Genomic DNA, 56,608 nt, shown 5'->3' on the forward strand with positions numbered 1-56,608 from the left:
CGGTCGGCGCCGGCACCGGCTGGACCGTCTACCCGCCGCTCTCCACCGCCGGCCATCCCGGCCCGGCCGTCGATTTCGCGATCTTCGCCCTGCACCTGTCGGGCGCGGGCTCGATCCTCGGCGCCATCAACTTCATCACCACCATCCTGAACATGCGCGCGCCGGGCATGACCCTGCACAAGATGCCGCTGTTCGCCTGGTCGATGCTGGTGACCGCCTTCCTGCTGCTGCTGTCGCTCCCGGTCCTGGCCGGCGCGATCACCATGCTGCTGACCGACCGCAACTTCGGCACGACCTTCTTCGACCCGGCCGGCGGCGGCGACCCGATCCTGTACCAGCACCTGTTCTGGTTCTTCGGCCACCCCGAAGTCTACATCATGATCCTGCCGGCCTTCGGCATCGTCTCGCACATCATCTCGACCTTCTCGCGCAAGCCGGTCTTCGGCTACCTGGCGATGGCCTACGCGATGGTGGCGATCGGCGTCGTCGGCTTCGTGGTGTGGGCCCACCACATGTACACCGTGGGCCTCACGCTCCAGACCCAGTCCTACTTCGTGTTCGCCACCATGGTGATCGCGGTCCCCACCGGCGTGAAGATCTTCTCCTGGATCGCCACGATGTGGGGCGGCTCGATCCGCTTCACCGCCGCCATGCACTGGGCCGTCGGCTTCGTGTTCCTGTTCACCGTCGGCGGCGTCACCGGCGTGATCCTGGCCAACGCCGCCGTCGACCGCTACCTGCACGACACCTACTACGTCGTCGCGCACTTCCACTACGTGCTGTCGCTCGGCGCGGTGTTCATCATCTTCGCCGGTGTCTACTACTGGTTCCCGAAGATGACCGGCCGCATCATCCCGGAATGGGCCGGCAAGCTGCACTTCTGGCTCGCCTTCATCGGCGCCAACGTGCTGTTCTTCCCGATGCACTTCCTCGGCCTCGCCGGCATGCCGCGTCGCTATGCCGACTATCCGGAGGCCTTCGCGGGCTGGCACTGGGTCGCCACCATGGGCGGTCACATCTTCGCCCTCGGCATGGTCGTGTTCGTGATCGGCGTGGTGCTCGCCTTCCGCTCCAAGGAGCGAGCCGCGGACAACCCGTGGGGCGAGGGTGCCACCACCCTCGAGTGGACCCTGTCCTCGCCCCCGCCCTTCCACCAGTACGAGACCCTGCCGGTGATCGTGGACGAGCCGTCCCACGCCCACTGACCGATCCGAGAGGGGGCCGCCCGAGCGCGGCCCCCGCTCTTCCCCCGAGCGCCTGGCGGGCGTTCCGGCGAGGAGCGCGATACCCGACACCCTCGCACGCGAAACCCTCACACGATGGCCGCGACACCCAGCATGACCACCCTGTCGAACAGCGCGATCTCCGACCGTCCCTTCGTCGAGGCGAACAGCTCCGGCGGCGAGGTCGCGGATTACTTCGCGCTCCTGAAGCCCCGGGTGATGGCGCTGGTGATCTTCACCGCCCTCGTCGGCATGACAGTGACGCCGTCGCACGTGAACCCGGTGATCGGGGCGATCTCGCTCCTGATGATCGCCGTCGGGGCCGGCGCCTCGGGCTGCCTCAACATGTGGTGGGACGCCGATATCGACGCGGTGATGACCCGCACCCGCACCCGGCCGATCCCGGCCGGGCGGATCCAGCCGGGCGAGGCTTTGTCCTTCGGGCTCACCCTCTCGGTCGGCTCGGTGCTGGTGCTGGGCTTGGCGGCGAACTGGCTGTCGGCGGGGCTCCTCGCCTTCACCATCGTGTTCTACGCCGTGGTCTACTCGATGTGGCTGAAGCGCTCGACGGCGCAGAACATCGTGATCGGCGGTGCCGCCGGCGCGCTCCCGCCGATGATCGGCCAGGCGGTGGTCACCGGGTCGATCGGGATCGAGGGCACGGTCCTGTTCTTGATCATCTTCATCTGGACGCCGCCGCATTTCTGGGCGCTGGCGCTGGTCAAGGCCGGCGAATACGCCCGCGCCGGCATCCCGATGATGCCGAACACCGCCGGGCCGGATTCGACCCGCCGCCAGATCCTCGCCTATTCGGTGCTGCTGGCCCCGCTCGGCCTCGCCCCGGTCTTCCTCGGCTTCGGCGGCCTGATCTACGGGGTCGTCGGCCTCGTCGGTGGGCTGGCCATGGTGGCGCTCAGCGTCCAGGTGCTGCGCCGGCGCGAGGGCGAGGCGGCCAACAAGGCGGCGATGAGCCTGTTCGGCTTCTCGATCCTCTACCTGTTCCTGCTCTTCTCCGCCCTCCTGGCGGAACAGGGCCTCGGGCTGTTCCGGCCGGTCTTCGGCTGAAGCCGCCCTCCCCTCGGTGACGCAGTGATGAGTCCGGTGCCCCAGCAACTCACCCCCGACGAGGTCCAGCGCCGGCGCAAGCGCTCCATCGCCATCGCGATGGTGCTCGCCGCCCTGGTCCTGATCTTCTACGTGCTGACGATCGCCAAGCTCGGCCCCCAGGTCCTCAACCGGCCGCTGTGACGATCCGCGAGGCGATGCCGTCATGACCGATCCGCGTCATCAGATGCAGAAGAAGGCCCGCACCACGGCGCTCGCCTGCCTCGGGCTGGTGGTCGGGATGACGGCGCTCGCCTTCGCCTTCGTCCCGCTCTACGACCTGTTCTGCAAGGCGACCGGCTATGACGGCACGCCGCTCCGGGGCGCTGCCGCCAGCGGCCCGGCGAGCCAGGACACGATGGTGGTGCATTTCGACACCAACGTCGCGCCCGGCCTCCCCTGGCGCTTCGTGGCGGAGACGCCGCAGGTCGAGGCCCGGCTCGGCGCGACCCAGACGGTGTTCTTCCGCGTCACCAATACCGGCACCACGCCGAGCACCGGCATCGCCACCTTCAACCTCCAGCCCGGGCTGACCGGCGGCTACTTCGTCAAGGTGCAGTGCTTCTGCTTCAACGAGCAGACGCTCCAGCCCGGCGAGACCATGGACTTCCCGGTGGTGTTCTACGTCGAGCCCGGCATCAAGGCCGATTCGAACACCCGCGACCTCACCGAGATGACCCTGTCCTACACCTATTTCGCGTCGAAGAACGGCCAGCCGCAGGCCGCCCTCGCGACGCCGGGGGGGACCAAGCCCAATTGACGGGATGGGACAATTGACGAGGTGACAAATCCGCCGGGGCGGCATTAAAGCGTGACCGTGGACAGCCGTGGGCGGGGGACGCCGCGGCGCCGGGGGAACGAGCCGCCTCCCGAACACCAAGATCCACGGCCGGCGCGGGGCGCGACCGGTTCGAGACCAGGCAGGAGACCCGACACGATGGCCGAGGCGCACGGGAAGCACCACGACTACCACCTCGTCAATCCGAGCCCGTGGCCGCTCATCGGCTCGATGAGCGGCTTCACGATGACGACGGGCGCCGTCCTGTGGATGAAGAGCCTGACCGTCGCCAACATGGCGCTCGGCCCCTACGTGTTCTTCGCCGGCCTGCTCGGCGTGCTCTACACCATGCTCAGCTGGTGGCGGGACGTCACCCACGAGGCCAATACGGGCGACCACACCCGGGTGGTGCAGCTGTCGCACCGCTACGGCATGATCATGTTCATTGCCTCCGAGGTGATGTTCTTCGTCGCCTGGTTCTGGGCCTATTTCGAGGCGGCGCTCTACACCGCCGACCCGATCCAGGCCTCGCGGGTCGAGTTCACCGGGGGCCTGTGGCCGCCGAAGGGCGTCGAGGCCTTCGACCCCTGGCACCTGCCGCTGCTCAACACCCTGATCCTGCTGACCTCGGGCACCACGATCACCTGGGCCCACCACGCTCTCCTGCACAACGACCGCAAGGGGATGAAGTACGGCCTGTGGCTGACCATCGCCCTCGGCGTGCTGTTCTCCTTCGTCCAGGCCTACGAGTACGGCCACGCCCATTTCGGCTTCTCGGGCAGCATCTACTCGGCCACGTTCTTCATGGCGACCGGCTTCCACGGCGCCCACGTCATCATCGGCACGATCTTCCTCGCGATCTGCCTGTACCGGGCCTATCTCGGCCAGTTCACCCAGAAGCAGCACCTCGGCTTCGAGTTCGCCGCCTGGTACTGGCACTTCGTCGACGTGGTGTGGCTGTTCCTGTTCGCCGCGATCTACGTCTGGGGCTCGGGCGTCGGCCACGCTGCGGCGCACTGACGGCCTCCGGCTGCACCAGGATCATGAGAGGGCGGCGCAAGCCGCCCTTTTTCTTATGGTGCGCGACTCCCAGATCGGGACCATCGCGCGTAATCGCTCAGGAGCCAGGCCCATGGAGCACAACCGCACCGTCGACTCACCGGCGACCGTGGGCCTGCGCGGGCGCTGCCCGCGCTGCGGCGAGGGGCATCTGTTCAAGGGCTTCCTCAGCTTCCGCCCGTCCTGCGAGGTCTGCGGGCTCGATTACCGCTTCATCGATTCCGCCGACGGCCCGGCCTTCTTCGTCATGTCGATCGTCGGCATCGTGGTGGTGGCGCTCGCCATGTGGGTGGAGTTCGCCTACGAGCCGCCGATGTGGGTCCATGCCCTGCTCTGGGCGCCGCTCTCGATCGTGCTGAGCCTGATCCTGGTCCGCCCGCTCAAGGGCATGATGGCGGCGCTGCAATATGCCAACAAGGCCGCCCAGGGCCGCTTCCGGTGAGCGCCTTGAGCCCGGCGGAGCGGCGCGCGGCCTTGCGCGACCTCGTCGCTCCCGCCCTCGCGAGCCTGGTGTGCTTCTGCATCCTGATCGGCCTCGGGGTCTGGCAGCTCGAGCGCAAGGCCTGGAAGGAGGCGCTGATCGACCGGATCGTCGCCCGCTCGCGCATCGAGCCGCCGGCGGCGCTTCCGGCCTTCGACCGGTTCGATCCGGCCCGGGACGAGTTCGAGCGGGTGCGCGCCAGCGGCCGTCTCCTCAACGACAAGGAGACGCTGGTCCACGGCCTCGCCCCCGGCGACACGCCCGGCCGGGCGCTCCAGGGCTATTACGTGATCACCCCGCTGCGCCTCGACGACGGCCGCACGGTCTTGGTCAATCGCGGCTTCGTTCCGACCGAGCTGAAGGACGTCGCCCGCCGCGCCGCCGGCCAGGTCGAGGGCGAGACCACGATCACCGGAATGCTGCGCCAGAGCGAGGCGCGGGGGATGTTCGTGCCGGCGCCGAACCCGCAGACCGGCGAGTGGTTCAACCGCGACGTTCCGGGCATCGCCGCCGCCAAGGGGCTGACGGGCGTCGCCCCCTACCTGATCGAGGCCGACGCGACGCCCAATCCCGGCGGCTGGCCGAAGGGCGGGCAGCTCCGGGTCGACCTGCCGAACAACCACCTGCAATACGCCTTCACCTGGTTCGGCCTCGCGCTCTGCCTCGTCGGGGTGTTCGCGGCCTTCGCGCTCCGGCGCCTGCGGCCGGAGCCTGTGGAGGGTGCCGCGCCGTCAACAGCCACCCCGCCGCGTCCTTAAAACAGCCGCGTTGTCCAGGCTCGGTTCATCCCGCCAGGCGCTTGTCTCGCCGGGTCTCTCCCACGGGCGCCCCCGGCCCTCCGGTCATCGATGAACGCGATCCTCATCAAGCTGTTTGCCACGGCCCTGACGCTCAGTCAGGTCACCACCCGTCCCGACGCGATCCGGACGCAGTTCGATCCGGCGAAGGACGGGCCGGAGGTGGTGCAACTCCTGCGCGACGGCTGCGCCCATATGCGCAAGGCCTTCGACATCGAGGACATCAACCTCGACGACCTGATCTCGACCGCGATGGAGGATCCGAAGGCGGTCGCGGGTGAATCGAAGCTGCTGCACGGCCTCGACATCGGCGAGCTGAACACGAGCTACAAGCAGTTCTGCAAGGGCGAGAACCCGGCGAACTCGCCCTTCGTGGCGCGGGACGTGATCGAGTTCTACAACAAGGCGGTCACCGACCTGCCGGACGCCAACGCCCTCAAGACCCTGCGGCTGCCGGGCGCGACCACGATCCTCGACGGCCGCGGCAACCGCTTCTCCGAGACCTTCGAGCCCAACGGGCGCCGGGTCGCGGTGCCGATCGGCGAGATTCCGCCGCTGGTTCAGAAGGCCTTCATCGCCGCCGAGGACAAGCGCTTCCTCACCCATCACGGCATCGACGAGCGCGGGGTGATCCGCGCCTTCATCGGCAACCTCGCCTCGCCGGGACGGCCGCAGGGCGGCTCGACCATCACCCAGCAGGTGGTGAAGAACCTCTCCGTCGGCGACGACGTCACCTACGAGCGCAAGATCCGCGAGATGATCGTCGCGGCCCGGGCCGAGCGGGTGATGACGAAGCCCGAGATCCTCGGCCTCTACCTCAACGGGATCTATCTCGGACGCGGCGCCTACGGCGTCGAGATGGCCTCGCGCAGCTATTTCGGCAAATCCGTCAGGGATCTCAACGTGGCGGAGGCGGCGCTCCTCGGCGGGATGCCGAAGGGCCCGAACTTCTACAACCCCGACCGCTACCCCGAGCGGGCGCGGGAGCGGCGCGCCTACGTCCTCACCCGCATGAAGGAGGAGGGCACGATCACGGAAGCCGAGATGAATACGGCGCTCGCCGCCCCCTTGGGCCTCGCGCCGCTGGAGCGCCTGCGCCAGGATGCCGGCTTCCACTTCGTCGACCATCTCACCCGCGAGGCGCGGACGCTGGCCGGCCTCGATTCGCTGACGGCCGGCGCCTACACCGTGCGCTCGACCCTCAATGCCGGCCTCCAGGAGGCGACCGAGGGCATCCTGCAGGAGAGCCTGTCGCGCTACGAGGCCTCGACCGGCCGTGCCCGCTACGAGGGGCCGGAGGCGAACCTCGCGGATGCCGTGCGCCGGATCGAGGCCGCGGCTCCCGCGCCGGAGCCGGCTCCCGCCCCTCCCCCGGAGCCCGCGCCGAAAGGCAAGAAGGGGCACAAGCAGCCCAAGGTGGCCAAGCCCGCCGGCCTGAAGCCCGCCGGCCCCAAGCCCGCCTGGCAGCGGGCATTGGAGACGGCGCGCCTGCCGCTCTACGACGTGCACTGGCCGGCGGCGATCGTGCTGTCCACCGGCGGTTCGGCCGGGGTACGCGTCGGCCTCGCCGACGGGCGGGTCGCGAGCCTGAACCCGGGCGCGGCCCGCGGGCGACTTTCACCCTACGACGTGGTGCGGGTGAAGCTGTGGGACGGCAAGGGCGTCCCGCGGGCCGACCTGCGCGTCCGCCCGCAGGTCCAGGGCGCCGTGCTGGTGATGGAGAACCGCACCGGCCGCATCCTCGCCATGGCGGGCGGCTTCTCCTATCCGTTGAGCCAGCTCAACCGGGTGACGCAGAGCGTGCGCCAGCCCGGCTCGACCCTCAAGCCCCTGACCTATCTCGCCGCGCTCAATGCGGGCCTGCAGCCCAACACCCTGGTGATGGATGCCCGCGTGACGCTGCCGCCGATCGGCGGAGTGGGTGATTCGTGGTCGCCTAAGAACTACGAGGGCGGCGGCTCCGGCCCCACCACCCTGCGCCGCGGCCTGGAGCATTCGAAGAACCTCGTCACCGCCCAGCTCCTGCGCGGCGGCATCGCCGAGAAGGCCCCGGCGAGCCTCCAGAAGGTCTGCGACATCGCGCTCGAAGCCCAGCTCTACGCCGAGTGCGAGCGCTACTATCCGTTCGTGCTCGGCGCCCAGCCGGTGCGGATGATCGATCTCGCGGCCTTCTATGCGGCTGTCGCCAACGAGGGCGAGCGGCCCTCGCCCTACGGGCTGGAGAGCGTGACGCAGGGCGACAAGGTGCTCTACCAGCATGCCGATCGGCCGCTCGCCCGCATCGGCTCGGCCGACCGGGTGGCGTTCTACCAGCTGAAGAGCATCCTCCAGGGGGTGACCCAGCGCGGCACGGCCGCGGCGCTCGCCCGGTTCTCGCCGTACGTCGCCGGCAAGACCGGCACCTCGGAGGACGAGAACGACGCCTGGTTCTCCGGCTTCACCAACGAGATCAGCATCGTGGTCTGGGTCGGCTACGACAATGCCGACGGCAAGCGCCGGACGCTGGGACGCGGACAGACCGGCGGCCATCTCGGGGTGCCGATCTTCGCCCAGGTGCTCCAGGCCGCCTGGGCCAACGGGGTGCCGAAGACGCCGCTCACCGGCCCGAGCCCGGAGGCCAAGGGGCTGATCGCCGATGCGCCGATCGACCTGCGCTCGGGCCAGCGGGTGGCCGGCGGCGGCTTCATGGAGCATTTCCGCCTCTCGGTGGATGGCCGCCTCGCCGAGACCCGCTTCAAGCTGGTGCCGCAGGAGCAGATCTACGCGATGCGGCCGGACAGCGAGCAGGACGGCGACGCGCTGGACGGCGGCCTCCCCGGCGAGAACCCGGGCCGCATGCCCGACGAGGCGCCGGATTCCGACCGCTACGATCCGTTCGGCGGCCTGTTCGGCCGGTCCGATCCGCAGCCCTATGCCCGCCGCGCCCAACCGGTCCCGGCGCCCGAGCCGTACTGGCCCGGCGCGCGCAGCCGCTCGCCCTTCGGCGACGACGACGAGGTCGTCCGCCGGCCGCGCCGGCGCGACCCCGACTACCCGTTCGGTGAAGACCCGACCTACTGACCCGAACCAACCAGGACGAAAACCCGTGCGTGACAGCCCGACGGCGCGCCTGCGCCTCTTTCCGCTCGTGCTCGCCGCGACGCTCGCGGCCTCCCCCGCATACGCCGAGTACCGCACCAAGGACGTGCCGGCGGTGACGAGCCTCGATCCGGCGGGACTCGCACCGAACACCATCGCGTTCACCGATCACCGCGACAATCCGGCGAGCCCGGAGAGCGGGCTGGTACCCTTCACGGAGTGGGGCAAGCGCAGCCCGGCCCAGAAGGCCCTGCTCGCGCCCTATCCCGCTTACGTCGAGCCCGACTACGTCCAGACGGTGAACGGGGTGGCCAAGCCCCGGCACGAGGCGCTGAAGGTCTACGTCGCCGAGGCGCGGTTCATCGTGCCGCGGGCGGCCGACCGCATCGACCTGAAGCGCTTCGCCACGATCCCGTTCCTGTCGCGGATGGACCCGGCGATCAAGCACAAGACCCTCAACCCGGCCGACGCGACCCCGACCAAGGACCCGGCCGCCGCCTTCGCCCGCCGGCCCGACCGGCCGTGGTGCGAGGCGCCCGACACCACCTGCATCGAATCGCGCTACGACCTCGAAGGCAAGCTGCCGCTCGGGGTCAAGCTCGCCAACAAGCTGGAGGACGGGGGCAAGAAAATCGCCGAATACGTCTCGTTCCAGAGCGAATTGCGGGTGCTGCCGCCCGACGAGGCGGGGAAGCTCGTCCAGCTCACCAAGATCGAGGCGCCGGTGGCCGGCGCGATGGAGCAGAACATCTTCTGGGTCAACCAGATCCTGCGCTTCGGCAAGTTCCTGGCGGTGATGCAGCCGGTGGCCGGCGACCCGGACAAGACGGTGGTCACCGCCTACATGACGCTCGGCATCAAGGCCGACGTGCTCGACCGCAAGAAGGAATACGAGCGCGTCCCGGTCCTGCGCAACCTGCTGCCGGCCCAGGTGCTGATGGGCAATTCCTCGTTCAATACCGGCACCTCGATCAGCGCCGGCCTGCCGACCTATGCCCGCAACCGCATCGCGGCCTTCGCGGATGCGCTGGCGAAGGAGTGAGTATCGGTTACAACAGGTTCATCTGCCAAGAATAACCGACGCAAATCTCCTACCAACGACCTCATCCTGAGGCGTCAGTCGATCGAAGATCGACTGACCTCGAAGGAGGTCTCCAGATATCCCTGAGATTTCTGGAGCCCTCCTTCGAGGCTCCCTTCGGTCGCACCTCAGGATGAGGTGAGAGGGTGGGGCGCGCTGATTCCCCGCGCGACCGTCTTTACGCAGCCAACAGGCTTTGGAGCGAAGGCCGGCGAGTATCCCGCGCCCGCCTCCCGGAAGCGCGTCAAGCCGCGTGATGCGTCTCGGCCAGCGCGTAGACCGGCGTGTCCAGCCCCTCCATCCGGGCCTTGAGCTGGAGCGCGAGGTAGAGCGAGTAGTGGCGCGACTGGTGCAGGTTGCCGCCGTGGAACCACAGGGCCTCCTGCCGGGTCGGCTTCCACATGTTGCGCAATTCGCCCTCCCAGGGACCCGGATCCTTGGTGGTGTCCGAACCGAGGCCCCAGCACTTGCCGACCCGGTCGGCGACCTCCTGGCTGATGAGCTTGGCCGCCCAGCCGTTCATCGAGCCGTAGCCGGTGGCATAGACGATCACGTCGGCGGGAAGCCGCGTGCCGTCCTCCAGCAGCACCGCATCCTCGGTGATCTCCGTCACCCTTCCCTGCGCCAGCTTGATCTTGCCGTCGGCGATCAGGTCGGAGGCGCCGACATCGATGTAGTAGCCCGAGCCGCGCCGCAGGTACTTCATGAACAGGCCCGAGCCGTCATCGCCGAAATCGAGCCGGAATCCGGCCTTCTCGAGCCTCCCGTAGAACTCGGCGTCGCGGATCTTCGCCTGCTCGTACACGGGGATGTGGAACTCGTGCATGATCCGGTAGGGCACCGAGGCGAACAGCATGTCCGCCTTGTCGGTGGTGATGCCCTTGGCCAGGGCCTCCTCCGAGTAGAGGCCGCCCAGCGCCAGCTCCATCAGCGTGTCGGACTTGACGATGTGGGTCGAGGAGCGCTGGACCATGGTGACGTCGGCGCCGTTCTCGTAGAAATCGGCGCAGATGTCGTGGGCCGAGTTGTTCGAGCCGATCACCACCGCGCGCTTGCCGCGATAGGCCTCGCCGCCGGGATGCCGGCTCGAATGATGGCTCTCGCCCCGGAAGCGCGCCATGCCCGGATAAGTCGGCAGGTTGGGCACCCCCGACATGCCGGTGGCGAGCACCAGCTGCTTGGGCCGTAACGTCAGCCGCTCGCCGTCGCGGGTCAGCTCGACCACCCACTCGCCGGCTGCCTCGTCGTAGCGCGCCGAATGCACCTCGGTCTTCGACCAGTAGTTCAGCTCCATGACCTTGGTGTACATCTCTAGCCAATCGCCGATCTTGTCCTTGGCGGCGAAGACCGGCCAGTGATCGGGGAAGGGCAGGTACGGCAGGTGGTCGTACCAGACCGGGTCGTGCAGGTGCAGCGACTTGTAGCGGCTGCGCCACTGGTCGCCGGGCCGGTCGTGCTTGTCGACGACCAGGGCCGGCACGCCGAGGCGCTTGAGCCGGGCGCCGAGCGCGATGCCGCCCTGGCCGCCGCCGACCACGAGGACATAGGGCTGGCGGGTACGGCCGAGCTCCGCCTCCTCGTCGCGCCGCCGTTCCGACCACGAGCGCCGGCCGGGCTCGACACCGTGATGCACGCCGCGCTCGCGGCGCGGCCCGCCCGGCTCCTCGAAGTCCTTCAGCTCGCGTGCTGCGGTGAGCAGGGTCCAGGCCTCCTCACCTTTCAGGCGCAGGTAGCCGCGCCCGCGCAAGGTTGCGGTGTCGAAGGCGATCCAGGCCTCGGTGACGCCGTCGGCCTCGGTCGCCGGCTCCTCCAGGGTGAAGCTTCCGGGTGCGACTGCGCCGAGCTGCGCCTGGAGCATGGTGCGGATCGCCCCGCGCCCCTCCAGCGTGGTGATGTTCCAGGTGAAGGCGACGAGGTCGCGCCAGAAACAGGTCTCGGCGAAAAGCTCAGCCGCACCGGCGGCGTCGCCAGCGCGCAAGGCCGCCTCGAAGCGGTCGAGCCAGGCGATGACCCGGGCATCGGCGGGCGACAGGCGCTCCAGTTTACGAGCCATGGCGTCCATTGGGTTCCTCCCCTTGTTGTGCGGGGTGGGTTGCGCAAGGGGTGTGCCAGGGCGAAGCGGACCCGACATGCAGGGCACTGGGAGATGCGGCTGGAGTCAACCGAATGTTCATCCCGCTCTCGACCTCATCCTGAGGTGTCAGTCCATCGGAGATGGATTGACCTCGAAGGAGGGCTCCAGTGATCTCTGTTCCTTCTGGAGCCCGCCTTCGAGGCTCCATACGCTCGCATCTCGGGATGAGGTTGCAGGTCGGAATGGTCGGTCTCGGCTCCATCTGAACAATGTCGTTCTGATCATCGATAATTCATCGGATAACGGATAGCCGAGCCGAGCCCCGCCGCCACACCCGACGCGCCCCACCTGTGGCACCACGACAGCCCCGCCACAGGTGTCGCGCTCACCCCGCATGGTTGGGCGAGACGAGCCCGAGGCGGCGCATGCGGCGATGGATGGTGGAGCGGTCGAGCCCGAGGTCGCGCGCCACCGCCGAGACGTTCCAGGCGCGGCGCCGCAGGGCGGCCTCCAGCGCGTCGTCGCCCGCCCCGACGACCTCGGGCGCAGGCGTGTCCGCGTGCGCCACCGTCACCGTCACCGTCGGCGGCAGGTCGGACAGGCCGATCTCCAACCCCTCGGCCAGCGCACAGGCATAGTCGAGGGCGCTCACCAGTTCGCGGACGTTGCCGGGCCATGTGTGGCGCATGAGCGCCGCGGCAGCCTCGGGAGAGAGGCGCGGCGCCCCGGGCCTTGCCGCCAGCAGCCGCCCGATCAGGGCCGGGAGGTCGGCGCGCTCGCGCAGGGGCGGCAGGACGAAGCGGGCACCGGCCAGACGGTACAGCAGGTCCTCGCGAAAGCGGCCCTCACGTACCAGAACGGCGAGGTCGCGATGCGTCGCGGCGATCATCCGGATGTCGACGGCCTGCGGTGTCGTGCTGCCGAGCGCCGTCACCTCGCGCTCGGCGAGCACCCGCAGGAGCCGCGTCTGCGCCGTGAGCGGCATGTCGCCGATCTCGTCGAGGAACAGCGTGCCGCCCTCGGCCTGCTGCACCAGGCCGGTCCTGCCCCGGGCCGCTGCGCCCGTGAAGGCCCCTGCCTCGTGGCCGAACAGCTCGGATTCGATCAGGGTCTCGGGCAGGGCCGCGCAATTGACCGCTACGAACGGTTTTTGTGCCCGCGCCGAGGCGCGGTGCAACGACTTCGCGAAGAATTCCTTGCCGGTGCCGGTCTCACCGCCGACGAGGAGGCTCACCCCCGCGGCGAACAGGCGCGAGGCTTGGGCCGCCATCCGGGCGAGGACCTGATCACTGCCGGCGAAGTCGGGCGGCGGGGCCGGCCGCGCGGCGCGGGGGGCGGCGCGGACGGGGATGTCGGCGGGCTCCAGCGCCAGGGCGTAGAAGCGCTCGCCCCCGCGCAGGCGCAAGATCCGCCGCTCGACCGGCACCGCCCGTGTGAAACGCGGCAGATCGTCGATCGTGGCCTCGAACAGCGCGTCGAGGCGCAGGCCGAGACCTGCGTGACGCAGGTCCGGCGCTCCCCGCGGGCGGTGCAGGGCACGGTCGATCAGCGCCCGCGCCCGGCTGTTGAAGCCGAGGATGTGCCCGCCCGCATCCACCGCGAGCGCCAGTTCGGGCTCGATATCGGCGAATTCCGGCGAGCGCGACAGGTGGAGCATCCACTCGCGGCGGAAGCCGTTATGCAGGCTCGCGGTCTCGATGCGGTGGGCGAACGAGGTGACGAGCTGGAGGGCGAGGTGCTGGCTCGCCTTCGGGCCCGGCGCCTGGAGGGCCGAGATGTCGAGCACCGCCGCCAAGGTGCCGTCGGCGGCGTAGACCGGCGCCGCCGTGCAGGTGAGGCCGATATGGTCGCCGGCGAAGTGGTCGTCGAGATGCACCGAGAGCGCCTCGCCCGTGGCGATGCAGGTGCCGACGGCGCAGGTGCCGGCCAGATGCTCGTTCCAGTCCGAGCCGCGATACAGACCGGCCCGGCGCAAGTCCCCGTCGCGGCGGGAATCGCCGATGAAGTCGACGGCGACGCCGCGGGCATCGGCCAGGATCAGCACGTAGCCGAGGCCCGAAACCTGCCGGTACAGGGCCTCCACCCCGAAGCGCGCCACCCGGATCAGGTCGTCGAGGGCGTCGCGGTGCTCGCGCAGGCGCTCATGGGTATGGATGTAGGCGCGCCGGGGTGCTGCCGGATCGAGGCGGTACTCGGCGAGGCATCGCCGCCAGGACTGGCTGATGAGCGGATCGCGCACGCTCCCATCGTCGCGCGCGGCCCGGACGAGCTCGTCGATATGGGCCATCACGGCGGACCGCATCGCGTCCTCCCCGATCTTTTCCCCATACTGCGCGCGAATGGCGGACAGGGAAAGGGCGGGAGCGGCGCGACGGCGGGCGGCTCTCCGGGGTGGCGCCTTACGGGAACATCGCGTCGACGGCGTCCTGCGAGACGGCGGCCTCGCCGGGCAGAGCCGGGCCGTTGAGCAGGGAATCCTCCTCGCTGCGCCGATCGGGAACCGGCTTCGTCACGGCGGCTCCGGCCGGGCCGGACCAGACGCGCAGCATCTCGTCGACCCGCTCCTCGACCATCACGATGGTCCGCACGACCTTCGAGATGCGCTGGCCGGTCAGATCCTGGAAGTTGCAGGCCTCGAAGATGGTCTGCATCTGGGCCTGGATGGCGAGGGCGTCGTCCCGGGTCGCGCCGTCCCCGGCCCGCTTGGCGATTCCCCCGGCAAGCGCGTCGACCGTCTCGGACGCGGTCAGGATCGTGTTGGTGGCCTGCTCGGTGCCCCGGACGACGGCCTGGAGTTCGTCGCGGGTGCGGCCCGCCTCCTGCTCGTCGCGCAGATCGGCGATTTCCCGCCGCGTCCGCGCGATCGCCTCGGAGATCGCCAGCAGATGATTCTGCAGGAGATTGGTGCTGTCTTCGAGAGATCCGAGTTTCGCCGTGCCGCTGTTCATGATCCCGGAACGCTATACGATATGACCAGTCCCCGGACGATAGCCGGCCGGGATTAAGCGTTTCCGAAGATCGCCGAAACCGCTCCGACACAACGGTTATTCCGTGTGGTCTCACGCCCGGCTTCATCACCCACCAGTTAACGGCGGCGTGGCACGATCATGACCGTCTCCGGGCGACCGGCCGAGGAGCGGCTGTGCAAGGAGGTGCTGGACGACCGCGCCTCGCTGGTGGACGGGAACGTGAGCGCGAGCGGGCGCGACGCGATGCGGGCGACGACCGAATCGATCGTCAGCGGCACCACGCTGCACATCACGGTGCGGGGCGTGCCGATGGATCTGCCCCGCGCCGTGGCCGACCTGTCGATCAGGATCGACGACGCGGTCGATCTCGAGGTGCTCGACCTGATCGCGTTCACGCCCGATGCCCGGATCGCCTCCGTGCGCGCGTTCAAGGGGCCGGAGTACCCGGTCTCCTCCGGGAACCGACCGGGCCGGCGGGAACCGGAGATTCAGGTCACCGCGCGGCCTGCGCCGCGACGGGCGACAAGGCGAAGCCCACGCTGTCCTTCTCCACGTCGCCGATGGTCGCGCCCACCGGCACCACGGAATACCGGCTCGCCTGGCCGGCCGGCGGCAGGGCGGTGTCGGGCTGCGCGCAGAACAGCCCGACCGTGTCCTTCTCGGGGTTTCCCGTCGTCGGGCCGACGCGCATCGGCAGGTAGAGCGGACAGCGCGCGAGCGCCGGGCCAAGTCCGGCGAGCAGCGACAAAGCCGCCAGCGGCGCAATAAGCAGGCGCATTCCTTCCTCCCGAAAAAAAATCGAGTTCTTGTCGATGAAGACGATGCGGCGCGCTTGACGCGCCGGCACTCCTCTATCGTCGACTTCGCTCTCGACCGCATCGTCAGAGTGAAGGACGTCCTGGATCGATCGGCAGAACTGTCGGAGGGAAATTTCCGAGACGGAATGTGATGCAGGCAATCTCCTCTCCCCGCCCGCGCAAGGCTGTCCGGGGAAAGGAAAAGGCGCGGGTTTCCCCCTCCCCGACAGATCCCGGGCAGGCCCGGGATCTGTCGGGGAGAGGAGGAACCCGCGCTTCGATCTTTTCCCGGACAGCCCTCCGTACCTGGGACGACCACCCGTCAGGCCGCCCCGGGCAGCCGGTAGTCCCGGAACTGGTCGCGGAGCGCCGTCTTCTGGATCTTGCCGGTAGCGGTATGGGGGATGGCCTGCACCACCACCACGTCGTCGGGCATCCACCACTTGGCGATGCGCGGCGCCATGTAGGCCAGGATGTCGGCCTTGTCGGGGGTGCGGCCCTCCTTCGGCACCACGATGAGCAGCGGGCGCTCGTCCCATTTCGGGTGCTGCACGCCGATCACCGCGGCCTCGGCCACGTCCGGATGGCCGACCGCCAGGTTCTCCAGATCGATCGAGGAGATCCACTCGCCACCGGACTTGATCACGTCCTTCGAGCGGTCGGTGATCGCCATGTAGCCGTTGGGATCGATGGTGGCGACGTCGCCGGTGTCGAAGAAGCCGCGATCGTCGAGGATCGGCTCGTCCGAGCGGAAATAGGCCTTGGCCACCGCGAAGCCCGCCACCTTGAGCCGCCCGAAGGTGGTGCCGTCCCAGGGCAGGTCGCGACCGTCGTCGTCGGTCAGCCGGAACTCGACCCCGAACGGGGCGTAGCCCTGCTTCATCTTGAGGTCGAGGCGCGCCTCGCCCTCGAGATGGGCCACCTCGGGCTTGAGCGAGCAATAGGAGCCGATCGGGCTCATCTCGGTCATGCCCCAGGCATGGTCGACGGTGACGCCGTATTCGCGCTCGAAGCGCTCGGTCATCGCCCGCGGGCAGGCCGAGCCGCCGATCACCACGCGCTTGAGGTGGCTCAGGCGCTTCCCCGTCGTGTCGAGGTACTGGAGCAGGCCGAGCCAGACGGTCGGCACCGCCGCCGTCACGGTGACGCCGGTGGTCTCCAGAATTTCGTGTACCGAGGCGCCGTCGAGCTTCGGTCCCGGCATCACGAGGCCGGCCCCGGACATCGGCGCCGCGAAGCAGAAGCCCCAGGCATTGGCGTGGAACAGCGGCACCACCGGCATCGCCATGTCGGTGGGCGAGAGCGCGATGAAGGCCGGGTTGTTGACCATCAAGGCCAAGAGCACGTTCGAGCGGTGCGAGTAGAGCACGCCCTTCGGGAGGCCCGTGGTGCCCGAGGTGTAGCAGAGGCCCGCCGCGGTGTTCTCCTCGAAGGACGCCCAGGCGAAGTCGTCGTCGGCTTCCGCCAGCCAGTCCTCGTAGGCGACGGCGTTGCGCAAGGACGTCTGAGGCATGTGGGCGCCGTCGGTGAGGACGACGTAGCGTTCGATCGTCGGCAGCCTGTCGGCGAGGCGCTCGACCAGGGCCAGGAAGGTCAGGTCGAGAAAGAGGATCCGGTCCTCGGCGTGGTTGATGATGTAGGCGATCTGATCCTCGAACAGCCGCGGATTGACCGTGTGGTAGATCGCCCCGATACCGGTGATGCCGTACCAGGCCTCGAGGTGGCGCCAGGTGTTCCAGGCGAGCGTCGCGACCCGGTCGCCGAGGCGGATGCCGTCGGCGGCCAGGCGCTTCGACAGGCGCAAGGAGCGCTGGCGGACCTCGGCATAGGTGGCCCGGTGCATCGGCCCCTCGACCGAGCGCGAGATCACCGGGCGGGCGCCGTGCTGCACGGCGGCGTAGTCGATGACGCGGTGGATCAGCAGGGGCCAGTCCTGCATCAGGCCGAGCATGGCGTGTCGTCCTTCCCTCGATGGAGCGCGTGATCCGCGCCCTCGGTCGCCGGAGCCTCGTGGGCCCGCGGTCGCTAGGGACCAACTTACGGCAGCGGTCCCGGGGCGGCTAGAGCGGCGCCATCACGCAGCCGGGCCTCCAGGGCGGCCGGGATGAAGAACGGGGATCGGGCCCGGCCGGGCGTGGCGCCGAGATGGTTCTGATGTAAACTATCGCGATGACGGCATCCTCGCGCCCCCACCCCACAGACGCCCCGGCCGAGGCCGACCCGCTGCGGGTCTGGTTCCGCTTCATCCGCCTGCACCGACGCGTCGTGGCCGCGGTGGCGGCGGAGCTGAAGGCCGTCGGGCTCTCGATCCCGCAATTCGACGTGCTCTCGACCCTATCGGAGCGCGAGGGCCTGACCCAGCAGGACCTCGCCGAGCGGCTCTACGTGACGAAGGGCAACGTCTCGGGTTTGATCGACCGGCTGGTCGAGGCCGGCCTCGTCGAGCGCCGACCGATCCCGGGCGACCGGCGCTCCCACGCCCTGCACCTGACCGAAGCGGGGCTGACGCTCGCCCGCTCCGGCATCCGCGCGCAGACCGCCTACGTCGCCCGCACCCTCGGCCGGCTGCCTCCGGGCGACGTGGCCGAACTCGAACGGGTCGTGCTGGCCTGGCGCGACGCCGCCCGGACCGATGGCGGCTGAGCCGTCGTCACGACGGCACCGCGGCGCTCACGTCACCGTCCGCTTCTCCACGTCGAGGACGACGCCGTTCGGCGTCATCCGCTCGCGGGCGACGAGCCGGTCGCCGGGCAGGAAGACGCCGAGCGGCACGTCCCGGTCCGGCAGCACGACGGTGGCGCTGTAATTGACGAAGACCAGCACGTGCCGGCGCTGCGGGATCGACGACACCGCCCAGCGCTTCAGCTGGCCGTAATACGGCTCGCGCTTCCAGACCGTGGGCTGGCTCGGATCGACCTGGACGTGCAGGAAGCGCGTCGTCGGGTCGAGGCTCAGCACCATCTTGGCCTTGTCGGGCTTCCATTCCGGGCCGAGCCAGCCTTCCGTCATCCACAGGCAGAAGAAGGCGCGGCAATGGCCGGGCCGGGTCTCGTGGATGCCGCAGCCGCGGCCGGGCTTCGCGTGGCGGCACCATTCCCCGGCCACGCTCTCGACCGCCGGCACGTCGTAGACCTTGCAGCACAGGGTGCAGGCGCCGCAGGCCCGGCCTGGCGCGGGCGTCGCAACGAATTGGGCGGGGTCGAGCATGCGCGTCGGTCTGACCAGGATTGTGCGGGAGTTCCGCGAGGGCGGCCCGGGTTGTGCGTCGGCATCGCGCCGCTAGTGTGACGGCGCAAGCGAATTCTGCTCCGCGAGTCGGGAGCCCGAAGGGTTCCCCCGAGAAAGAAAGCGACAGAGACGATGCTCTCGAACCTCGCCACCCGCGACGTCGAAACCCTGATCCACCCCTATACCAACCTCGCGGCCTTCCGGCAGACCGGTCCGCTGGTGCTGGAGCGCGGCCACGGCGTCTGGGTCTACGACACCGACGGCCGGCCCTATCTCGAGGGCATGGCCGGCCTGTGGTGCACCTCGCTCGGCTATTCCAACGAGGAGTTGGTCGAGGCCGCCCGCGAGCAGATGGCGCGCCTGCCCTTCACCCACCTGTTCTCCGGCCGCAGCCACGACCCGGCGATCGAGCTCGCCGAGACCCTGAAGGAACTGGCGCCGATCCCGGTCTCGAAGGTGTTCTTCACCTCGTCCGGCTCGGAGGCCAACGACACCCAGGTCAAGCTGACCTGGTACCTCAACAACGCGCTCGGCCGGCCGCAGAAGAAGAAGATCATCGGCCGGCACAAGGGCTATCACGGCGTCACCGTGGCGTCGGCCTCGCTGACGGGGCTCACCGCCAACCACGCCGACTGGGACCTGCCGCTGCCGGGCTTCCTGCACGCCGCCTGCCCGCACCATTACCGCGGTGCCGAGGCCGGCGAGACCGAGGAGGCCTACTCGGCGCGGCTCGCAAGTGAGCTGGAGGAAATGATCCTGCGCGAGGGCCCGGAGACCGTCGCGGCCTTCATCGCCGAGCCGGTGATGGGCGCCGGCGGCGCCATCGTGCCGCCGAAGGGCTATTTTGCCGCCATCGAGCCGGTGCTCGCCCGCTACGACGTGCGGTTCATCGCCGACGAGGTGATCTGCGGCTTCGGGCGGCTCGGCACCTGGTTCGGCTCCGAGGCCCTGGGCATGAAGCCCCACAGCCTGTCCTTCGCCAAGGCGCTGACCTCGGCCTACATGCCGCTCGGCGGCGTCACGGTCGACGAGACGCTGTACCAGGCGATGCAGGACCAGAGCCGCAAGATCGGCACGTTCGGTCACGGGACCACCTATTCGGGCCATCCGGTGGCGAGCGCGGTGGCGCTCAAGACCATCGAGATCTACAAGCGCGACAAGATCATCGAGGGCGCGGCCGAGAAGGCACCGCACTTCCAGCGCCGCCTGTCGGCCCTGGAGGAGCACCCGCTCGTCGGCGAGGCCAAGGGAATGGGCCTGATCGGCGGCCTCGAGATCGTCGCCGACAAGGCGACGAAGCGGCAGTACGACCCGAAGGCGGGGGTGGCCGCCCGCTGCGTCGCCTTCGCGCAGGAGGAGGGGCTGATCGTCCGCTTCCTCACCGGCGACCGGGTCGCGGTCTGCCCGCCCCTGGTGATCCGCCCGGACGAGATCGACACCCTGTTCGACCGGCTCGGCACCGCGCTCGACCGCACCCAGGCCTGGATCCGCGAGCAGGGCCTGACGGCCGCGTAAAAGCCGTTCACCGACGATGGAGAGGCCGCTGTTCCGGCGGCCTCGGCCAGCTGGACTAGACCAAATCCGGTCGACGACCCGACGATCAAAGCACCGCCTCAATTGATGACGCCGGGTCAGAATACAGCGATGACGATCGCTGACGAGGATCAGGCGCCGTCCAGCTTTGGAATCTCACCGTTACACGCCACGAGGGTTCCGAACGCGTCGAGATCTGGGGCACTCGCACTAACCGCTTGTCCAACCAGTTCAATTTGCGAATTTTCGCGTCACACGGCCGTGCCGCTCACAGCGCAAATAGCGCCGTCAGAACCTTTTCCCTCCTGCGCTAACTGAGATTGGGCCGGATCTTCAGTTTTTTTTAATACTGGTCGCCCAAATTTGAGCGAAATTCGCCCACCAAGGAAACGGCGACATGTTTCGGAAGCACCGTGAGAGCTTGTCGGAAGCGACATTGCGGGCCCTCAACAAGTCTCTTGCCATCATCGAGTTCAACCTCGACGGCACGGTGATCCAGGCCAACGCCAACTTCCTCAACCTGCTGGATTACCGGCTCGACGAGATCGTCGGTCAGCATCACCGCATGTTCCTCGACAAGGAGGCGGCCGCCGCGCCCGATTACGCGGTGTTCTGGGACAAGCTGCGCGCGGGCGAGTTCTTCGCCGACGAGTTCCTGCGCTTCGGCAAGAACCACAAGCGCGTCTGGCTCGAGGCGACCTACAACCCGGTCCTCGACGCCACGGGCAAGCCGGTCAAGGTGGTCAAGCTCGCCGCCGACATCACCAAGAAGAAGAACGAGATCAGCCGTCTCCTGACGATGATCGAGGGGATGCCGGTCGCGGTGATGACCGCCGACCCGCATAACGAGTTCCGCATCGACTACATGAACGGCGCCTCGCGCCGGACCCTCGGGCCCCTGGCGCAGTACCTGCCGGTCGCGACCGACCTGATGATCGGGACGTCGATCGACGTGTTCCACGAGAACCCGTCGCACCAGCGCCGGATGCTGGCCGATGCGAGCCGCCTGCCGCACCGGACCAAGATCAAGCTCGGCCCGGAAGTGCTCGACCTCCAGGTCTCGGCGATCATGGGGCCGGACGGCACCTATATCGGGCCGATGCTGACCTGGTCGGTGGTGACCGCGCAGGTGAACATGGCCTCCGACGTGTCGCAGGTGGTCGGCGCCATGAGCAGCGCCGTGGAGGAGATGCAGCGCTCCGCCAACGGTCTCGGCCAATCCGCCGACGAGGCCCGCGACCGCGCCGCGACGGTGGCGGCCGGCTCGGAGGAGATGACGGCGTCGATCCAGGAGATCTCGGGCCAGGTCGGGCGGGTCTCGGAGCGCGCCCAGCAGATCGCCGCGCAGGCCGAGGCGACCGATGCCACCGTGCGCAGCCTCTCGGCCAAGGCCCGCGAGGTGGATTCGGTCGTCGGCATGATCTCGACCATCGCCGACCAGACCAACCTCCTGGCGCTCAACGCCACCATCGAGGCGGCCCGGGCCGGGGCGGCGGGGCGCGGCTTCGCGGTCGTCGCCGCCGAGGTCAAGGAACTGGCCGGCCAGACCGCCAAGGCCACCGGCGAGATCACCCAGCGCATCGGCGACATCCAGGGCGCGACCGGCGAGGCGGTGGCGGCGATCGCCACGATCAGCAACGCGGTGGCTGAATTGTCGCGGCTGACGCTGGCCATCGCCAGCGCGGTCGAGCAGCAGGCCGCCTCGACCCAGGAAGTGTCGTCGAACATCCTGGCGGTGTCGGACGCCGCGAGCGCCACCGGCCGGATCGCCGAGAGCGTCCGGGCGGTGTCGGAGAGCCTCGCCGGGCATTCGAGCGGGCTGACCGGGAGCGTGGAGAAGTTCCTGAAGGCGGGGTGAGAGTCGCCTCTCCGGAAAACAGAAGCCTGCGGGCGCCCTGAGCCCCTTCGGATCTCAGGCCTCGCCCCACCCGCGGGGAGAGGGGAAACCCGTACTTTTCCTTTCTTTGGACGCTGCCGCGGGCGCGGTCATGCCGCCCCCTTCCCTGCCGGATTGTCCCGAGGAAAATCGGCGACGCCCTCGGCCGCAGCCCGCGCGTCCCTTGGCGCCCGCACACCGTGGTCTTACGAAAGGGCTTCGACGGAATTCCAGCCCCGCGACACCGGCCCATCGACGATCCGCCTGGCATGACTCCGCTCCGGACCACACACGACGACCGCATCCTCGATCTCGACGACGAGGATTGGTCGATGCTGATGCGGTATTCCCTGGACACCGTCGCCGACATGATCATCTGGCTCGATCGCGACGCCCGGTACGTCTACGTCAACCGGGCCGCGACCGACCTGCTCGGCTATTCGGCGCAGGAGTTCCGGCGCAAGCGGGTCTGGGACGTCGATCCGCATTTCGACGAGGCGCGCTGGCGCGCGCATTGGCGCGACCTGGAGAATGCGGGGTCGGTCAAGCTGGAGACCGTGAACACGTCGCGATCGGGGGAGCCGATTTCGATCGAGGTGACGGCGAACCTGGTCAGCTTCAAGGGAAAGACCTTCAACTGCTCGATCGTGCGCGACATCTCCGCGCAGAAGCGGGCGGAGGCCGATCTCCGGGCCCTGAACGAGCGGGTCTACGCGCTCAGCATCACCGATGCGCTGACCGGGCTGGCCAACCGGCGTCACCTCGATGCCGCCCTGGCGGAGGCGATCCGGCATCATGCCGGCACGGGGGAGCCGCTCTCGCTGATCCTGCTCGACATCGACGCCTTCAAGGCCTTCAACGACCGCTACGGCCATATCGAGGGCGATGCCTGCCTGGCCCGGGTCGCAGGCGCGCTGAGCGGGGCTTTGCGCCGGAGCGGCGACCTCGTGGCGCGCTATGGCGGCGAGGAATTCGCCTGCGTGCTCCCGAACACGACGGAAGCGGACGCCCTGGCGCTGGCCGACAGGCTCCACGCCGCCATCGCGGCCCTGGCGATCCCCCATGCCGCCTCGCCGATCGCCGGGACGGTGACGGCAAGTTTCGGCGTCCTCACCACCGCCAGCACGGCGAACGCCACCCCTCTGGAGTTGATCCGGGCGGTGGATCGCTTCCTCTACCGGGCGAAGCGCGAGGGGCGCGACCGCGTCGTCGGGGCCGGCCGCTGACGAGGATCAGAGGCCGCAGGCCGCGAGCCCCGCCTGCATGTGCCCCGGCGCCGGCGCCTCGACGGTGATCGCCGGCTTCTTCGGGTAGAGCGGCAGGCCGAGCGTCCGGGCGTGGAGATGCAGGCCCGGCCCGCCCTGGCGCGGGGCGCTACCGTAGATGGGATCGCCCAGGATCGGCCAGCCCATGGCGGCGCAATGCACCCGGAGCTGGTGGGTACGCCCGGTCACCGGGTTCAGCGCCAGCCAGGTCCGCCCGGAGACGGGGTCGCGCCCCATCACCCGCCAGCGGGTGAGCGAGGGATCGCCCGAAGGATCGGCCTTCATCCACCAGCTGCGGGGATCGTCGGAACGGCGCGCCAGGGCCAAGTCGATCTCGCCGGTCTCCTCCGCGGGCCCGCCCTCGACGAGCGCCCAGTAGGTCTTCTCGGCGCGCCCTTGCGCGAACAGGGCGTTCAATCGGGCGAGCGCCTTGGCGTGGCGGCCGAGCGCCAGGCAGCCGGAGGTGTCGCGGTCGAGGCGGTGGGCGGCCTCCGGCCGGCGCGGCAGGCCGAAGCGCAGGGCGTCGAGGTGCTGGGTCAGCGTCTCGCCGCCCTTCGGCCCCGGATGCACCGGCAATCCCGCCGGCTTGTCGATGACGAGCACGAGGGCATCGCGGTAGAGGAGCCGCGAGAGTATGTCGTCAACGATCATGAGCCTGTCGCAGTGGCGGCGGATGCGGGCGAAGTCCGGGGCAGGCCGCCCTAGATCGTCCGCAGGGTCTGGAGCAAGTGCGGATGAGTGAGACGAAACAGCCGGGCTGGCTCGGCCGACTGTTCGGCCGGAAAGCCGAGACGCCGACGGAGACGCCGAGCGAGGCCCCCGCCGAGGCGCCTGCCGCCAGCGCCGAGCCCGATCCCGCCGAGGCGATGCCGACGGAGCCGACCGGCACCCTGTCGGAGGGCGTACCCGACTTCGCCACCGCCGCCGACGACGTCCTTCCGGCCCCGCCCACGGTGACGGAGGCCTCGCCCGAGACCGAGCCGGAGCGCGACCTGCCCGAGGAACTCGCCGGCGCCGACCTGGAGCCGGTGGAGGGCGTCGATCCCGAGGGCGAGGTGCCGGCGGCGCCCGAACCGGAGCCTGTCGCCTCCGAGCCGGCCGCCGCAGCCTCGGAACCGGAGGAGCCCGTCGCGGAGGCCCCGGCGGAGGAAGCAGCCCCGCTCGTCATCTACCAGCCCCCGGCCCAGGCCCCGGCGGGCGAGGAGAAGCGCGGCTGGTGGAGCCGGCTGACCGGCGGCCTCAAGCGCACCTCCTCGGCCCTGTCCGACCGGGTGACCGGGCTGTTCACCAAGCGCAAGCTCGACGCCGACACCCTGGAGGAGCTGGAAGACGCCCTGATCCAGGCCGATTTCGGCCTCGACACCGCGGCCCGGATCGCCGAGGCCGTCGGCAAGGGCCGCTACGAGAAGGGCATCGCCCCCGACGAGGTCCGGGCGATCCTGGCCGCGGAGGTCGAGCACGCCCTCGATCCGGTGGCCCAGCCGCTGGTCGTCGACACGACCAGGAAGCCGTTCGTGATCCTGATGATCGGCGTCAACGGCGCCGGCAAGACCACGACGATCGGCAAGCTGACGCAAAAGTTCCGGGCGCAGGGCCACAGCGTGATGCTGGCCGCCGGCGATACCTTCCGGGCCGCGGCGATCGAGCAGCTGCGGGTCTGGGGCGAGCGCACCGGCGCGCCGGTGGTCGCCCGCCCGCAAGGGTCGGACGCCGCCGGCCTCGCCTTCGACGCGCTCCAGGCCGCCCGCGACGCCGGCACCGACATCCTGATGATCGACACCGCCGGCCGGCTGCAGAACAAGGCCGGGCTGATGGCCGAGCTGGAGAAGGTGATCCGGGTGATCCGCAAGCTCGACGCGGAGGCGCCCCACGCCACGCTCCTCGTCCTCGACGCGACGGTTGGCCAGAATGCGTTGAGCCAGGTCGAGATCTTCCAGAAGGCGGCCGGGGTCACCGGCCTGGTGATGACCAAGCTCGACGGCACGGCGCGGGGCGGCATCCTGGTGGCGCTCGCCGCCAAGTTCGGCCTGCCGGTCCACTTCATCGGGGTCGGCGAGGGCGTGGACGACCTCGAACCCTTCGCCGCCCGCGACTTCGCCCGGGCGATCGCCGGGCTCGACAAGGGCTGAGGCGAGGATAGGGTCGGACGCCGGACGGTGGGAGAACCTCCGACCGGCCCCCGACCGCCCTCGGTGCGGATCGCCGATCAGGCGGCGCGGATTCCGGCGAGGAACCGCGTCACCTCGGCATTGAGGTGCTCGGACTGGCGCGACAATTCGGAGGCCGAGGTGAGAACCTGGCTCGCGGCGGTCCCCGTCTCCTCGGCCGCGCCGGCGACGCCGGCGATGCTCGTCGTCACCTCGCCCGTGCCGGAGGCGGCATGGGAGACGTTGCGGACGATCTCCTGCGTCGCCGCGCCTTGCTGCGCCACCGTCGCGGCGACCGTGGCCGCCACGCCGGCGATCTCGCGGATGCGGCTGCCGATCCCCCCGATCGCCTGGACCGCCTGATCGGTCGAGCCCTGGATCTGGCCGATCTGCCGGCCGATCTCCTCGGTGGCCCGTGCCGTCTGGCCGGCCAGTTCCTTGACCTCGGCGGCGACCACCGCGAAGCCTCGCCCCGCCGCCCCGGCGCGGGCCGCCTCGATCGTGGCGTTCAGCGCCAGCAGGTTGGTCTGACTGGCGATCTGGGAGATCAGCGCCACCACGTCGCCGATGCGGCTCGCGGCCTGGGCCAGGTCCTGCACCAGCCCCGCGGTGGCACTCGCCTCGCTCACCGCGGCTTGCGCGAGGCTCGACGAATCGGTGACCTGGCGGGCGATCTCGGAGACCGAGGCGCCGAGCTCCTCGGCGGCGGCGGCGACCGCGCCGACATTGGCGGCGGCCTGGGAGGCGGCCGCCGCGGCACCCGTCGATCGCGACGCGGTCTCCCCGGCGGTCGCGCTCATGCTCTCGGCGGTGGCCTGCAGCTCGCTCGCCGCGGCGGAGACCATGCCGATGACGCCGCCGACCGCCTGCTCGAAGCCGTCCGCCATCTGGCGCATGCCGACCCGGCGCTGCTCCTCGGCGGAGGCGCGCGCGAGCGCCGTCTCCTCCTCCAGCCGGCGGGTGCGGATCATCGTATCGCGAAAAACCTCCAGGGCGCCCGCCATGGCGCCGATCTCGTCGCGCCGCGTGCCGTAGGGGATCGGCGCGACCGTGTCGCCGCCCGCCAGCCGGCGCATGGCGGCGGTCATGGCCGTGAGCGGGCCGGTCACCCCGGAGGCCACCCACACCATCCCGCCGAGGCCGAGGCAAAGGACGAGCAGGAGGAGGCCCGACCGGACGAGAAGCGCGGTCCGGGCCTCGTCGGCATTTGCGGCGGCGACGACCTCGAGCCGGGCGACCGACGCGAGGGCGACGGCGGCGATCGTGTCGAGGGCGGGCGTCGACACGGCGCGCGATTCGGCCAGGGTCGGGCGCGGCAGCGCGGGATCGGCCAGGGCGGGCAGCAGGGCGCGGGTTCGCGCCTCGAAGGGTCCGTCGAAGAACCCGGTCCAGGACCGGTCCACGGCGGTCCGCAGCTCGGCGGCATCGGTCAGGGTGGCGGCGATGCTGCGGACGATGGCGAAGGCGAACAGGGACTCGCGGCTGGAGACCGCGAAGTCGAACTGCTCCCGGGGCGTCATCGCCCGGTTCTTCGCCAGGACGTCGTTGACCATCAGATGGGCGTTGCCCGCCAACGAGCGGGCGGACCAGCTCATCTCCCGCATCCGCAGCAGGTCGGAGAGGCGGGAATCCTTCAGCCGCAGCCGGGTTTCCATCGCGCGGATCAGATCCTCGGCGGTTGTGTTGAGCGTCGCGTAGGTCTCGTTGATCCGCTTCGTGATGCCCGGATCGCGCGCCGCCACCGGCTTGCCCAGCCCGGCATCGAGCTCGGACCGGACCTGCTTCCAGGCGGCGTAGCTCTCCGCGACCGAACGGGAATCGAGCCCCTCCAGGCTCGCGGCGGAGGCCAGGATCCCGAGGGCGCCGGACAGCGTCTCGTCCGCCGATTTGCGCCGCTGGGCCAGATCCGCCAGGTTGGCGCCGAGCTTGGCCGGTTCGAGCGCCAGCCCCGAGACCGCACTGCCGCGCTCGAAGCGCAGCTGCGACAGGGCATGGGTCAGAAGACGATCCGCCTGCGCAAGATGGAAGGCCTGGGTCGATCGCGTCCATTGCTGGTACGCATCACGCAGATCGCGACCCGTCGTCAGCGCGAACGTCAAGGTGATCATCGACAATATGATGATCAGACGCGTTTTTATCGACATTGCACCGACTCACCCTGGACATGCCGGATCGGAAACTCCAGGCCGATCGTCTTACCGAGACTTGATTAAGAATCTCACGTCGCACCGGGCTTAGCCGTAAGGTGAAGCCGCGGCGAAGATTGTCTTGACATCGACCGATCGGGTCTCGAAGCGGGCTGCCCGTTTGGCGAGAGGGAACGGACGATGCCGAGCGGCAGTGTTGTCGGGCCGCCAGGATGGCCGGATCGTCGCCGGCGCCTCCCGGGACCGGCATCGATGGGCCGTGGGGAAGCGCTCGCTCGGGCCCGTCGGCGTCAATAGACATCCCCCTCCGCGGGAGCGGCGGGCGCCGGCCGACCGGCCGCGGGCGCCGGGGGCCTTGGCATCGCGGCCGGCACACGGGTGACCGGACCGGCAGGGCCCCGTGGACCGGGGGGCCCCGCCGGACCCGCGGGTCCGCGCGGACCGGGCTTGCCCGCGGCGCCGGCCGGGCCCGAGGGGCCGGTCTCGCCCCGCATGCCGGGTGGTCCGGGCAAGCCGGCCTCGCCGCGAGGTCCCGCCTCGCCCATGGCACCGGTCTCGCCGTGCTGCCCGCGTTCGCCCGGCGGACCTGCCTCCCCTTTCGCTCCGGGCTCGCCGCGCGGCCCGGGAGCCCCCGCGAGACCCGCCTCGCCGCGCGGTCCCGCCTCGCCGCGAGGCCCTGCTTCGCCGCGAGGCCCTGCTTCGCCGCGAGGCCCGACAGGTCCGGTCCCGCCCGGCGCACCGGCCTCGCCGCGAGGCCCCGGGGGACCGGGTGGACCCGCCACGGTCCTGATCTCCGCCCGGCCCTCCGGGCCCTCCGGGCCGGCGGGGCCCTGCTGGCCGCATTCCCCCACCACCGCGCCGCGCTCCTGGCGGCCGGCGCGCAAGGTCACGATGCAGGTCGTCGGGTGGTAGACGAGGCGGAACTCGAACTTGCCGCGCGAATCGGCCCGGGCGGTGAAGCGGCCGTCGAGACTGACCTCGGCCTCCGGCGCGTCGACGGTGCCGAGCACCCAGAGTTCGCCGGCGGTGATCCGCGCCGCCAGGACCTGGATTTCGGCCCGGGCCGGCACCGCCACCAGGCATGCCGCCAGAGAGCCCCCGAAGGCCGTGCCCGATCGCCAGACGGAGCGTCCGGTTACCCCGCGTCCCATCGCCCGCCCCCACCGCACCAGGATCCCCTCGCACAAGTGTTTTTTCGAGGGGCGGAAAGTCAAGCACGGCCCGATTCCGAGCACAGGCGCGATGGTCGATGGGCTTAGCCGACGGGCTTGGCCGACGGATCGGCCGATGGTGGAGCTTGACCTGACCCCCTCATGGCTCGGACCCGACATAGACCGCCCGCGGCCGGATCAGACCCCCGGCCTGGCGCTGCTCCAGCCCTTGCGCGATCCAGCCGACCGAGCGGCCGAGGGCGAACAACCCGAAGGCACCGCCCCGCGGCAGGCCGTGGTGCCGGCGCAGGGCCACCAGGGCAAGGTCGAGGGCGGGCCTCGCCCCCGTCAGTTCCTCGGCCGCCGCCACGATGGCCCGGAGGCGCGGATCCTCCGCGAGCAGCGGCGCCAGCAGGGCGGCGGCCCGTGGGTCCCCGGCCGGGTAGAGCGGGTGGCCGAAGCCCGGCAGGCGCTCGCGGCCGGCGAGCTGGCGGCGCAGGGACGAGGCCGGATCGGCCCCGTCGAGGCCGTCCCATACCGCCTCGACCCGGGCGGTCATGCCTCCGTGGCGGCTGCCGCTGAGCGCCGCGAGGCCGCCGACCACCACCGCCCGCAGGCTCGCCCCCGCCGAGGCGATGCAGCGGGCGGTGAAGGCCGAGGCGTTCAGCTCGTGATCGGCGCAGAGGACCAGGGCCCGGCGGATCGCCCCCGCGCCGGCAGGGTCGAGCCCCCAGGCCTCGGCGCAGTGCCGGTGGAGCGGCGCGGCGCTCGCCGCGCGGCCGGTGATGCAGGCGCCGAGCAGGCGGACCAGGGCGCCGCTCCCGGCGGCGGTCCGGGCCGGATCCGGCTGCCAGGGCGCCGTCGGCTCGTCCTCCGTCGCCGCCGCGAAGGCCCCGATGAGGTCGCCGCCGCGGGGCTCCGCTGCCGGCGCCTCCGGCCCGAAGGCGGCGGCGAGCGGCAGGGCCCAGAGCCGCGCCGCCACCTCCTCCAGGGTCGCGGTCTCGGCGAGGGCGACGGCATCGCCGCCGCGGTAGTAAAGGCGCCCGTCGCGGATCAGGGTGACGGCGGTCTCCAGGACCGGCAGGCCCCAGTCGAGGGCGGCCCGGGCGACCTCCCGCGGGCGCCGGCCGCGATGGCGTGCCGCGGCGAGCCGGGCGACCGCCTCCGCCGCGTAGGCCCGCACCCGCGGATCGGCGGTCGGATGCGCCTCGATCAGCCCGCGGCTGACATAGGCGTAGAGGGTCTGGCGGCTCACGCCGAGACGGGCGGCAGCCTCGGCGGCGGTGAGGTAGGCGGTCACGACGGCGTCGATCCGAGGTTGATTCGGGTAATCAAGATTGACGATCTGACCCGCTCGGCGCGCTCCTGTCACCGACGGCCTTCGTGAACACGGGAAGCAGGCCGAGGAAGCAGGCCGAGGAAGCAGACGATGGCGAACGAGATGGGCACCCCGGCCTTCGCGGCGATCCTGGACACGATCCGGTACGCCATAAGTGCCGCGACCACGCCGCCGGTGAGGGTGACCGGAGCGGGTGCCCTCCCGTCGATCTACCCAGTCAGCGACCTCGCGGCGGCCTCGGTCGCGGCGGCGGGGCTGGCGCTGGCCGACCTCGTCGAGGCCCGCTTCGGCCGGCGACCGGACGTGACGGTCGACCGACGCCTCGCGGCGTTCTGGTTCGCCCGCTCCCTCCACCCCCGGGGATGGGATCTGCCGCCGCCCTGGGATCCGGTGGCCGGCGACTACCGCACGGTCGACGGCTGGATCCGGCTCCACACCAACGCGCCGCACCACCGCGACGCGGCCCTATCGGTGCTCGACGCCCCGATCGAGCGGGAGGCCGTGGCGGCGGCGGTCGCACGCTGGCGGGCGGACGACCTCGAGGGTGCCGTGGTGGCGGCCGGCGGCTGCGCCGCCGCGATGCGCTCGCCCGAGGCCTGGGGCCTCCACCCGCAGGGGGCGGCGGTGGCGCTGGAGCCGCTGGTCGCGTGGGAGATCGGCGAGACCGGGCCGGACGGCCTTGCGGCGGCGCGGGCGGACAGGCCGCTGGCGGGCTTGCGGGTCCTCGACCTGACGCGGATCCTGGCCGGCCCCGTCGCCACCCGCGTCCTCGCCGGATTCGGCGCGACGGTCCTGCGCCTCGACCCGCCGGGCTGGGAGGAGCCCAGCCTGGTGCCGGAGACGACCCTCGGCAAGGCCTGCGCCCGGCTCGACCTGAAGGAGCCGGCCGGGCGGGCGCGATTCGAGGACTTGCTCGCCGCGGCTGACGTCCTGGTCCACGGCTACCGGCCGGACGCGCTGGTTCGCCTCGGGCTCGACGCGGCCACCCGGGCCCGCCTGCGCCCTGGCCTCGTCGATGTCGGCCTCGACGCCTATGGCTGGACCGGCCCATGGCGGGGGCGCCGCGGCTTCGACAGCCTGGTCCAGATGAGCTGCGGCCTCGCCGAGGCCGGGATGGTCCGCGCCGGCGCCGACAGGCCGGTGCCGCTGCCGGTCCAGGCCCTCGACCACGCCACCGGCATGCTGATGGCCGCCGCCGTGCTGCATGGCCTGACCCGGCGCCTGACGACCGGGCGCGGCGCGACGGCGCGCCTCTCGCTCGCCCGCACCGCCGCCCTCCTCGCCGCAGCGCCCTCGCCCCTGCCCGAGGACGCGCCCGCCGCCCCGAACCAGGCGGATTTCGCCGCGGCGCCGGAACCGACCGGCTGGGGTCCCGCCCTGCGCCTGCACCCGCCGCTTGCCCTGACCGGCGTGGCGATGCGGTGGGACCGGCCCGCCGGCCCCCTCGGTGCCGCCGCACCGGCCTGGTGAGGAACGGGGTCAGTCGGCGGAAAGTGGGCCGGGCTCATCCGCGGGAGAGCCTGAGCAGGCTCCCATTGGCAGGCCACACGGTCCACGACGCAGAACGTTTAGCGGTGCGGAAGCGACGGCTCCGCGGGGGAGGTTCATGCGCAGGGCCGTCGCATCTGCTTAGGCTCGCCGCCCCGTCGACCCCCGGGCGATCAGCCGCCCGCTCAGCACCACCTTGCGCACCGGTTGGCCCGGATTCTTCAGCCGGTCGAACAAGAGCCCCATCGCCTGGGCGCCGATCTCGGCCACCGGCTGCTCGATCACCGTCAGGCCGGGCTCGACCAGCTCGGTCCAGGGCTCGTTGTCGAAGCCCGCGAGCGCGATCCCGCCGGGCCAGGCGATGCCGGCCGCGCGGGCCGCCCGCACCGCGCCCATCAGGATCAGCCCGTTCGAGACGACCAGCGCCTCGGGCCGCGACGGCTCGGCGAGCCAGCGCGTCACCTCTCCTTGCGCCGGCTCGGCATCGGGCGGCACGTTGCGCATCTGCGGCTCCAGCCCGTGCCGGCGCATCGCCGCGAGGTAGCCGTCGCGGCGCTCCTCGGCGGTCGAGCTGGTGGAACCGAACAGGCCGGCGATGCGGGAATAGCCCTGCTCCACCAGGTGGTCGACCAAGGCGGCGCCGGCCGCCACGTTGTCGAGCACCACCCCGTCATGGCCGCCGGGCGGACCGGTGCGGTCGATCAGCACCAGGGGGAACGGGAAGTCTTCCGGCCGTAGCCGCTCGGCGGTGCGGCGGGTCGGCGCAAAGACGACGCCGGTGACCCGCTCCTCCTGCATCAGCCGCAGGTACAGGGCCTCGCGCTCGGCATCCTCGCCGGTGTTGCACAGGATCAGCCGCATCCCGGCCTGGTAGGCCGCATCCTCCACCGCCCGGCTCACCGCGGTGAAGAACGGGTTGCGGATATCGGCGACGATGAGCCCGATCGTCTGGGCGGATTGCGAGCGCAGGCGGCGGGCGGACAGGTTCGGCCGGTAGCCGGTCGCCCGCACCGCCGCCTCGACCTGCTCGCGCAGGGCGTCGCTGACCGGGCCCTTGCCCAGGGCCCGCGACACGGTCGCGGTGGAAACGCCCGCCGCGCGGGCGACGTCACGGATGCCGACGGTCATCGCCTCGTAAACGTTTTCAGGATCGCTGCCTCCTGTTGTGGCAGGCATGGCCGCTGCGTGCAAGTCCTGACACCACCGCCGGGTGCCATGCCCTCCCCTGAGCCGATTGACATGGTTCGTGAAAACGTTTTCATAGGCGGCAAGGAAAACTCGATCGCCTCCCGGGAGGAAGCCCGCCATGCTCGCGCCGACACCGCCGCTGACGCCGCGCGTTCTGATCCGCACCGCCGCCGCGCCCGCGACCAAGGAGGCCGCCATCCGCGAGGCGGCCCAGCTCCTCGTCGCCGCCGGCTGCATCGACCCGGCCTACGAGGCCAGCATGCTGCGCCGCGAGGGCGTCGCGAACACCTATCTCGGCCATGGCGTGGTGATCCCGCACGGTATGGTCGACGACCGCGCCCTGGTGCGCGAGAGCGGGCTCGCCGTCCTCCAGGTGCCCGGCGGCGTCGCCTGGCACGACGGGCAGGACGCCCACCTGGTGGTGGCGATCGCCGCGCAGTCCGACACCCACATCACGATCCTGCGCCGCCTCACCCGCCTGATCCAGGACGAGGCCCGGCTCGAGCGCCTGCGCATCACGGGCGATCCGGCCGAGATCGCCGCGGCGCTCTCCGAGGATACCGCGGTCTCGGGCGGCGCCGGCCCCGCCGCCGACCTGGGCCAGAGCTTCGCCTGGACCGTCGACTACCCGACCGGCCTGCATGCCCGTCCGGCCTCGGCCTGGGTCGAGGCGGCCCGGGCCAGCCCCGCCCGGATCCAGGTCCGCCACGGCGCCGAGGTGGCGGATGCCAAGAACCTGATCGCGCTGCTCCAGCTCGGCCTGCGGGCCGGCGACGAGGCGGTGATCTCGGCCGATGGCGACGACGCCCCGGCGGCTTTGGCCCGGCTCAAGGCCGTGGTCACCGGCCTGTCGGCCGGCGAGAAGGCGGCGGCGGCTCGCGCGGCGGAAGCCGCCGCGAAGGCCGCCGCCCCGGTGGCGGGCTGGAACCCGGTCGATCCGTGCCAGGTGATCCCCGGTATCGGCGCGAGCCCCGGCCTCGCGATCGGGCCGATCCACGTCCTCGGCCCCACGGATGTCACGGTGCCGGACGAGCCCGAGCCGCTGACGAGCGGCGGCGACCGGCTGCACGCCGCGCTGGAGAGCACCGCGGCGCAGCTCAAGGCGCTCGCCGACGATACCGGCCGGCGCCTCGGCCAGGCCGATGCCGGGATCTTCAAGGCGCAAGCCGACCTCATCGCCGACACCGACCTGATCACCCTCGCCTGCCAGCTGATGGTCGAGGGCCACGGCGTCGCCTTCGCCTGGCACCGGGCGGTGGAGCGGATGGCCGGCCAGCTCTCGGCCCTCGGCAACCCGGTGCTCGCCGCCCGGGCGGCGGATCTGCGCGATGTCGGCCGCCGGGTGCTGGCGCAGATCGATCCCGCGCTCCAGGCCGGCCACGCCCTGCCGGACCGGCCCTGCATCCTGCTGAGCCCCGATCTCGCGCCCTCCGACACCGCCGGGCTCGACCCCGCCCGGGTGCTCGGGCTCGCCACCGCGCAAGGCGGGCCGACCTCCCACACGGCGATCCTCGCGCGGACGCTGGGCATCCCCTCGGTGGTGGCGGGTGGCTCCGGCCTGCTCGCCCTCCCCGCCGGCAGGACGGCGATCCTCGACGGCACGACCGGGCGGCTCTACGTCGATCCGAGCGAGCGTGATCTCGCCTCGGCGCAAGCGTGGCGCGAGTCCCTGCGGGCGACGCAAGCAGCGGAAGCGCGCGAGCGCGGCCTGCCGGCCCGCACCCGCGACGGGCACGGCCTCGCCGTCGGCGCCAACGTCAACACGCCCGACCAGGTGCCCTTCGCCCTGTCGCAGGGTGCCGAGGGCGTCGGCCTGATGCGCACCGAGTTCCTGTTCCTGGAGCGCGGCGACACCCCGGACGAGGACGACCAGTACGCCACCTACCGGGCGATGCTGGAGGCGCTCCAGGGCCGCCCGCTGATCGTGCGCGCCCTCGATATCGGCGGCGACAAGCAGGTGCCCCACCTCGCCCTGCCGAAGGAGGAAAACCCGTTCCTCGGCGTGCGCGGCGCCCGCCTGCTGCTGCGCCGGCCCGACCTGATGGAGCCGCAGCTGCGCGCCCTCTACCGCGCCGCGAAGGATTGCGTGCCGGCCGACGCGCCGAGGGGCAAGGACGCGCCGCTCTCGATCATGTTCCCGATGATCACCTCGGTGCCCGAGGTGCTGGCCCTGCGCGAGGCCTGCGAGCGGATCCGGACCGAGATCGGCGCACCGACCGTGCCGCTCGGCATCATGATCGAGGTGCCGGCCGCCGCCATCCAGGCCGACGCGCTGGCGGCCCATTGCGATTTCTTCTCGATCGGCACCAACGACCTGACGCAATACGCGCTCGCCATCGATCGCCAGAACACCGAACTGGCTCGGCAAGCCGATTCGCTCCACCCGGCGGTCCTGCGCCTGGTGCGGATGACCTGCGAGGGCGCCGCCCGGCACGGGCGCTATGTCGGGGTCTGCGGCGGCATCGCCGGCGATCCGTTCGGGGCGGGGCTGCTCGCGGGCCTCGGCGTCCACGAACTCTCGATGACGCCCCGCGACCTGCCGGCCGTGAAGGCGCGCCTGCGCGCCGCCTCGCTCGCCGAGCTGAAGGCGCTCGCCGACGAGGCCTGCGCCCAGCCCGACGCGGCGTCGGTGCGGGCCCTCGACCGGGAGGCGCGGTCGTGACCCGCGTCCTCACCCTCACCCTCAACCCGGCGATCGACCGGACCGTCACCCTCGACCGGCTCACGCCGGGCGAGGTCCACCGCGCCCGCGCGGTGCGGGACGATGCCGGCGGCAAGGGCATCAACGTGGCGAGCTGCCTCGCCGATTGGGGCGTGCCCGTCACGGCGGCCGGCGTGCTCGGCGCCGGCAACGCCGCCGCCTTCGAGGCGCTGTTTGCCGCCAAGGGCATCGAAGATCGCTGCGTCGGCGTGGCGGGCGAGACCCGCATCAATCTGAAGCTCGTCGATCCCGCCGGCACCACCGACGTGAACCTGCCGGGCCTGACCCTGGACCCCGCGACCCTGCGGGCGGTCCGCGCCGTGCTGGCCGAGGCTGCCGGCCCTGACACCCTGGCGGTGCTCGCCGGCAGCCTGCCGGCGGGGGCCGAGACCGGCCTCTACGCCGAGCTGACCGCAGAGCTGAAGGCGCGAGGCGCCCGGGTGCTGCTCGACGCCTCCGGGCCGCCGCTCGCCGCGGCGCTGGCGGCCGGGACCCTGCCCGATGGGGTCAAGCCGAACCGGCACGAGCTGGAGGAATGGGCCGGCCGGCCGCTGCCCACCCTCGCCGACGTGGTCGAGGCGGCGCGCGACCTCGCGCGGCGCGGCATCCCCCTGGTGGCGGTCTCGCTCGGGGCCGAGGGCGCGGTGTTCGTGCGTGAGCGGGAGGCCCTGCACGCCCTCGCGCCGGCGATCGAGGTCGCGAGCACCGTCGGGGCCGGCGACGCTCTGGTGGCGGGGCTCGTGGCCGGGCTCGTGGCCGATCTGAGCCTTGCCGACACCGCCCGCCTGGCGCTGGCCTTCGCGGCCGGCAAGCTGACCCGGGCCGGCGCCCACCTGCCGGGGCGCGAGGCAGTCGAGGCGATCGCCAGGGCGATCGAGGTACGCGTCCTGACAGCGTAAAACAAACAAGGACCATCCCACCCGGGACCTCATCCTGAGGTGTTAGTCGATTGAAAATCGACTGACCTCGAAGGAGGGTTCCAGAAAACACTGCGATCCCTGGAGCCCTCCTTCGAGGCTCACTCCGTTCGCACCGCAGGATGAGGTCGCGGACAGGATCGTGGAATGACCTTCATTTTACTTGAGCGACCCCGCAACCGGCAACCACAAACACCCCAGGAGGAACACCCCATGACCCACTTGGTGGCCGTCGTCGGAGGCGGCGATCTCAGCACCCATGCGGTGCTGGCGGCCGAGGCCCTGCGCCGGGCGGCGGGGCGGCGCAACCAGCGTCTCGACCTCGAGCTGCGCGGCCGCGGCGCGACCGGCGCGACCGGCGCGCCGTTGAGCGAGGGCGCGATCCGGGACGCAGACGCGGTGCTGCTCGTCGGCACCGGCGATCTCGGCGAGGGCCGCTTCGGGGCCTTGCACCGTGCCAAGGTCGCGATCGAGGACGTGCTCGCCGACGTCGACGGGGTAATCGACCGGGCGCTCGCCGGCAAAGGCCTCGGGGAGAAGGCCAAGGGCACCGCCGCCGGGGCGGGCGGGCCCAAGGCGGGCGGGCCCAAGCGCATCGTCGCGATCACCTCCTGCCCGACCGGCATCGCCCACACCTTCATGGCGGCCGAAGGCATTCAGGCCGCCGCCCAGGCGCTCGGCCACGCCGTGCGGGTCGAGACGCAAGGGTCGGTCGGCGCCCGCGACGCGCTGACTCCGGAGGAGATCGCGGCGGCCGACATCGTGCTCATCGCCGCCGATACCGGGGTCGACCGCTCGCGCTTTTTCGGCAAGCGGGTCTACGCCACCACCACCAAGGCGGCGATCCGCGACGGCAAGGGCCTGATCGCCACCGCCCTCAAGGACGCCGAATTGCAGGGCGCCGCGGCCGCCGAATCCGATGCCGCACGCCCGGCCGCCGCCGAGACGAAGGCCGGCGCCTACAAGCACCTGATGACCGGCGTGTCGTTCATGCTGCCCTTCGTGGTGGCGGGCGGCCTCCTGATCGCGCTCGCCTTCGCGTTCGGGGGCATCGACGCGATGTCGGCGGCCAACAAGGGCAGCTTGGGCTACGCGCTCGGCGAGATCGGCGCCAAGGCGGCCTTCGCGCTGATCGTGCCGGCGCTCGCCGGATATATCGCCTTCTCGATCGCCGACCGGCCCGGCATCGCGCCGGGCATGATCGGCGGCATGCTGGCGGCCAACCTCAATGCGGGCTTCCTCGGCGGCATCGTGGCGGGCTTCATCGCCGGCTACACCGTCTCGTTCCTCAGCCGCTCGATCCGGCTGCCGAAGAACCTCGAGGGCCTGAAGCCCGTCCTGATCCTGCCGCTGATCGGCACGCTCGTGACCGGCCTCCTGATGGTCTACGTCGTCGGCGTGCCGGTGGCGGCACTCCTCGCGGCGCTCACCGGCTGGCTCAAGGGCATGCAGGGCGCGAGCGCGCTGCTGCTCGGTCTCATCCTCGGCGGCATGATGGCGGTCGACATGGGCGGGCCGATCAACAAGGCGGCCTATGCCTCCTCCGCGGCGCTCATCTCCTCGGGCATCTACACCCCGATGGCCGCGGTGATGCTCGCCGGCATGACCCCGCCGCTCGGCATCGCGCTGGCCACCCGGCTCTTCCCGGGCCGGTTCAGCGCGCAGGAGCGCGAGGCCGGCACCGCCGCGGCGGTTCTGGGCGCCGCCTTCATCACCGAGGGCGCCATTCCCTTCGCGGCCGCCGATCCCCTGCGGGTGATCCCGGCCCTGGTGGCGGGCTCGGCGGTGGCGGGCGCGATCTCGATGACTCTCGGGGTGGAACTCCGCGTCCCCCATGGCGGCCTGTTCGTGCTGCCGATCCCGAACGCCATCACCCCGGTGCTGGGCGCCGTGGCGGCGCTGGCCGCCGGCACGGCGATCACCGCCGTGCTGGTCGGCGTGTCGAAGAAGCGGACGGCCTGAACGGCCGTCTCCCTCCACGGCCGCTCAGCTCGTCGTCACGAGGAGAGGGACGGCCCTGGACGGTCGTCTCGTAGCGGCGACGATGCGGGCGGGGGTGATCGAACGAGGCCGCGGCGCGGCCTCACGCCGTTTCCCCGACCGTCAGCCGCGTCACCACGGGCGCGCTCATCGAGACCGACGGCATCTCGGCGCAGAGGCTCACGCTGAAGCTCTCCGGCGTCCAGTCCGGAAGCCGCAGCTCGGCCGGGATGCGGGGATTCAGCTCCTCGAGGACGCCGTCGAGGGCGTCGGCGACGAAATCGTTGAGGACCTTCCCGGCCAGGTAGCCCGTGCCCAGGAGGACGAGGGCGCCCCCGACCGGGCCGAGGGCGAGCGCGCCGACCAGCGCGAGACCCACGGTCTCGCCGGCCCAGGCCGCCGCGACACCGAGACCGAGCCGGGCGGCCCCGACCGCGACGGTCCGCGTCGGATCCCAGGCCTCGCTCGCATCCTGCGCGATCAGCACCACCGTCAAGGCCAGCTGGGCCGGGCGGACGACGCCCTGCAGCGTCTTCACGGCCGTGCCGAACGTGCCGGCCTTCCCCGACCGGTCGATCACCTGCTTGAGGACGTCGATCTTCTCGCCGTCGGTCATCGCCTCGTACGGGCGACCGTTGCTCACCTCGGCCACGAAGCGCGCGAGATCCTTGCGCTTGACCACCGGCGACAGGAAGGACTTGCCGATCTTGCCGACCTGCCGGTTGATCTCGGCCGTCCTGCCGGCATTGTGCCAGAAGGCCATCTCGCGGGTGATCTCGCGCATCGCGATCGCCTCGACCGCGAGGCTCGTGATCGCCTCGACATCCTTGCCCTGATGCTGGACCCGATCGAGGAAGAACGTCGCGTTCTCGCGGATCGCCTGGATGTATTCCCGCCTCGCCTGGAAGTTCGAGATGCCCCCGACCGCGGAGCGGAGGCTCCCCTTGGCGTAGCGCAGGACGTCGTCCGCGATGGCCCGCGACGGGGCGGACGACCCCGTGTCGCGCCGGCCGTCGAGGTCTCTCAGGAGGCCGAACGCCTCGCTCGCCCCCTCGTCGATCTGTCGCCCCACGCGCAGGCAATCGCCGGGCGCGAGATGGCCGCTCAGCAGCAGAACCCGCTCGCGATCCCGGGTGATGCCGACCAGCAGGCGGAGGTCGGGCTCGGGCGAGGCCGTCACGCTCATGGGGGCGCCTATCATGGGGGCGCCTATTGCAGGGTATCGGAGCGGCCGATGATGATGTCGGTCACGGGACTCGTCCCGGCCGCCGTCAGCACCACCGCCGCGTAATCGTGCTCGACCTCGTATTGCCGTTCGCCGGCCTTGCCGGTGCGTTCGGCCCGCGCGGTCGCCTTGCCGCCATTGGTCAGGTCGCGCATGATGCCGAGATTGGTCTCGCAGTCGTAATGCCCGGGCTTGCGGATCTCGGTGAAGACCGTGTTCTTGTGACTTGACGAGAACGGCCCATCCCAGAACGGGACGTCCCAGCCGCAGAAGATATCGGTCGGGACCTGTTCGGTCCGGTACACGAGGCCGCCGGCGACGCCTTGGAGCGACTTCGCGTGGACGACGAGGGCGACGGACCATTGCCCGTTCTCGATCACCAGATCGAGCGGATACTTCCAGACCTTGCCGTACCAATGCACGTCGGAGCGCAGGAACAGCCGTCCGCCCGAGGCATTGAACACGCGCAGCAGGGTGGATGCGCCGGACTTGTATTCGTCCTTCATCCCGTTGACGACCTTCATGACCTCGAAGTCGGTCGAGGCCCGCTGCTCCAGGGCGTAGGAGGACAGGAGCGTCGCGGTCGCTGCCGCATCGCGAGTGCGCGCATCGGTCTTCAACGTGGCGGAGGTTACGGCCGGGCCGAGGATCATGTGTCGTCTCCCAATTGATCGATTATGGATCAGACAAAAGGATATTGCGTCTTTGTCGTGTACAGCCCATCGACCACGATGGTATCACCGAGGTATCCACGCGTGATCGCCGCCACCCGGCCGTCCTGAGAGATCGCCCTCGGCTGCGGTTTGGCCGGGACCTCGCCCTGTCTCGCCATCGCGACCGCGCATTCGCCGGCGGGGCACAGCCAATGCGTGATCAGACCCGAATCTCCGCCGCGGTATGCGATCACCAACTTGCCGAAAACGACACCGCTGGGGGAATGAATACCCTTGGCGATGACGACGCTCCACTGGCCGGGATCGATGATGTAGTCGGGTGGATACTTCGCGATCGACGCCTCCCCCGTATAGCTGTCGCGGTGAAGCCAGAGCCGCTCGTCGCTGGCATTATAGAGGCGGAACGCGATCGCACCGTCGCCCAGCTCGCCGAGCATGGCATTGACGTGGCGCATCAATTCGAGGTCGCGCAGGCCGCGCCGTTCGAGAGCGATCTTCGCCAGGTCGTCGTTCGTGATCGTCTCGGCGTCGGCATATCGCGGATCGAGCTTGACCTGTTCTCGAACCAGGGGCGTTGCGAACAACATCGATCGACCTCATCGTATAAATTACAAACTATTCAACCATGCGACGCCATCACCTGCGCCGACCCGTTTCTAAGATCGAGAGATTTCGAAATAATTACGAACGGAAGCCCAACAAAATTTTGCTATTTTCATATTTGTGCAATGAAAGGAGGTGCGGGCGCGGACGACTTCGGGTATCGGTAGGAATGAAATCTTCACCGGGCGTTGCACCTTCGCCCCCCACGGCGCCGTGAGCCGGGCCGGGTCCGGCCCGGCGCACCGGGAGACGGCGGAGCGCCGGGGCGGCGACCGTTTCGTGAAGCCGGTTTCGTCTCGGATCGTCGCCGTACAGGGATCGACGACAGCCGCCCCCCGGGTGCCGTTCCCGGCCCGCCGGACGCGCGCCACCGCCGACACCAGGGCGGTGTTCGGGTTGGCGGGCACGCCCTACGCCGTGCCGCGCGGCCCCCGGGCAGGAACGGCGGGAGAACGAGGAGCCGATCCTGCGGGCCTCGTGGGGCGCCTACTCCACCCCGGCCGGGGGCTTCAGCGTCGCGCCGATGCGCGAGGAGACGATCACCGCCTGAGTGCGGCTCTCGACGCCGAGCTTCTGCAGGATCGCCGAGACGTGGGCCTTGACGGTCGCCTCCGAGACGCCGAGCTCGTAGGCGATCTGCTTGTTGAGCAGGCCTTCCGAGAGCATCATCAGCACCCGCACCTGCTGCGGCGTCAGGGTGCCGAGGCGGCGCATCAGGTCGGCCGTCTCCTTGTCCTCGGAGGCCGACAATTCGATGTCGGGCGGCGACCAGTGGCCGCCGGCTAGCACCTGGCCGATCGCTTCGCCGATGCGGTCGACCTCGAGGGATTTCGGGATGAAGCCGGCGGCGCCGAAATCGAGGGCGCGGCGGATCACCACTGGGTCCTCGTTGGCCGAGACGATCACCACGGGGATCGCCGGGTGCTGCGCCCGCAGATAGATCAGGCCGGAGAAGCCCTGCACCCCCGGCATCGTCAGATCGAGGAGCACGAGGTCGATCTCGGGCTCGTCATCGAGGATCCTGGTCAGCGGTTCGAGCCCGCTCGCCTCGAGGATCCGGGCGCCGGGCAGGATCGCCGTCACGGCGCCGCGCAGGGCACCGCGAAAGAGCGGGTGGTCGTCCGCGACGACGATGGTGGTCTCGGAACCCAACGCACTCCCCGCCACGGCACGCGCGCTCCTTGGCGCCTCTCGGCCTACTTCTTTTGTCTCTATAGCTTTTTTTGGCGGGCTTGAAACCGGAGGCTGTGCGTTCTCCACGCCGGCAACGCGGCCGGCGGAGTGCTTAGGACGGGACGGCGGCGGGGCGGGCCCCGCCGAATGCCGCGTACCGGGATCAGTCGAGCGCGCCGGTGAGGGCGGCCGCGGCCGGCTCGACATAGCCCCGCGCGATGAGTTCGGGCTGGGGCGCGGTCCGCCGACGAGCGGCCGGGACCGGCTGCGGCGTCGTGGTCAGCTCCGCCTGGGGCCGCACGGCCGCGGTGTCGCGGGCCATCTCGCGCATGATGGGCGGGAAGACGGTGACGGCAGCGGAACGATCCTGCGCATTCGCCGGCCAAGCGCTGAGGGCGAGGAGAGAAATTGCAAAATACTTCATGGCTGATCTCACTGCGATGCAGGTCAAATCGATGCTTTCTATTAAATAATCATAAAATCTTTTGCACCGCAACATGAAATATAAGACATGGGGATCGGCCGATTTCGATTGTCGATAACGGCGGTCGGTCGATGATTTTAGCGGTTTCTGGCGTCGATACGGCATAGAAGACGCACCACGAACTTCAGATCATCGATCGATCAGTGGGCACTCTTGCGAGTATCGTCGCGCGGATCGTGTGCATCGCACACAGGATTGTGCGGGACAGGAAGAGGCCGACCACGTGCGGTCGACCCGCCGTCGCGGGACATGCACAGGGGAAAGACGTGGCGGCGGCGGATTCGACCGAGCGGGCTGACACCGGCGCGGGACACGATCCGGGCGGTCCCCGCACCGCTCGCGCCGACCGCACGGGAGCGGTCGGCGAGGATGCGATATTTCCCGGTCGGTGCCGGGCCCCGACGCGGCGCAGCGGCGCATCCGCGAACCGGATGCGTCATACGCTTTCCGATTGATCGCTTCGCGATGCGGAAAGCGACTTCGCTCAGGCGCCGCGCGGGCTGATGATACGAAATCCGGAAGTGATCTTCCGGATTTCGTATCATCCGGCCCGTGACCCAACCCTCGACCGTCTTCCGCCGGTCAGGTGCCGACGAGGTGCAGCACGATCTCGCGCCGATGCGGCCGGTCGCGATGCTCGATCAGGTAGATCCCCTGCCAGGTGCCGAGCGCCAGCCCGCCCTCGACCAGCGGAATCGTCAGCGCCGCATCGGTGAGCATGGTGCGGATATGGGCCGGCATGTCGTCCGGCCCCTCGATGCCGTGGACGTAAAGCCCATGGCGCGGCGCCAGCCCGTCGAGGGCGGTCATCAGGTCGGTGCGCACGTCCGGGTCGGCATTCTCCTGGATCGTCAGCGACGCCGAGGTGTGGCGGCAGAACACCGTAAGCAATCCGTGGCGCAAGCCTGCCTCGCGCACGAAGCGGGCCGCCGCCGCGGTGATCTCGGTGAAGCCCTGGCCCCTGGTGTCGACCACGAGGCGGCCGGTGGCCTGGCGGGTGACCGGGCCCTCGGCGATCCTCTCGACGCGTCTCATTCGGCGATCTCCCGTCCGGGGTGAACCTCTTTCTCGCCACGGGCCAGGATGCGCTCCAGCGCCTCGATCCGGTCGGCCTCGGCCGGCGGCTTGTCCCAGCGGATCCGGCTGACGCGGGGAAACCGCATCGCCACGCCCGACTTGTGCCGGGTCGAGCGCTGCACGCCTTCGAAGGCGATCTCCAGCACCAGCCCCTTCCCCACCCCGTATTCCACCTCCCGCACCGGGCCGAAGCGCTTGGTGGTGTGGTTGCGGACGTAGCGGTCGAGCTTGGCCAGTTCCTCGTCGGTGAAGCCGTGATAGGCCTTGCCCACCGGCACCAGCTCCTCGGCCCCGTCCGGCGCCTCGCGCCAGACCCCGAACGTGTAGTCGGAATAGAACGACGAGCGCTTCCCGTGGCCGCGCTGGGCGTACATCATCACCGCATCGACGAGGTAGGGCTCGCGCTTCCACTTCCACCACGGCCCTTTGGGCCGGCCGGGCTGGTAGGGGCTGGTGAGGCGCTTCAGCATCACGCCCTCGATCGCGTCCGCATCCGGCCCGGCGCCGACGGAGGCCGGATCGGCCCGGGCCGCGGCCAGCGCCTCCCAGTCGGCGAAGGGTACGAGCGGCGAGAGATCGATGCGGGCGTGATCCAGCCCGGCGACGAAGGCCTCCAGCCGCGCCCGGCGCTCGGCGAAGGGCAGCGGCCGCAGGTCCTCCCCGTCCTCGGCCAGGAGGTCGTAGGCGCGGACATGAGCCGGGAAGTCCTGCAGGAGCTTGCCGGTCACCGCCTTCCGGTTGAGGCGCTGCTGGAGCACGTTGAAGCTCTGCACCCGTTCCTCGCGCAGGATCAGCAATTCGCCGTCGACGGCACCCGAGAAGGTGATCGCCTCGGCGAGGTCCGGGAAGGCGCCGGAAATGTCCTCGCCGGTGCGTGAATAGATCTTCTGGACCTGGCGTCCGTCACGGTCGCGCCCGCCGGCGAGCTGGACCCGGATGCCGTCCCATTTCCACTCGGCCGAGAACGCCTCCGGCTCCAGCTTGTCGAAGTCGCTCTCCTCCTCGATCGGGTGCGACAGCATCGGGGGACGAAACGGCGCCGGGTTGATCGATTCCGGCGGCCCGGCCCGGCCCTCGACCCAGGCGAACAGCTCGGGGTACGGCGCCTCCAGCCCGTGCCAGACCTCCTCGACCGCGTCGGCCTCGTGCCCGCCGAGGCTCGCCACCGCGGTCTTGGCGAGCCTGGCCGAGACGCCGACCCGGAGTTCCCCGGTGATGAGCTTGAGGAGCGCCCAGCGCCCGGTCTCGTCGAGGGCGTCGAGCCAGGAGGCCAAGCGCGCCGGCAGCTCGCCCTTGCCGATGGTGCCTAACGCCTCCACCACCTCGGACAGGGTCGGCACCGGCGGGTTGTTGTGGCCGGGGCCCGGCTCATTGCCCCTCCCCGGCCAGATCAGCGCCGTCGATTCCGCGAGATCGCCGACAAAATTGTGCGACAGCCGAAACAGCACCGGATCGACCCGCTCCTCGACGAGGCCGCGGATCAGGCCGGGCTTGGCCTCGCGGAAGCTCAGGGATCCGGTCATCGCGGCGAGTGCGTAGCCGCGATCCGGATCGGCGGTATGGCGGAAGAAATCCTGGAGCAGGCGCAGCTTGGCATTGCGGCGCGGCTCGTAGGCCAGGCGGTCGAGGAGACGGGCGAAGTCGTTCACGCGGCCGTCTCCGCAGCTTGCGGCTTGGCGTCGGGTTCCGGCTCCGCCTCGCCCTCGTCGCCGTAGCCCAGCATGTGCAGGGGCTTGGCCCGGATCCCTTGCGTCCCGCACCAATGCACCAGGGCATCCTCCTGGCCGTGGGTGACCCAGACCTCGCCGGCCCCCGTCTCCTTGATGGTGCGGCAGAGGTCGTCCCAGTCCGAATGGTCGGAGATGACCAGCGGCAGCTCGACGCCCTTCTGGCGGGCGCGCGCCCGCACCCGCATCCAGCCGGAGGCGAAGCCGGTGACCGGATCGGGGAACTTGCGCGACCACAGGTCCTGGATCGCGGAGGGCGGGCAGATCACGATCCTGCCGCCGAGCTTCGGCCGCTCCGCTGCCACGACCTTGACCGTCTCACCGAGCGGGATGCCCTCGCGCCGGTAGAGATCGGTCAGCTTCTCCATCGCACCGTGCAGGTAGATCGGATCCGAGAAGCCTTCCTCCCGCAGCAGCGCCATCACCCTTTGCGCCTTGCCGAGCGCGTAGGCGCCGACGATGTGGGTGCGCTCGGGGAAGAGCCGCACCGAATCGAGCAGCTTGCGCACCTCGTCGCGGGCGACCGGATGGCGGAAGACCGGGAGGCCGAAGGTCGCCTCGGTGATGAACACGTCGCAGGGCACGACCTCGAACGCTGAGCAGGTCGGGTCGCGCGCCCGCTTGTAGTCGCCCGAAGCGACGATCCGGCAGCCGCCCTGCTCGATGGCGATCTGCGCCGAGCCCAGCACGTGGCCGGCGGGATGGAAGCGCACCGTGACGCCGCCCATCCGGATCGCCTCGCCGGGCCGCGCTTCCTGGCGGGTCGTGCAAAAATCCTCGCCATAGCGCACCGCCATGATGCGCAGGGTCTCCGGGGTCGCCAGCACCGCACCGTGCCCGGCCCGCGCATGGTCGGCATGGCCGTGGGTGATGAGCGCGCGCGGCACCGGGCGGACCGGATCGACGTGGAAGTCGCCGGGCGGGCAATACAGCCCCTCGCGGGTCAGGGTGAGGAGATCGGTGGGGCGCGGCGCCATTCGTCCTCGTTGCGCGGTGAGGCCTCTTCCCGGGACCGGGGCCGGGTATATAGGCGGCCCGGACGGTTCGTCCCTCCCCCGCCGCTTCGCCCGAAGGCCCCTCAGCGATGCCCGCCCCCGCCCGCTCCTCCGGCGACCTCCTCGCCGACCGCCGCTATGCCTGGGCCGAAGCCGCCCTGGCCGAGGGCGATGCGCAGGCCGCCGCCGACCTCGCGGGCCAGGTGCTGGAACGGGTGCCCGGCTACGGCCCGGCCTGGCTGCTCATCGGCCGCGCCCGCGCCGCCGATCCGGCTCTGCGGGCAGGGGCCGCGGAAGCGTTCCGGGCCGCCCTCGCCCTCGATCCGGAGGATGCGTTGGGCGCCCGCCTGCATCTGGCGGAACTCGGCGAGACGGCCGAGGACGCGATCTCGCCGGCCTATATCCGCGCCCTGTTCGACGGCTATGCCGGCCGCTTCGAGCGCCATCTGGTCGAGGGGCTCGGCTATTGCGGCCCGGCGCTGATCCGCACGGCCCTGGAGCGCCTGCGGGGCCCCGACCTGTTCTTCTCGCGCGTCCTCGATCTCGGCTGCGGCACTGGCCTGATGGCGCGCGCGCTGGAGGGAATCGCCGGGTCGCTCGCCGGCATCGATCTCTCGCCCCGGATGCTGGCCGAGGCCCGGCGCACCGGCCTCTATGCCCGCCTGCACGAGGGCGACCTGCGGGATTTCTTAGGGGCAGAGCCGCCCGCGAGCGCCGACCTCGCGGTGGCGGCCGACGTGTTCATCTACCTGCGCGAGATCGGCCCGGTCCTCACGGAGGCGGCCCGGGTGCTGGCGGCCGGCGGGCTGTTCGCCTTCACGGTGCAGGGGCATCCGGGCGAGCGCGGCGCCGTGCTCGGGGCCGATGGGCGCTACGCCCACGGCGTCGCGACCCTGCGCGAGGCGGCGGAGACGGCCGGGCTCGCCGTCGCGCTGCTGGAGCCGGCGGAGATCCGGCGCCAGAACGGCGCCGGGGTGCCGGGATGGCTCGCGGTGCTGGCGCGCTGAGCCGGAGCCAAGGAGCGGGAGAGCCAAGAGCCCGGCACGGGCGTGGGCCAGCCGATGCCCCGATGCAGCACTGCCTCAGAGCATTTTCCGACGGGGTGGATACCGGCTAGTCGTAGAAAATGCTGCGAAATTAAGAATCCTAGAGAGATTCGCGATGGCAACGCCATCGCGAGGCGCTCTGGCCCCTTGGCGGAACGAATCCCGGCCGCATTTGCCTCGCGCCGGCATTTCCGCCCATCCGGGGCGAGACCGGACCATGCGCGAAGGACCAAGGATGCTGACCCTGCGCCAGATCGAGGTCGCCCGCGCCGTGATGGTGACCGGGACCATCGCGGGTGCGGCGAGGCTCCTCAATGTCTCCGCGCCGGGCATCAGCCGGCTGATGAAGTACACCGAGGCCTCGCTCGGCTTCCGCCTGTTCGACCGGCGGGGCGGACGCCTGGTGCCGTCCGAGCAGGCGCGCCACGTCTTCGCGCAGATCAACGCCGTCTTCGACAAGATCGAGGACCTGCGCTTCGTCCTGGAGCGCACGCAAGGCGGCGCGGGCCAGGAATTGTCGATCGGCTCGGTGCCGTCGATCTCGCACGTGATGGTGCCCCGCGCGATCGAGCGGGTGCGGGCGGCCTATCCGCACCTCGTCATCGACATCAACATCCTCAAGCTCGAGGAGGCGATCGACTACCTGCTGCTGGGCAAGGGCGAGGTGGTGGCGATGAGCTACCGCCTCGATCACCCGGCCCTGACCTTCGAGCCGCTCGCCCGCGGCGGCCTGTTCTGCATCGTGCCGCTCGACCATCCGCTCGCGGGCCGCTCCTCGATCTCGGCCGAGGAGATCGTGCGCCATCCCCTGATCGGCATCGACCCGAACGACCCCTACGGCCGGATCATGTCCGACATTTTTCGCGCCCGCGGCCTGTCATACGGGATCACCATCCGGGCCCGGTTCGGCTCGACGGTGTGCTCGCTGGTGCGGGCGGGCCTCGGCATCGCGGTGATCGACCAGTTCACCATCGCGTACGACGCCGTCCCGGGCATCCGCGTGCTGCCGATCGAGGAGGGGCCGGTCTTCGAGACCTGGATCGCCATGAAGGCCGGCACCGCCCTCAGCATGTTCGCGGGAAGCTTCGTGCGCTTCCTGCGGGAGGAGATGGCGCGACCGGGACAGGTGCGGCCCGGACCGTGACATGCGGCCCGGAGCATCCGGCTCGCCCCAGGCGACGATGATTGCTGCGGATTTCAGGCGCATGAGCGCCGCGCCTGCTTGCGCAATATCTCCAGATCGCAGGCGACGGCGAACCCCATCGCACGCTTGATCCCGGGCAACATTGCAGCGCCGTTCATGGCAAACGCGACTTCGACCAGCCCGGTATCGCCGTAGGCTCGCCTGACGGCGTCGCGCACCTCCGGCGCATCGTCGCGCCGCCCGGCGACCGCGTCCGCCAAGGTCGCGACGGCGGCAATGTCCTCGGGAAGATCCTGATAATTTCCGGAAACGATTCGATCGACGATCGCGCCGTCGATTCCTGCGCCGAGGGCAAGGTTGATCTCGGCCGCGACGCACGTGCCGCAATCCGCCGCGATCGCACCGCGGAGACGAGCGGCGTGATACGCCCGAGCCGGCACCTTCGTGTTGGGATCGAGAAATCCAAAAATCTTGTTGTAACGCCTGAGCAGGCCAAGATCGATTTGCGCAATTCTGCGGACGTAATCGAAACCAACACCAACGCGCCGTTCCGCCCGACCGATGAGGCAGATGGCGATCCTGGTGAGGAGCATGGGAGTGCGGCTTCTGCAAGAGATGACCGAGTGCCGCCTGTCGCGGCACTCAATCGTCAAGTGGCACGACTCCCCATGGAATTTTTGTGACAAGGACGCCGGAAGGCGGGAGTCGACATTCTCGGCGATGCGCATACCGCAGTGTCGCGCCCATCGTCCCGGAAAGGCAGCCCCCGCATCGTTGATCCGATCGAGTTCCGAGGCCTCACCGTAACATGATGTTACGATCGGCATGCAACTTGGTACTCAGGATGCGAACGCCATGGAGATATTGTGCAGCCCAGGGAGAGCTCGCCACGGGCGGGCGCACCATTGAGGGGCCGCACACCATGGCTCACGGACACGCCAGACCCATCCTGCTCGGCCTGATCGGCTCGCCGATCGCCCATTCGGCCTCGCCGGCGATGCACGAGGCCGCCGCCGAGGCGGTCGGCCTGCGGGCCCATTACCAGCTCATCGACGTTGCGAACGCCGACGACGCGCAGTTGCGCACCCTGCTCTCCGCCCTCGCCCCGATCGGATTTTCGGGCGTCAACGTCACCTTCCCCTACAAGGAACGGGTCCTGCCCGTCCTCGACGCCCTGTCGCCGGGGGCGCGTGCCGTCGGTGCCGTCAACACGATCGTGGTCCGGGACGGGCGGCTCATCGGCCACAACACCGACACGACCGGTTTCGCCCGCGCCCTCACCCAGGCCTTCGGGCCTGCACCCGAAGGCCCGGTGGCGCTGATCGGCGCCGGCGGCGTCGGCAAGGCGGTCGCGGTGGCGCTCGCCGGCCTGCCCGGCGTCGAGGTCCGGCTGGTCGATGCCGACCCGGCCAAGGCCGAGGCGGTGGCCGGCGCCCTCGCAGGACAGGCACCGGTGCGGGTCTGCCGCCGGGTCGAGGAGGCGGTCGAGGGCGCAAGCGGCATCGTCAACGGCACGCCGATCGGCATGCTGCCGGATCGCGGCACGCCGGTGCCCCTCGGCCTGCTCCATCCCGGCCTCTGGGTGGCCGATGCGGTCTACTCACCGCTCTGGACCCCCCTCCTGACCGAGGCGGCCCGGATCGGCGCCCGCACCATGACGGGACGCGAACTCGCCATTCATCAGGCCCTCGACGCCTTCGCGCTGTTCACCGGCTGCGAGGCGCCGGCCTCCGCCATGGAGCGGGCCTTCGACCGGGCGGTGGCACCGCTCGCCGCCTGAACCTTCGCCGCCCGATCCCTGGGAGCAAGCCCGGGGGCGCCCTTGCATTTCGGGGCCGGATATGGAAATGCGCAAACAGGCCTTGATTGATCTTTACTTTACGCCATTCGGCTCGCTACCCTCTAAGAAAAACCAAGCTGACCCAATGCCGCCCGGCTTGCGAAGGCGGCACCAATCCTGTCGAACACCGGAGGAACAACCGATGAGTGCGATACCAGGCGACCACGTCCACGACCGAGCACAATCGAAGAAGGCTGCGGCGAGCGGCTGGATCGGCTCGGCGCTCGAGTATTACGACTTCTTCATCTACGCGACGGCGGCCTCGCTGATCTTCCCGCAGCTGTTCTTCCCGTCCAACAACCCGACCGTGGCGATCGTGGCCTCGCTCGCCACCTACGGCGTCGGCTACGTCAGCCGGCCGATCGGCGCCTTCGTGCTCGGCCATTGGGGCGACACCCACGGCCGCAAGCACGTGCTCATCGTATGCATGTTCCTGATGGGCTTCTCGACCATCGCGGTCGGCCTCCTGCCCACCTACAGCCAGGTCGGCATCCTCGCCCCGATCCTGCTCGTCATCCTGCGGCTGATCCAGGGCTTCGCCGTCGCCGGCGAGATCTCGGGCGCGAGCTCGATGACCATGGAGCACGCGCCGTTCGGCCGCCGCGGCTTCTTCGCCAGCTTCACCCTGCAGGGCGTGCAGGCCGGCCAGATCCTGGCCGCCGCGGTCTTCCTGCCCCTCGCCCACTACATGCCGACCGAGGCGTTCAACTCCTGGGGCTGGCGCATCCCGTTCCTCCTGAGCTTCCTCGTCATCATCGCCGGCTACATCATCCGCCGCGAGGTCGACGAGACCCCGGCCTTCGCCGCCGAGGAGACCCAGGGCGCGGTCGCCCGCGCGCCGGTCGTCGAGGCCTTCGCCACCTCCTGGGCCGACATGCTGCGGGTGGTGTGCATGGCGCTGATGAACGTGATCCCGGTGGTCACCACCATCTTCGGCGCGGCCTACGCGGTCCAGGCGGCCTACGGCGTCGGCTTCCACAAGGACGTGTATCTCTGGATCCCGGTGCTCGGGAACATCCTGGCGGTGATCGTGATCCCGTATGTCGGCAACCTGTCGGACAAGATCGGCCGCCGCCTGCCGATCATCGTCGGCGCGCTCGGCTCCGGCCTGCTGTCCTTCGGCTACCTGTATGCCATCAGCATCGCCAACGTGCCGCTGGCGATCGTGATGTCGCTGCTGATGTGGGGCGTGGTCTACCAGGGCTACAACGCGGTCTTCCCGAGCTTCTACCCCGAGCTGTTCCCGACCCGCACCCGCGTCTCCGCGATGGCGATCTCGCAGAATGTCGGCACCGCCATCACGGCGATGCTGCCGGCCCTGTTCGCCACCGTGGCGCCTCCCGGCTCGACCAACATCCCGCTCACCATCGGCGCCATCACGCTGGCGATCACCGCGGTGGCGGCGGCGGCGGCCTTCAGCGCCCGCGAGACCTACCGCATTCCGATGAAGGAGCTCGGCCAGCCCCGCGCGGTGCCGCTGGCGAAGTCGGATTACGAGCGGCTGCGCAACGAGGCGATGGCCTGACGAGATCGGCCCGGGCGCGTCCCGGGCCGACCGGCAGGGAGATGGGTGGGCCGGGCGCGGACAGCGTCCGGCCCGCCTCCGTTCCGGCAGGCGGTGCGGGCGCCGCGCGCAAACCTCGACCCGCGAAGCTGGATTTCGCCGGCCAGATAGGGCATCGGGCATGGCATCCCCTTCGAGACACGGCGCCTCATGACCGAGACCTCCCCGATCCCGCAGGCCGCGCGCCCGAAGCTCGTCCTCGCCTCGGCCTCGCCCCGACGCCTCGCGCTGCTGCAGCAGGCGGGGCTGGAGCCGGACGCCCTGCTGCCGGCCGACCTCGACGAGGCGCCGCTGAAGGCAGAGAAGCCCCGCGACCTGGTACGCCGGCTCGCCCGGGCCAAGCTCGACGTGGCGGTGGCGGCGGCGCGCGGCACCGAGGAGCTGCGCCAGGGCTACGTGGTCGCGGCCGACACCGTGGTGGCGGTGGGCCGGCGCATCCTGCCGAAGGCCGAGGTGACCGACGAGGCGGCGGAGTGCATGCGGCTCCTCTCCGGCCGGGCCCACCGGGTCTATACGGCGGTCTGCGTCATCGGCCCGAAGGACAAGCCGCGGGAGCGGTTGGTCGAGACCCGGGTGCGGTTCAAGCGCCTCTCGGCCAAGGAGATCGAGGCCTATCTCGCCAGCGGCGAGTGGCGCGGCAAGGCCGGCGGCTACGCGATCCAGGGGCTCGCCGGCTCCTTCGTGGTCAAGCTCGTCGGCTCCTACAGCGCCGTGGTCGGCCTGCCGCTCTACGAGACGGTCGGCCTGCTCGAAGGCGAGGGTTACCCGGTCCGCGGCGCTTGGGCGTGACGCGGGCTGAGCACGAAGGCTTCGTTCGATTGCCCAGGCGCTGAGGCGGTTTCTCCCATTCTCACCCTCATCCTGAGGTGTTAGTCGATCGTCGATCGACTGACCTCGAAGGAGGGTTCCAGAGATCGCTGAGACTTCTGGAGCCCTCCTTCGAGGCTCATTCGTTCGCACCTCAGGATGAGGTCGCGAGGAGGGTGAATTCGATTTTACGATTTCTTCGATTGTTCGTCGGAAAAGTTTCAAGAGGAGTCGCGATCGATGACGCGCGATAACGACAGTGCTTCGCCCGCCTGCCCGATCTGCGGCAAGCCGGCGACCCCGGCCTCCAAGCCGTTCTGTTCCACGCGCTGCGCCGACGTGGACCTGCAGCGCTGGCTCAGCGGGCGCTACGCGATCCCCGGCCGCGACGAGGACGCCCTCGGTCAGGACGACGGCTCCCGAGAAGAGTGAGAGGATACTGAGGGAGAGCAGGGAACGGCCGGAGGCCTGCCCGGTTGACGGCGGCCTCACGCAACCGACAGCCGGAGCCGTCCCTCATGTCGTCCGACTTCCCCAACCCCCTCACAAAGCATCCCCGTCCGCCCTTCGAGGGCCAGCCGCAGAGCTTTCCCGGCCTGACCGGGCGGATGAAGCCGGAGCCCGACCACGGCGAGGCGAGCTACAAGGGATCGGCTAAGCTCGCCGGCCGGGCGGCCCTGATCACCGGAGGCGATTCCGGCATCGGCCGGGCGGTTGCCATCGCGTATGCCCGCGAGGGCGCCGACGTGGCGATCTCCTACCTACCGTCCGAGCAGGGAGACGCCGAGGCGGTGGCCGGATGGGTCGAGAAGGCCGGGCGCCGGGCGCTGCTGCTGCCGGGCGACCTCAAGGACAGGGCCTATTGCCGCGAGATCGTCGCCCGCACCGCCGAGACCTTCGGCCGTCTCGACGTGGTGGTCAATAACGGCGCCTTCCAGCAGCCGAACCAGGACCTGGCATCGATCGACGACCAAGTCTTCGAGGACCATTTCCGCACCAACGTCTTCGGATCGTTCACCGTCACCAAGGCGGCGATGGCGCATCTCAAGCCCGGCGCCTCGGTGATCTTCACCTCGTCGGTGAATTCCAAGCACCCGATGCCGTCCCTGCTCGCCTATAGTGCCACCAAGGGGGCGCTCAGCAACCTGGTGCTGAGCCTGGCGCAGCTCTTGGCCGAGAAGGGCGTGCGGGTGAACGGCGTGCTGCCGGGCCCGATCTGGACGCCGTTCATCCCGTCCGGGATGGAGGAGGATTCCGTCAAGTCCTTCGGCAGCCAGGTGCCGTTCGGCCGCCCCGGCCAGCCGGCGGAACTGGCCTCGGCCTACGTCATGCTGGCCTCGGACGAGAGCAGCTACACGTCGGGGGCGCTGGTGACGGTGGCGGGGGCGATGCCGGTGCTGTGAGGCAAGGGGTTGCTTGCGAATTCGGTGCAAGCATACGATCACCAACACACAGGGTCATCCCGGGGCCGCGACCGCGGAGCCCGGGATCCAGAACCGCGGAGTGTTTAGAATGAGGCGGACAACGTGCCGACTTGTTCTTCAAGAACCGAGCGTCTGGATTCCGGGCTCCGCTGCGCGGCCCCGGAATGACGTGGAGGGTGTCGTTGCATTCGGCGGGATCCGCGACACCTCACCGCCCGCAGGCCGGCGCCCCGTAGCCGGCATAGACCACCCGCACGGTCCGGCACGCCGCAGTCGGAGCCGCAACCGGCGTCTCCGCGGCCACCGTGGTCTCGGTGACGGCGACCGGCTCGGTCTTCGGAGCGTCGGCGCCTGCCCGCACCACCAGCGGGGTCGCGACCAGGGACAGGAGCGCGGCGGCGGCAAGCAGGGTCAGGCGCTCGGTCACGGTCGGTCTCCTCTCGTCCTGGGCGGGGTATCTTCCGCATCGCCGTTTTGCACTGCGGGATGCGGCGGCTTCGTCTGATCTGTACTGTCAACGAGCTTGACCGTGCCACGGTTCCGCCACACCGGCGAACGGGTGCGGCGGCGCACGCCTCGCTTGACTCGGGGGCTGCCGGTTCTAAGGCTCCCCGCCACGATAGCGCCCGAGCCGAACCCGCGAGACCATGACCACCACCGACGCCGACCTCCAGCCGACCCGCTCGTTCCAGGGGCTGATCCTGACGCTCCAGCGGTTCTGGGCCGCGCAGGGCTGCGTGATCCTCCAGCCCTACGACATGGAGGTCGGGGCAGGCACGTTCCATCCGGCCACCACCCTGCGGGCGCTCGGCCCCAAGCCGTGGAGGGCCGCCTACGTCCAGCCCTCGCGCCGGCCGAAGGACGGCCGCTACGGCGAGAACCCGAACCGGCTCCAGCACTATTACCAGTTTCAGGTGATCCTGAAGCCGAACCCGCCGAACCTCCAGGACCTCTACCTCGATTCGCTGAAGGCGATCGGCGTCGATCTCAGGCTGCACGACATCCGCTTCGTCGAGGACGATTGGGAGAGCCCGACGCTCGGCGCCTGGGGTCTGGGCTGGGAATGCTGGTGCGACGGGATGGAGGTGAGCCAGTTCACCTACTTCCAGCAGGTCGCCGGCTTCGAATGCGCGCCGGTCGCCGGCGAGCTGACCTACGGCCTCGAGCGCCTGGCGATGTACGTCCAGGGCGTCGAGAACGTCTACGCCCTCAACTTCAACGGCCGTGAGGGCGACGAGAAGGTCACCTACGGCGACGTGTTCCTGCAGGCCGAGCAGGAATATTCGCGCCACAACTTCGAGGCCACCGATACCGAGATGCTCTTCCGGCAGTTCCGCGACGCGGAAGCCGCCTGCCGGGCCTACCTCAAGGCCGGCGAGCCCGGGCCCAACGGCAACGATCCGCGCCACCGCATGGCGCAGCCGGCCTACGATCAGTGCATCAAGGCCAGTCACGTCTTCAACCTGCTCGACGCGCGCGGGGTGATCTCGGTGACCGAGCGCCAGAGCTACATCCTGCGGGTGCGCGAGCTGGCCAAGGCCTGCGGCGAAGCCTGGCGGCGCACCGATGCGGGCGGGCTTGCCGGTGCGGGCGTCCTTGCCGGCGAATCACCCGCCGCCTGACAGCCGCGCCGCCCGGCCTTACACCGCCCGTCATACCCTTCTCTCGATTTCGGGCTCTCCTTGGTGAGAGCCTTGAGGCCGCCCGATGCCCGACCTGCTGCTCGAACTCTTCTCCGAGGAAATCCCCGCCCGCATGCAGCGGCGCGCGGCCGAGGACCTGCGCAAGCTCGTCACCGACGCGCTGGTCGAGCGCGGTTTCCTGTACGAGGGCGCCAAGGCCTTCGCGACACCCCGCCGCCTCGCCCTCCACGTCGCCGGCCTGCCGGCCCGCGGCCAGGACGTGCGTGAGGAGCGCAAAGGCCCCCGCGTCGGCGCCCCCGAGGGCGCGGTGCAGGGCTTCCTGAAGAGCGCCGGCCTCGCCAGCCTCGACGAGGCGAAGATCGTCTCCGATCCGAAGAAGGGCGAGTTCTACGTCGCGGTGATCGAGCGGCCCGGCCGCGAAACGATCGAAGTCCTGGCCGAGATCATCCCGGCCATCGTCAAGAGCTTCCCCTGGCCGAAATCGATGCGCTGGGGCGCCGCCTCGCGCGAGCCCGGCTCCTTACGCTGGGTGCGGCCGCTGCACTCGATCGTCGCGAGCTTCGGCCCCGAGACCGAGACGCCCGAGGTGGTGCCGTTCACCATCGACGGGGTCGAGGTCGGGCTGACCACGCGGGGGCACCGCTTCCTGGCGCCGCACCCGATCGAGGTGCGCCGCTTCGCCGATTACCTGCCGGCCCTGGAGCGGGCCTTCGTGGTGCTCGATGCGGACCGGCGCAAGGACATCATCCTGCACGATGCCCGCGACCTCGCCTTCGCCCGC

At 70.4% G+C, this 56,608-nt stretch carries 49 protein-coding genes (2 of these 49 only partly in view); 27 read left to right on the plus strand and 22 right to left on the minus strand.

Annotated elements, in window-relative coordinates:
• The 9 genes from ctaD to AC3AOF_RS09580 form a co-directional block, all read left to right on the plus strand.
• A protein-coding gene (gene ctaD, locus AC3AOF_RS09540) for a cytochrome c oxidase subunit I (RefSeq protein WP_236992181.1) crosses the window boundary here: on the plus strand, positions 1-1,205 show its 3' portion. It extends 424 nt beyond the left edge of the window; only the last 1,205 of its 1,629 coding nucleotides appear in the window; its start codon lies beyond the left edge, outside the window; it ends in the stop codon at positions 1,203-1,205.
• 132 nt (positions 1,206-1,337) lie between these two features.
• On the plus strand, positions 1,338-2,288 hold the full coding sequence (locus AC3AOF_RS09545; RefSeq protein WP_236992912.1) for a heme o synthase: 951 nt from the start codon (positions 1,338-1,340) through the stop codon (positions 2,286-2,288).
• Positions 2,289-2,315: 27 nt separating this feature from the next.
• Positions 2,316-2,471: a hypothetical protein gene (locus AC3AOF_RS09550; protein WP_203154411.1), complete on the plus strand. Its 156-nt coding sequence runs from the start codon at positions 2,316-2,318 to the stop codon at positions 2,469-2,471.
• 22 nt (positions 2,472-2,493) lie between these two features.
• Positions 2,494-3,087 carry a cytochrome c oxidase assembly protein gene (locus AC3AOF_RS09555; RefSeq protein ID WP_488348335.1) on the plus strand — a complete coding sequence of 198 codons (594 nt, stop codon included), beginning with the start codon at positions 2,494-2,496 and terminating at the stop codon, positions 3,085-3,087.
• Between the two features lie 177 nt (positions 3,088-3,264).
• Entirely contained in the window at positions 3,265-4,125 is an 861-nt protein-coding gene (locus tag AC3AOF_RS09560; RefSeq protein ID WP_236992183.1) for a cytochrome c oxidase subunit 3, read from the plus strand.
• A gap of 112 nt (positions 4,126-4,237) precedes the next feature.
• A complete protein-coding gene (locus AC3AOF_RS09565; protein WP_236992184.1) occupies positions 4,238-4,606 on the plus strand; it encodes a DUF983 domain-containing protein in 369 nt (122 codons plus the stop codon).
• Positions 4,603-5,403 (plus strand): SURF1 family protein, encoded by an 801-nt coding sequence (locus AC3AOF_RS09570; RefSeq protein ID WP_236992185.1) that lies wholly within the window; start codon positions 4,603-4,605, stop codon positions 5,401-5,403. Before AC3AOF_RS09565 ends, AC3AOF_RS09570 begins: the two co-directional genes overlap by 4 nt.
• Before the next feature lie 90 nt (positions 5,404-5,493).
• Positions 5,494-8,502, plus strand: coding sequence for a penicillin-binding protein 1A (locus AC3AOF_RS09575; protein WP_488348336.1), 3,009 nt, complete (start codon positions 5,494-5,496; stop codon positions 8,500-8,502).
• A 25-nt stretch (positions 8,503-8,527) separates the two neighbouring features.
• Positions 8,528-9,562 carry a hypothetical protein gene (locus AC3AOF_RS09580; protein WP_488348337.1) on the plus strand — a complete coding sequence of 345 codons (1,035 nt, stop codon included), beginning with the start codon at positions 8,528-8,530 and terminating at the stop codon, positions 9,560-9,562.
• Positions 9,563-9,845: 283 nt separating this feature from the next.
• On the opposite strand, the gene AC3AOF_RS09585 is transcribed toward AC3AOF_RS09580, so the two are convergent.
• From AC3AOF_RS09585 to AC3AOF_RS09610, 6 genes are all read right to left on the minus strand, one after another.
• Entirely contained in the window at positions 9,846-11,654 is a 1,809-nt protein-coding gene (locus tag AC3AOF_RS09585) for an NAD(P)-binding domain-containing protein (protein WP_488348338.1), read from the minus strand.
• A 406-nt stretch (positions 11,655-12,060) separates the two neighbouring features.
• Positions 12,061-13,977 carry a sigma-54-dependent Fis family transcriptional regulator gene (locus tag AC3AOF_RS09590; protein ID WP_488348339.1) on the minus strand — a complete coding sequence of 639 codons (1,917 nt, stop codon included), beginning with the start codon at positions 13,975-13,977 and terminating at the stop codon, positions 12,061-12,063.
• A 97-nt stretch (positions 13,978-14,074) separates the two neighbouring features.
• Positions 14,075-14,623, minus strand: coding sequence for a protein phosphatase CheZ (locus tag AC3AOF_RS09595; protein ID WP_488348340.1), 549 nt, complete (start codon positions 14,621-14,623; stop codon positions 14,075-14,077).
• A gap of 137 nt (positions 14,624-14,760) precedes the next feature.
• Positions 14,761-15,075 carry a hypothetical protein gene (locus AC3AOF_RS09600; RefSeq protein WP_488348341.1) on the minus strand — a complete coding sequence of 105 codons (315 nt, stop codon included), beginning with the start codon at positions 15,073-15,075 and terminating at the stop codon, positions 14,761-14,763.
• A gap of 62 nt (positions 15,076-15,137) precedes the next feature.
• Positions 15,138-15,422, minus strand: coding sequence for a hypothetical protein (locus AC3AOF_RS09605; protein ID WP_236992190.1), 285 nt, complete (start codon positions 15,420-15,422; stop codon positions 15,138-15,140).
• 341 nt (positions 15,423-15,763) lie between these two features.
• Positions 15,764-17,392, minus strand: coding sequence for a long-chain-fatty-acid--CoA ligase (locus AC3AOF_RS09610; RefSeq protein WP_488348342.1), 1,629 nt, complete (start codon positions 17,390-17,392; stop codon positions 15,764-15,766).
• Positions 17,393-17,610: 218 nt separating this feature from the next.
• Between AC3AOF_RS09610 and AC3AOF_RS09615 the strand changes: the two genes are divergently transcribed.
• Positions 17,611-18,084 carry a MarR family winged helix-turn-helix transcriptional regulator gene (locus AC3AOF_RS09615; RefSeq protein ID WP_236992192.1) on the plus strand — a complete coding sequence of 158 codons (474 nt, stop codon included), beginning with the start codon at positions 17,611-17,613 and terminating at the stop codon, positions 18,082-18,084.
• Between the two features lie 27 nt (positions 18,085-18,111).
• Here the strand turns inward: AC3AOF_RS09615 and AC3AOF_RS09620 are convergent, their stop codons facing one another.
• A complete protein-coding gene (locus AC3AOF_RS09620) occupies positions 18,112-18,648 on the minus strand; it encodes a hypothetical protein (RefSeq protein ID WP_236992193.1) in 537 nt (178 codons plus the stop codon).
• Between the two features lie 153 nt (positions 18,649-18,801).
• On the opposite strand from AC3AOF_RS09620, the gene AC3AOF_RS09625 reads away from it, so the two are divergent.
• The 3 genes from AC3AOF_RS09625 to AC3AOF_RS09635 all read left to right on the plus strand — a co-directional run bounded on the left by AC3AOF_RS09625 (position 18,802) and on the right by AC3AOF_RS09635 (position 23,304).
• Positions 18,802-20,184 carry an aminotransferase gene (locus AC3AOF_RS09625; protein WP_236992194.1) on the plus strand — a complete coding sequence of 461 codons (1,383 nt, stop codon included), beginning with the start codon at positions 18,802-18,804 and terminating at the stop codon, positions 20,182-20,184.
• A gap of 415 nt (positions 20,185-20,599) precedes the next feature.
• Entirely contained in the window at positions 20,600-22,060 is a 1,461-nt protein-coding gene (locus AC3AOF_RS09630; RefSeq protein WP_488348343.1) for a methyl-accepting chemotaxis protein, read from the plus strand.
• Between the two features lie 287 nt (positions 22,061-22,347).
• On the plus strand, positions 22,348-23,304 hold the full coding sequence (locus AC3AOF_RS09635; RefSeq protein ID WP_236992196.1) for a diguanylate cyclase: 957 nt from the start codon (positions 22,348-22,350) through the stop codon (positions 23,302-23,304).
• Between the two features lie 6 nt (positions 23,305-23,310).
• Here AC3AOF_RS09635 and AC3AOF_RS09640 read toward each other — a convergent pair whose 3' ends face one another.
• Positions 23,311-23,994, minus strand: coding sequence for an RluA family pseudouridine synthase (locus tag AC3AOF_RS09640; protein ID WP_236992197.1), 684 nt, complete (start codon positions 23,992-23,994; stop codon positions 23,311-23,313).
• 83 nt (positions 23,995-24,077) lie between these two features.
• Here AC3AOF_RS09640 and ftsY point away from each other — a divergent pair, with 83 nt between their 5' ends.
• Complete coding sequence (gene ftsY / locus AC3AOF_RS09645; protein ID WP_488348344.1) at positions 24,078-25,472, plus strand: signal recognition particle-docking protein FtsY; 1,395 nt, start codon at positions 24,078-24,080, stop codon at positions 25,470-25,472.
• 77 nt (positions 25,473-25,549) lie between these two features.
• Here the strand turns inward: ftsY and AC3AOF_RS09650 are convergent, their stop codons facing one another.
• The 3 genes from AC3AOF_RS09650 to AC3AOF_RS09660 all read right to left on the minus strand — a co-directional run bounded on the left by AC3AOF_RS09650 (position 25,550) and on the right by AC3AOF_RS09660 (position 30,088).
• A complete protein-coding gene (locus AC3AOF_RS09650) occupies positions 25,550-27,598 on the minus strand; it encodes a methyl-accepting chemotaxis protein (protein WP_236992199.1) in 2,049 nt (682 codons plus the stop codon).
• A 329-nt stretch (positions 27,599-27,927) separates the two neighbouring features.
• A complete protein-coding gene (locus AC3AOF_RS09655; protein ID WP_488348345.1) occupies positions 27,928-28,713 on the minus strand; it encodes a hypothetical protein in 786 nt (261 codons plus the stop codon).
• Between the two features lie 235 nt (positions 28,714-28,948).
• Positions 28,949-30,088, minus strand: coding sequence for a citrate synthase (locus tag AC3AOF_RS09660; RefSeq protein WP_236992201.1), 1,140 nt, complete (start codon positions 30,086-30,088; stop codon positions 28,949-28,951).
• Between the two features lie 129 nt (positions 30,089-30,217).
• On the opposite strand from AC3AOF_RS09660, the gene AC3AOF_RS09665 reads away from it, so the two are divergent.
• The gene (locus tag AC3AOF_RS09665; protein ID WP_236992202.1) at positions 30,218-31,597 is read left to right on the plus strand and encodes a CoA transferase; all 1,380 of its coding nucleotides are present in this window, start codon (positions 30,218-30,220) and stop codon (positions 31,595-31,597) included.
• Positions 31,598-31,756: 159 nt separating this feature from the next.
• On the opposite strand, the gene AC3AOF_RS09670 is transcribed toward AC3AOF_RS09665, so the two are convergent.
• On the minus strand, positions 31,757-32,743 hold the full coding sequence (locus AC3AOF_RS09670; RefSeq protein ID WP_236992203.1) for a LacI family DNA-binding transcriptional regulator: 987 nt from the start codon (positions 32,741-32,743) through the stop codon (positions 31,757-31,759).
• A 178-nt stretch (positions 32,744-32,921) separates the two neighbouring features.
• On the opposite strand from AC3AOF_RS09670, the gene ptsP reads away from it, so the two are divergent.
• The 3 genes from ptsP (at position 32,922) to AC3AOF_RS09685 (ending at position 38,383) form a co-directional block, all read left to right on the plus strand.
• Positions 32,922-35,465: a phosphoenolpyruvate--protein phosphotransferase gene (gene ptsP / locus AC3AOF_RS09675; protein WP_488348346.1), complete on the plus strand. Its 2,544-nt coding sequence runs from the start codon at positions 32,922-32,924 to the stop codon at positions 35,463-35,465.
• Positions 35,462-36,403, plus strand: coding sequence for a 1-phosphofructokinase (gene pfkB, locus AC3AOF_RS09680; protein WP_488348347.1), 942 nt, complete (start codon positions 35,462-35,464; stop codon positions 36,401-36,403). The genes ptsP and pfkB overlap by 4 nt, the downstream gene beginning before the upstream one ends.
• 231 nt (positions 36,404-36,634) lie before the next feature.
• Positions 36,635-38,383, plus strand: coding sequence for a fructose-specific PTS transporter subunit EIIC (locus AC3AOF_RS09685; RefSeq protein ID WP_488348348.1), 1,749 nt, complete (start codon positions 36,635-36,637; stop codon positions 38,381-38,383).
• Between the two features lie 121 nt (positions 38,384-38,504).
• Here AC3AOF_RS09685 and AC3AOF_RS09690 read toward each other — a convergent pair whose 3' ends face one another.
• The 8 genes from AC3AOF_RS09690 to AC3AOF_RS09725 all read right to left on the minus strand — a co-directional run bounded on the left by AC3AOF_RS09690 (position 38,505) and on the right by AC3AOF_RS09725 (position 46,341).
• Entirely contained in the window at positions 38,505-39,587 is a 1,083-nt protein-coding gene (locus AC3AOF_RS09690) for a hypothetical protein (protein WP_236992207.1), read from the minus strand.
• Positions 39,588-39,610: 23 nt separating this feature from the next.
• Positions 39,611-40,279: a hypothetical protein gene (locus AC3AOF_RS09695; RefSeq protein WP_488348349.1), complete on the minus strand. Its 669-nt coding sequence runs from the start codon at positions 40,277-40,279 to the stop codon at positions 39,611-39,613.
• Positions 40,280-40,308: 29 nt separating this feature from the next.
• Positions 40,309-40,887 (minus strand): hypothetical protein, encoded by a 579-nt coding sequence (locus AC3AOF_RS09700; RefSeq protein WP_236992209.1) that lies wholly within the window; start codon positions 40,885-40,887, stop codon positions 40,309-40,311.
• A gap of 502 nt (positions 40,888-41,389) precedes the next feature.
• The gene (locus tag AC3AOF_RS09705) at positions 41,390-42,055 is read right to left on the minus strand and encodes a response regulator (RefSeq protein ID WP_236992914.1); all 666 of its coding nucleotides are present in this window, start codon (positions 42,053-42,055) and stop codon (positions 41,390-41,392) included.
• Positions 42,056-42,239: 184 nt separating this feature from the next.
• A complete protein-coding gene (locus AC3AOF_RS09710) occupies positions 42,240-42,500 on the minus strand; it encodes a hypothetical protein (RefSeq protein WP_236992210.1) in 261 nt (86 codons plus the stop codon).
• 642 nt (positions 42,501-43,142) lie between these two features.
• Positions 43,143-43,595: a secondary thiamine-phosphate synthase enzyme YjbQ gene (locus AC3AOF_RS09715; RefSeq protein WP_488348350.1), complete on the minus strand. Its 453-nt coding sequence runs from the start codon at positions 43,593-43,595 to the stop codon at positions 43,143-43,145.
• Positions 43,592-45,286 carry a cisplatin damage response ATP-dependent DNA ligase gene (locus tag AC3AOF_RS09720; protein WP_488348351.1) on the minus strand — a complete coding sequence of 565 codons (1,695 nt, stop codon included), beginning with the start codon at positions 45,284-45,286 and terminating at the stop codon, positions 43,592-43,594. The genes AC3AOF_RS09715 and AC3AOF_RS09720 overlap by 4 nt, the downstream gene beginning before the upstream one ends.
• Positions 45,283-46,341, minus strand: a complete 1,059-nt coding sequence (locus AC3AOF_RS09725; RefSeq protein WP_488348352.1) for a ligase-associated DNA damage response exonuclease — start codon at positions 46,339-46,341, stop codon at positions 45,283-45,285. The genes AC3AOF_RS09720 and AC3AOF_RS09725 overlap by 4 nt, the downstream gene beginning before the upstream one ends.
• A gap of 107 nt (positions 46,342-46,448) precedes the next feature.
• On the opposite strand from AC3AOF_RS09725, the gene AC3AOF_RS09730 reads away from it, so the two are divergent.
• On the plus strand, positions 46,449-47,366 hold the full coding sequence (locus AC3AOF_RS09730) for a class I SAM-dependent DNA methyltransferase (protein ID WP_236992229.1): 918 nt from the start codon (positions 46,449-46,451) through the stop codon (positions 47,364-47,366).
• A gap of 274 nt (positions 47,367-47,640) precedes the next feature.
• Positions 47,641-48,549 carry a LysR family transcriptional regulator gene (locus tag AC3AOF_RS09735; protein ID WP_236992915.1) on the plus strand — a complete coding sequence of 303 codons (909 nt, stop codon included), beginning with the start codon at positions 47,641-47,643 and terminating at the stop codon, positions 48,547-48,549.
• A 53-nt stretch (positions 48,550-48,602) separates the two neighbouring features.
• On the opposite strand, the gene AC3AOF_RS09740 is transcribed toward AC3AOF_RS09735, so the two are convergent.
• Positions 48,603-49,142: a carboxymuconolactone decarboxylase family protein gene (locus AC3AOF_RS09740; protein WP_488348353.1), complete on the minus strand. Its 540-nt coding sequence runs from the start codon at positions 49,140-49,142 to the stop codon at positions 48,603-48,605.
• Between the two features lie 329 nt (positions 49,143-49,471).
• On the opposite strand from AC3AOF_RS09740, the gene AC3AOF_RS09745 reads away from it, so the two are divergent.
• The 5 genes from AC3AOF_RS09745 (at position 49,472) to AC3AOF_RS09765 (ending at position 54,163) form a co-directional block, all read left to right on the plus strand.
• A complete protein-coding gene (locus AC3AOF_RS09745) occupies positions 49,472-50,329 on the plus strand; it encodes a shikimate dehydrogenase (protein WP_488348354.1) in 858 nt (285 codons plus the stop codon).
• Positions 50,330-50,531: 202 nt separating this feature from the next.
• Positions 50,532-51,914 (plus strand): MFS transporter, encoded by a 1,383-nt coding sequence (locus AC3AOF_RS09750; RefSeq protein ID WP_236992232.1) that lies wholly within the window; start codon positions 50,532-50,534, stop codon positions 51,912-51,914.
• A 189-nt stretch (positions 51,915-52,103) separates the two neighbouring features.
• A complete protein-coding gene (locus tag AC3AOF_RS09755) occupies positions 52,104-52,742 on the plus strand; it encodes a Maf-like protein (protein WP_236992233.1) in 639 nt (212 codons plus the stop codon).
• Between the two features lie 258 nt (positions 52,743-53,000).
• The gene (yacG, locus tag AC3AOF_RS09760) at positions 53,001-53,192 is read left to right on the plus strand and encodes a DNA gyrase inhibitor YacG (protein ID WP_236992234.1); all 192 of its coding nucleotides are present in this window, start codon (positions 53,001-53,003) and stop codon (positions 53,190-53,192) included.
• A gap of 86 nt (positions 53,193-53,278) precedes the next feature.
• Positions 53,279-54,163 (plus strand): SDR family oxidoreductase, encoded by an 885-nt coding sequence (locus AC3AOF_RS09765; protein ID WP_236992235.1) that lies wholly within the window; start codon positions 53,279-53,281, stop codon positions 54,161-54,163.
• Positions 54,164-54,392: 229 nt separating this feature from the next.
• Here AC3AOF_RS09765 and AC3AOF_RS09770 read toward each other — a convergent pair whose 3' ends face one another.
• Positions 54,393-54,611, minus strand: coding sequence for a hypothetical protein (locus AC3AOF_RS09770; protein WP_488348355.1), 219 nt, complete (start codon positions 54,609-54,611; stop codon positions 54,393-54,395).
• Between the two features lie 220 nt (positions 54,612-54,831).
• Between AC3AOF_RS09770 and AC3AOF_RS09775 the strand changes: the two genes are divergently transcribed.
• The gene (locus tag AC3AOF_RS09775) at positions 54,832-55,806 is read left to right on the plus strand and encodes a glycine--tRNA ligase subunit alpha (RefSeq protein ID WP_488348356.1); all 975 of its coding nucleotides are present in this window, start codon (positions 54,832-54,834) and stop codon (positions 55,804-55,806) included.
• 85 nt (positions 55,807-55,891) lie between these two features.
• Positions 55,892-56,608: the beginning of a glycine--tRNA ligase subunit beta gene (glyS, locus tag AC3AOF_RS09780; protein WP_488348357.1), read on the plus strand. It continues 1,398 nt past the right edge of the window; only the first 717 of its 2,115 coding nucleotides appear in the window; the start codon lies at positions 55,892-55,894; its stop codon lies beyond the right edge, outside the window.

It is taken from the genome of Methylobacterium sp. 142-1Y (assembly GCF_057747795.1).

What these genes read in the sequence shown, in the direction of transcription:
- AC3AOF_RS09615 (WP_236992192.1), top strand. Translation starts at nt 17,611, where the DNA reads ATGACGGCATCCTCGCGCCCCCACCCCACAGACGCCCCGGCCGAGGCC.
- AC3AOF_RS09640 (WP_236992197.1), bottom strand. Translation starts at nt 23,994, where the DNA reads ATGATCGTTGACGACATACTCTCGCGGCTCCTCTACCGCGATGCCCTC.
- AC3AOF_RS09750 (WP_236992232.1), top strand. Translation starts at nt 50,532, where the DNA reads ATGAGTGCGATACCAGGCGACCACGTCCACGACCGAGCACAATCGAAG.
- ptsP (WP_488348346.1), top strand. Translation starts at nt 32,922, where the DNA reads ATGCTCGCGCCGACACCGCCGCTGACGCCGCGCGTTCTGATCCGCACC.
- AC3AOF_RS09665 (WP_236992202.1), top strand. Translation starts at nt 30,218, where the DNA reads ATGGCGAACGAGATGGGCACCCCGGCCTTCGCGGCGATCCTGGACACG.
- AC3AOF_RS09590 (WP_488348339.1), bottom strand. Translation starts at nt 13,977, where the DNA reads ATGCGGTCCGCCGTGATGGCCCATATCGACGAGCTCGTCCGGGCCGCG.
- AC3AOF_RS09560 (WP_236992183.1), top strand. Translation starts at nt 3,265, where the DNA reads ATGGCCGAGGCGCACGGGAAGCACCACGACTACCACCTCGTCAATCCG.
- AC3AOF_RS09595 (WP_488348340.1), bottom strand. Translation starts at nt 14,623, where the DNA reads ATGAACAGCGGCACGGCGAAACTCGGATCTCTCGAAGACAGCACCAAT.
- AC3AOF_RS09715 (WP_488348350.1), bottom strand. Translation starts at nt 43,595, where the DNA reads ATGAGACGCGTCGAGAGGATCGCCGAGGGCCCGGTCACCCGCCAGGCC.
- AC3AOF_RS09740 (WP_488348353.1), bottom strand. Translation starts at nt 49,142, where the DNA reads ATGCTCCTCACCAGGATCGCCATCTGCCTCATCGGTCGGGCGGAACGG.
- AC3AOF_RS09730 (WP_236992229.1), top strand. Translation starts at nt 46,449, where the DNA reads ATGCCCGCCCCCGCCCGCTCCTCCGGCGACCTCCTCGCCGACCGCCGC.
- AC3AOF_RS09565 (WP_236992184.1), top strand. Translation starts at nt 4,238, where the DNA reads ATGGAGCACAACCGCACCGTCGACTCACCGGCGACCGTGGGCCTGCGC.
- AC3AOF_RS09545 (WP_236992912.1), top strand. Translation starts at nt 1,338, where the DNA reads ATGACCACCCTGTCGAACAGCGCGATCTCCGACCGTCCCTTCGTCGAG.
- AC3AOF_RS09650 (WP_236992199.1), bottom strand. Translation starts at nt 27,598, where the DNA reads ATGATCACCTTGACGTTCGCGCTGACGACGGGTCGCGATCTGCGTGAT.
- AC3AOF_RS09630 (WP_488348343.1), top strand. Translation starts at nt 20,600, where the DNA reads ATGTTTCGGAAGCACCGTGAGAGCTTGTCGGAAGCGACATTGCGGGCC.
- AC3AOF_RS09610 (WP_488348342.1), bottom strand. Translation starts at nt 17,392, where the DNA reads ATGCTCGGCCTGATGCAGGACTGGCCCCTGCTGATCCACCGCGTCATC.
- AC3AOF_RS09605 (WP_236992190.1), bottom strand. Translation starts at nt 15,422, where the DNA reads ATGCGCCTGCTTATTGCGCCGCTGGCGGCTTTGTCGCTGCTCGCCGGA.
- AC3AOF_RS09710 (WP_236992210.1), bottom strand. Translation starts at nt 42,500, where the DNA reads ATGAAGTATTTTGCAATTTCTCTCCTCGCCCTCAGCGCTTGGCCGGCG.
- AC3AOF_RS09735 (WP_236992915.1), top strand. Translation starts at nt 47,641, where the DNA reads ATGCTGACCCTGCGCCAGATCGAGGTCGCCCGCGCCGTGATGGTGACC.
- AC3AOF_RS09620 (WP_236992193.1), bottom strand. Translation starts at nt 18,648, where the DNA reads ATGCTCGACCCCGCCCAATTCGTTGCGACGCCCGCGCCAGGCCGGGCC.
- AC3AOF_RS09575 (WP_488348336.1), top strand. Translation starts at nt 5,494, where the DNA reads ATGAACGCGATCCTCATCAAGCTGTTTGCCACGGCCCTGACGCTCAGT.
- AC3AOF_RS09775 (WP_488348356.1), top strand. Translation starts at nt 54,832, where the DNA reads ATGACCACCACCGACGCCGACCTCCAGCCGACCCGCTCGTTCCAGGGG.
- yacG (WP_236992234.1), top strand. Translation starts at nt 53,001, where the DNA reads ATGACGCGCGATAACGACAGTGCTTCGCCCGCCTGCCCGATCTGCGGC.
- AC3AOF_RS09585 (WP_488348338.1), bottom strand. Translation starts at nt 11,654, where the DNA reads ATGGCTCGTAAACTGGAGCGCCTGTCGCCCGCCGATGCCCGGGTCATC.
- AC3AOF_RS09690 (WP_236992207.1), bottom strand. Translation starts at nt 39,587, where the DNA reads ATGAGCGTGACGGCCTCGCCCGAGCCCGACCTCCGCCTGCTGGTCGGC.
- AC3AOF_RS09550 (WP_203154411.1), top strand. Translation starts at nt 2,316, where the DNA reads ATGAGTCCGGTGCCCCAGCAACTCACCCCCGACGAGGTCCAGCGCCGG.
- AC3AOF_RS09725 (WP_488348352.1), bottom strand. Translation starts at nt 46,341, where the DNA reads ATGGCGCCGCGCCCCACCGATCTCCTCACCCTGACCCGCGAGGGGCTG.
- AC3AOF_RS09745 (WP_488348354.1), top strand. Translation starts at nt 49,472, where the DNA reads ATGGCTCACGGACACGCCAGACCCATCCTGCTCGGCCTGATCGGCTCG.
- AC3AOF_RS09635 (WP_236992196.1), top strand. Translation starts at nt 22,348, where the DNA reads ATGACTCCGCTCCGGACCACACACGACGACCGCATCCTCGATCTCGAC.
- AC3AOF_RS09685 (WP_488348348.1), top strand. Translation starts at nt 36,635, where the DNA reads ATGACCCACTTGGTGGCCGTCGTCGGAGGCGGCGATCTCAGCACCCAT.
- AC3AOF_RS09555 (WP_488348335.1), top strand. Translation starts at nt 2,494, where the DNA reads ATGACCGATCCGCGTCATCAGATGCAGAAGAAGGCCCGCACCACGGCG.
- AC3AOF_RS09755 (WP_236992233.1), top strand. Translation starts at nt 52,104, where the DNA reads ATGACCGAGACCTCCCCGATCCCGCAGGCCGCGCGCCCGAAGCTCGTC.
- AC3AOF_RS09700 (WP_236992209.1), bottom strand. Translation starts at nt 40,887, where the DNA reads ATGTTGTTCGCAACGCCCCTGGTTCGAGAACAGGTCAAGCTCGATCCG.
- AC3AOF_RS09625 (WP_236992194.1), top strand. Translation starts at nt 18,802, where the DNA reads ATGCTCTCGAACCTCGCCACCCGCGACGTCGAAACCCTGATCCACCCC.
- AC3AOF_RS09695 (WP_488348349.1), bottom strand. Translation starts at nt 40,279, where the DNA reads ATGATCCTCGGCCCGGCCGTAACCTCCGCCACGTTGAAGACCGATGCG.
- ftsY (WP_488348344.1), top strand. Translation starts at nt 24,078, where the DNA reads ATGAGTGAGACGAAACAGCCGGGCTGGCTCGGCCGACTGTTCGGCCGG.
- AC3AOF_RS09765 (WP_236992235.1), top strand. Translation starts at nt 53,279, where the DNA reads ATGTCGTCCGACTTCCCCAACCCCCTCACAAAGCATCCCCGTCCGCCC.
- AC3AOF_RS09670 (WP_236992203.1), bottom strand. Translation starts at nt 32,743, where the DNA reads ATGACCGTCGGCATCCGTGACGTCGCCCGCGCGGCGGGCGTTTCCACC.